Origin of the sequence: uncultured Campylobacter sp., assembly GCF_905373215.1 — a bacterium.
Taxonomy (GTDB): Bacteria; Campylobacterota; Campylobacteria; order Campylobacterales; family Campylobacteraceae; genus Campylobacter_B.
Map to the genome: position 1 here is coordinate 1 of NZ_CAJPRT010000007.1, position 57,480 is coordinate 57,480.

Annotated in this window: 57 protein-coding genes, 1 tRNA gene and 1 pseudogene (1 of these 59 only partly in view); 47 read left to right on the forward strand and 12 right to left on the reverse strand. The window is 48.9% G+C overall.

Going from position 1 to position 57,480, the window contains the following annotated elements; genetic code table 11:
- The first annotated feature begins 685 nt into the window (after positions 1–685).
- The 6 genes from QZ176_RS04725 to QZ176_RS04750 all read left to right on the forward strand — a co-directional run bounded on the left by QZ176_RS04725 (position 686) and on the right by QZ176_RS04750 (position 7,280).
- Positions 686–1,399 (forward strand): DUF4230 domain-containing protein, encoded by a 714-nt coding sequence (locus QZ176_RS04725; RefSeq protein ID WP_295151526.1) that lies wholly within the window; start codon positions 686–688, stop codon positions 1,397–1,399.
- Positions 1,400–1,870, forward strand: coding sequence for a hypothetical protein (locus QZ176_RS04730; protein ID WP_295151527.1), 471 nt, complete (start codon positions 1,400–1,402; stop codon positions 1,868–1,870).
- Positions 1,871–2,299: 429 nt separating this feature from the next.
- Positions 2,300–3,601 carry an anaerobic C4-dicarboxylate transporter family protein gene (locus QZ176_RS04735; RefSeq protein WP_295151528.1) on the forward strand — a complete coding sequence of 434 codons (1,302 nt, stop codon included), beginning with the start codon at positions 2,300–2,302 and terminating at the stop codon, positions 3,599–3,601.
- Between the two features lie 19 nt (positions 3,602–3,620).
- Positions 3,621–5,042 carry an aspartate ammonia-lyase gene (locus tag QZ176_RS04740; RefSeq protein WP_295151529.1) on the forward strand — a complete coding sequence of 474 codons (1,422 nt, stop codon included), beginning with the start codon at positions 3,621–3,623 and terminating at the stop codon, positions 5,040–5,042.
- A gap of 163 nt (positions 5,043–5,205) precedes the next feature.
- Positions 5,206–6,639 carry an MmgE/PrpD family protein gene (locus tag QZ176_RS04745; RefSeq protein ID WP_295151530.1) on the forward strand — a complete coding sequence of 478 codons (1,434 nt, stop codon included), beginning with the start codon at positions 5,206–5,208 and terminating at the stop codon, positions 6,637–6,639.
- Positions 6,621–7,280 (forward strand): winged helix-turn-helix domain-containing protein, encoded by a 660-nt coding sequence (locus QZ176_RS04750; RefSeq protein WP_295151531.1) that lies wholly within the window; start codon positions 6,621–6,623, stop codon positions 7,278–7,280. The genes QZ176_RS04745 and QZ176_RS04750 overlap by 19 nt, the downstream gene beginning before the upstream one ends.
- Before the next feature lie 204 nt (positions 7,281–7,484).
- On the opposite strand, the gene QZ176_RS04755 is transcribed toward QZ176_RS04750, so the two are convergent.
- A complete protein-coding gene (locus tag QZ176_RS04755; RefSeq protein WP_295151533.1) occupies positions 7,485–8,078 on the reverse strand; it encodes a hypothetical protein in 594 nt (197 codons plus the stop codon).
- A 476-nt stretch (positions 8,079–8,554) separates the two neighbouring features.
- On the opposite strand from QZ176_RS04755, the gene QZ176_RS04760 reads away from it, so the two are divergent.
- A tRNA-Glu gene (locus tag QZ176_RS04760) sits at positions 8,555–8,629 on the forward strand.
- A gap of 181 nt (positions 8,630–8,810) precedes the next feature.
- Here QZ176_RS04760 and QZ176_RS04765 read toward each other — a convergent pair.
- Together QZ176_RS04765 and bioB are read right to left on the reverse strand one after the other, a co-directional pair.
- Positions 8,811–9,236 carry a hypothetical protein gene (locus tag QZ176_RS04765; RefSeq protein WP_295151535.1) on the reverse strand — a complete coding sequence of 142 codons (426 nt, stop codon included), beginning with the start codon at positions 9,234–9,236 and terminating at the stop codon, positions 8,811–8,813.
- Positions 9,237–9,275: 39 nt separating this feature from the next.
- Entirely contained in the window at positions 9,276–10,265 is a 990-nt protein-coding gene (bioB, locus tag QZ176_RS04770; RefSeq protein WP_295151537.1) for a biotin synthase BioB, read from the reverse strand.
- A 335-nt stretch (positions 10,266–10,600) separates the two neighbouring features.
- Between bioB and mnmG the strand changes: the two genes are divergently transcribed.
- From mnmG to QZ176_RS04805, 7 genes are all read left to right on the forward strand, one after another.
- On the forward strand, positions 10,601–12,475 hold the full coding sequence (mnmG, locus tag QZ176_RS04775; protein ID WP_295151539.1) for a tRNA uridine-5-carboxymethylaminomethyl(34) synthesis enzyme MnmG: 1,875 nt from the start codon (positions 10,601–10,603) through the stop codon (positions 12,473–12,475).
- A 64-nt stretch (positions 12,476–12,539) separates the two neighbouring features.
- A complete protein-coding gene (locus QZ176_RS04780; protein WP_295151543.1) occupies positions 12,540–12,941 on the forward strand; it encodes a hypothetical protein in 402 nt (133 codons plus the stop codon).
- A gap of 26 nt (positions 12,942–12,967) precedes the next feature.
- The gene (locus QZ176_RS04785; protein ID WP_295151545.1) at positions 12,968–13,300 is read left to right on the forward strand and encodes a hypothetical protein; all 333 of its coding nucleotides are present in this window, start codon (positions 12,968–12,970) and stop codon (positions 13,298–13,300) included.
- Between the two features lie 327 nt (positions 13,301–13,627).
- Complete coding sequence (locus QZ176_RS04790; protein ID WP_295151547.1) at positions 13,628–15,181, forward strand: ATP-binding cassette domain-containing protein; 1,554 nt, start codon at positions 13,628–13,630, stop codon at positions 15,179–15,181.
- Between the two features lie 277 nt (positions 15,182–15,458).
- The gene (locus QZ176_RS04795; protein ID WP_291936277.1) at positions 15,459–15,779 is read left to right on the forward strand and encodes a c-type cytochrome; all 321 of its coding nucleotides are present in this window, start codon (positions 15,459–15,461) and stop codon (positions 15,777–15,779) included.
- Positions 15,780–15,880: 101 nt separating this feature from the next.
- Positions 15,881–16,663: a riboflavin synthase gene (locus QZ176_RS04800; protein ID WP_295151550.1), complete on the forward strand. Its 783-nt coding sequence runs from the start codon at positions 15,881–15,883 to the stop codon at positions 16,661–16,663.
- A 10-nt stretch (positions 16,664–16,673) separates the two neighbouring features.
- Positions 16,674–17,402, forward strand: a complete 729-nt coding sequence (locus tag QZ176_RS04805) for a polyphenol oxidase family protein (protein ID WP_295151708.1) — start codon at positions 16,674–16,676, stop codon at positions 17,400–17,402.
- Positions 17,403–17,407: 5 nt separating this feature from the next.
- Here QZ176_RS04805 and QZ176_RS04810 read toward each other — a convergent pair whose 3' ends face one another.
- On the reverse strand, positions 17,408–17,668 hold the full coding sequence (locus QZ176_RS04810) for a helix-turn-helix transcriptional regulator (protein WP_295151551.1): 261 nt from the start codon (positions 17,666–17,668) through the stop codon (positions 17,408–17,410).
- 98 nt (positions 17,669–17,766) lie between these two features.
- Between QZ176_RS04810 and QZ176_RS04815 the strand changes: the two genes are divergently transcribed.
- The 9 genes from QZ176_RS04815 to argS all read left to right on the forward strand — a co-directional run bounded on the left by QZ176_RS04815 (position 17,767) and on the right by argS (position 26,516).
- Positions 17,767–18,231: a hypothetical protein gene (locus tag QZ176_RS04815; protein ID WP_295151553.1), complete on the forward strand. Its 465-nt coding sequence runs from the start codon at positions 17,767–17,769 to the stop codon at positions 18,229–18,231.
- A gap of 27 nt (positions 18,232–18,258) precedes the next feature.
- Positions 18,259–18,939, forward strand: a complete 681-nt coding sequence (locus QZ176_RS04820) for a hypothetical protein (protein ID WP_295151555.1) — start codon at positions 18,259–18,261, stop codon at positions 18,937–18,939.
- 308 nt (positions 18,940–19,247) lie between these two features.
- Complete coding sequence (gene rpsB / locus QZ176_RS04825) at positions 19,248–20,045, forward strand: 30S ribosomal protein S2 (RefSeq protein WP_295151557.1); 798 nt, start codon at positions 19,248–19,250, stop codon at positions 20,043–20,045.
- The gene (gene tsf, locus QZ176_RS04830) at positions 20,045–21,109 is read left to right on the forward strand and encodes a translation elongation factor Ts (protein WP_295151559.1); all 1,065 of its coding nucleotides are present in this window, start codon (positions 20,045–20,047) and stop codon (positions 21,107–21,109) included. The genes rpsB and tsf overlap by 1 nt, the downstream gene beginning before the upstream one ends.
- Positions 21,110–21,111: 2 nt before the next feature.
- A complete protein-coding gene (locus QZ176_RS04835; RefSeq protein WP_295151561.1) occupies positions 21,112–21,753 on the forward strand; it encodes an ABC transporter ATP-binding protein in 642 nt (213 codons plus the stop codon).
- A gap of 57 nt (positions 21,754–21,810) precedes the next feature.
- Positions 21,811–23,877, forward strand: a complete 2,067-nt coding sequence (locus QZ176_RS04840) for a hypothetical protein (protein ID WP_295151563.1) — start codon at positions 21,811–21,813, stop codon at positions 23,875–23,877.
- Positions 23,877–24,491: a guanylate kinase gene (gmk, locus tag QZ176_RS04845; protein WP_295151565.1), complete on the forward strand. Its 615-nt coding sequence runs from the start codon at positions 23,877–23,879 to the stop codon at positions 24,489–24,491. Before QZ176_RS04840 ends, gmk begins: the two co-directional genes overlap by 1 nt.
- Positions 24,492–24,501: 10 nt before the next feature.
- On the forward strand, positions 24,502–24,714 hold the full coding sequence (locus tag QZ176_RS04850; protein ID WP_295151567.1) for a twin-arginine translocase TatA/TatE family subunit: 213 nt from the start codon (positions 24,502–24,504) through the stop codon (positions 24,712–24,714).
- Positions 24,715–24,719: 5 nt separating this feature from the next.
- Positions 24,720–26,516 carry an arginine--tRNA ligase gene (argS, locus tag QZ176_RS04855; RefSeq protein ID WP_295151569.1) on the forward strand — a complete coding sequence of 599 codons (1,797 nt, stop codon included), beginning with the start codon at positions 24,720–24,722 and terminating at the stop codon, positions 26,514–26,516.
- Between the two features lie 81 nt (positions 26,517–26,597).
- Here the strand turns inward: argS and QZ176_RS04860 are convergent, their stop codons facing one another.
- Positions 26,598–26,729 (reverse strand): hypothetical protein, encoded by a 132-nt coding sequence (locus QZ176_RS04860; protein WP_295151571.1) that lies wholly within the window; start codon positions 26,727–26,729, stop codon positions 26,598–26,600.
- A gap of 207 nt (positions 26,730–26,936) precedes the next feature.
- On the opposite strand from QZ176_RS04860, the gene QZ176_RS04865 reads away from it, so the two are divergent.
- The 3 genes from QZ176_RS04865 to QZ176_RS04875 all read left to right on the forward strand — a co-directional run bounded on the left by QZ176_RS04865 (position 26,937) and on the right by QZ176_RS04875 (position 29,747).
- Complete coding sequence (locus QZ176_RS04865) at positions 26,937–27,719, forward strand: tetratricopeptide repeat protein (RefSeq protein WP_295151573.1); 783 nt, start codon at positions 26,937–26,939, stop codon at positions 27,717–27,719.
- Positions 27,720–28,197: 478 nt separating this feature from the next.
- Complete coding sequence (locus tag QZ176_RS04870; protein ID WP_295151575.1) at positions 28,198–28,626, forward strand: hypothetical protein; 429 nt, start codon at positions 28,198–28,200, stop codon at positions 28,624–28,626.
- A gap of 140 nt (positions 28,627–28,766) precedes the next feature.
- Positions 28,767–29,747 (forward strand): DUF3137 domain-containing protein, encoded by a 981-nt coding sequence (locus QZ176_RS04875; RefSeq protein WP_295151577.1) that lies wholly within the window; start codon positions 28,767–28,769, stop codon positions 29,745–29,747.
- A gap of 80 nt (positions 29,748–29,827) precedes the next feature.
- On the opposite strand, the gene QZ176_RS04880 is transcribed toward QZ176_RS04875, so the two are convergent.
- From QZ176_RS04880 to proC, 4 genes are all read right to left on the reverse strand, one after another.
- Entirely contained in the window at positions 29,828–30,097 is a 270-nt protein-coding gene (locus QZ176_RS04880) for a hypothetical protein (protein ID WP_295151579.1), read from the reverse strand.
- Positions 30,098–30,289: 192 nt separating this feature from the next.
- The gene (locus QZ176_RS04885) at positions 30,290–31,219 is read right to left on the reverse strand and encodes a DUF4299 family protein (RefSeq protein ID WP_295151581.1); all 930 of its coding nucleotides are present in this window, start codon (positions 31,217–31,219) and stop codon (positions 30,290–30,292) included.
- Positions 31,220–31,609: 390 nt separating this feature from the next.
- Positions 31,610–32,419 (reverse strand): SMI1/KNR4 family protein, encoded by an 810-nt coding sequence (locus QZ176_RS04890; RefSeq protein WP_295151582.1) that lies wholly within the window; start codon positions 32,417–32,419, stop codon positions 31,610–31,612.
- A gap of 445 nt (positions 32,420–32,864) precedes the next feature.
- Complete coding sequence (gene proC, locus QZ176_RS04895) at positions 32,865–33,824, reverse strand: pyrroline-5-carboxylate reductase (protein ID WP_295151584.1); 960 nt, start codon at positions 33,822–33,824, stop codon at positions 32,865–32,867.
- Positions 33,825–33,961: 137 nt separating this feature from the next.
- Between proC and ilvC the strand changes: the two genes are divergently transcribed.
- The 6 genes from ilvC to QZ176_RS04925 all read left to right on the forward strand — a co-directional run bounded on the left by ilvC (position 33,962) and on the right by QZ176_RS04925 (position 39,832).
- The gene (ilvC, locus tag QZ176_RS04900) at positions 33,962–34,984 is read left to right on the forward strand and encodes a ketol-acid reductoisomerase (RefSeq protein ID WP_295151586.1); all 1,023 of its coding nucleotides are present in this window, start codon (positions 33,962–33,964) and stop codon (positions 34,982–34,984) included.
- Between the two features lie 13 nt (positions 34,985–34,997).
- On the forward strand, positions 34,998–36,188 hold the full coding sequence (locus QZ176_RS04905) for a divergent polysaccharide deacetylase family protein (protein ID WP_295151588.1): 1,191 nt from the start codon (positions 34,998–35,000) through the stop codon (positions 36,186–36,188).
- The gene (locus QZ176_RS04910) at positions 36,172–36,960 is read left to right on the forward strand and encodes a DNA-processing protein DprA (protein WP_295151591.1); all 789 of its coding nucleotides are present in this window, start codon (positions 36,172–36,174) and stop codon (positions 36,958–36,960) included. Before QZ176_RS04905 ends, QZ176_RS04910 begins: the two co-directional genes overlap by 17 nt.
- 198 nt (positions 36,961–37,158) lie before the next feature.
- Positions 37,159–37,551: a Holliday junction resolvase RuvX gene (gene ruvX / locus QZ176_RS04915; protein ID WP_295151593.1), complete on the forward strand. Its 393-nt coding sequence runs from the start codon at positions 37,159–37,161 to the stop codon at positions 37,549–37,551.
- A gap of 443 nt (positions 37,552–37,994) precedes the next feature.
- Positions 37,995–38,363 carry an EthD domain-containing protein gene (locus tag QZ176_RS04920; protein WP_295151595.1) on the forward strand — a complete coding sequence of 123 codons (369 nt, stop codon included), beginning with the start codon at positions 37,995–37,997 and terminating at the stop codon, positions 38,361–38,363.
- Positions 38,364–39,145: 782 nt separating this feature from the next.
- The gene (locus tag QZ176_RS04925; RefSeq protein ID WP_295151596.1) at positions 39,146–39,832 is read left to right on the forward strand and encodes a tetratricopeptide repeat protein; all 687 of its coding nucleotides are present in this window, start codon (positions 39,146–39,148) and stop codon (positions 39,830–39,832) included.
- 636 nt (positions 39,833–40,468) lie between these two features.
- Here QZ176_RS04925 and QZ176_RS04930 read toward each other — a convergent pair.
- Both QZ176_RS04930 and QZ176_RS04935 read right to left on the reverse strand, forming a co-directional pair.
- Entirely contained in the window at positions 40,469–41,851 is a 1,383-nt protein-coding gene (locus tag QZ176_RS04930) for an FAD-linked oxidase C-terminal domain-containing protein (RefSeq protein ID WP_295151598.1), read from the reverse strand.
- Positions 41,844–42,572 carry a plasminogen-binding N-terminal domain-containing protein gene (locus QZ176_RS04935; RefSeq protein WP_295151600.1) on the reverse strand — a complete coding sequence of 243 codons (729 nt, stop codon included), beginning with the start codon at positions 42,570–42,572 and terminating at the stop codon, positions 41,844–41,846. Before QZ176_RS04935 ends, QZ176_RS04930 begins: the two co-directional genes overlap by 8 nt.
- A 138-nt stretch (positions 42,573–42,710) precedes the next feature.
- Between QZ176_RS04935 and QZ176_RS04940 the strand changes: the two genes are divergently transcribed.
- The 12 genes and pseudogenes from QZ176_RS04940 (at position 42,711) to QZ176_RS04995 (ending at position 54,231) form a co-directional block, all read left to right on the forward strand.
- On the forward strand, positions 42,711–43,880 hold the full coding sequence (locus tag QZ176_RS04940; RefSeq protein ID WP_295151601.1) for a peptidoglycan DD-metalloendopeptidase family protein: 1,170 nt from the start codon (positions 42,711–42,713) through the stop codon (positions 43,878–43,880).
- An 8-nt stretch (positions 43,881–43,888) separates the two neighbouring features.
- Positions 43,889–45,268, forward strand: coding sequence for a magnesium transporter (gene mgtE, locus QZ176_RS04945; RefSeq protein ID WP_295151603.1), 1,380 nt, complete (start codon positions 43,889–43,891; stop codon positions 45,266–45,268).
- Entirely contained in the window at positions 45,253–45,840 is a 588-nt protein-coding gene (locus QZ176_RS04950) for an NUDIX hydrolase (protein ID WP_295151605.1), read from the forward strand. Before mgtE ends, QZ176_RS04950 begins: the two co-directional genes overlap by 16 nt.
- 67 nt (positions 45,841–45,907) lie before the next feature.
- Positions 45,908–46,954, forward strand: coding sequence for an alpha/beta fold hydrolase (locus QZ176_RS04955; RefSeq protein WP_295151607.1), 1,047 nt, complete (start codon positions 45,908–45,910; stop codon positions 46,952–46,954).
- Positions 46,955–47,523: 569 nt separating this feature from the next.
- A complete protein-coding gene (locus QZ176_RS04960; protein WP_295151609.1) occupies positions 47,524–48,141 on the forward strand; it encodes a TRIC cation channel family protein in 618 nt (205 codons plus the stop codon).
- A complete protein-coding gene (locus QZ176_RS04965) occupies positions 48,138–49,307 on the forward strand; it encodes an acetylornithine transaminase (protein WP_295151611.1) in 1,170 nt (389 codons plus the stop codon). Before QZ176_RS04960 ends, QZ176_RS04965 begins: the two co-directional genes overlap by 4 nt.
- Entirely contained in the window at positions 49,304–50,395 is a 1,092-nt protein-coding gene (locus QZ176_RS04970; protein WP_295151612.1) for an SAM-dependent methyltransferase, read from the forward strand. Before QZ176_RS04965 ends, QZ176_RS04970 begins: the two co-directional genes overlap by 4 nt.
- Positions 50,395–50,727, forward strand: coding sequence for a hypothetical protein (locus tag QZ176_RS04975; protein ID WP_295151614.1), 333 nt, complete (start codon positions 50,395–50,397; stop codon positions 50,725–50,727). Before QZ176_RS04970 ends, QZ176_RS04975 begins: the two co-directional genes overlap by 1 nt.
- Positions 50,720–51,073 (forward strand): annotated as a pseudogene (locus QZ176_RS04980) (RsmD family RNA methyltransferase); the annotation flags it as partial. The gene QZ176_RS04975 and the pseudogene QZ176_RS04980, both read left to right, overlap by 8 nt.
- Before the next feature lie 369 nt (positions 51,074–51,442).
- On the forward strand, positions 51,443–52,153 hold the full coding sequence (locus QZ176_RS04985) for an RsmD family RNA methyltransferase (protein ID WP_295151710.1): 711 nt from the start codon (positions 51,443–51,445) through the stop codon (positions 52,151–52,153).
- A complete protein-coding gene (locus QZ176_RS04990) occupies positions 52,150–52,938 on the forward strand; it encodes a TIGR02757 family protein (protein WP_295151616.1) in 789 nt (262 codons plus the stop codon). Before QZ176_RS04985 ends, QZ176_RS04990 begins: the two co-directional genes overlap by 4 nt.
- A 531-nt stretch (positions 52,939–53,469) precedes the next feature.
- A complete protein-coding gene (locus tag QZ176_RS04995) occupies positions 53,470–54,231 on the forward strand; it encodes a TSUP family transporter (RefSeq protein ID WP_295151618.1) in 762 nt (253 codons plus the stop codon).
- Between the two features lie 450 nt (positions 54,232–54,681).
- On the opposite strand, the gene QZ176_RS05000 is transcribed toward QZ176_RS04995, so the two are convergent.
- Positions 54,682–54,984, reverse strand: coding sequence for a hypothetical protein (locus tag QZ176_RS05000; RefSeq protein WP_295151620.1), 303 nt, complete (start codon positions 54,982–54,984; stop codon positions 54,682–54,684).
- A 604-nt stretch (positions 54,985–55,588) separates the two neighbouring features.
- Here QZ176_RS05000 and QZ176_RS05005 point away from each other — a divergent pair.
- The 3 genes from QZ176_RS05005 to QZ176_RS05015 all read left to right on the forward strand — a co-directional run.
- On the forward strand, positions 55,589–55,966 hold the full coding sequence (locus tag QZ176_RS05005; RefSeq protein ID WP_295151622.1) for a RidA family protein: 378 nt from the start codon (positions 55,589–55,591) through the stop codon (positions 55,964–55,966).
- A 291-nt stretch (positions 55,967–56,257) separates the two neighbouring features.
- On the forward strand, positions 56,258–56,878 hold the full coding sequence (locus tag QZ176_RS05010; RefSeq protein WP_295151624.1) for a hypothetical protein: 621 nt from the start codon (positions 56,258–56,260) through the stop codon (positions 56,876–56,878).
- 33 nt (positions 56,879–56,911) lie between these two features.
- Positions 56,912–57,480 carry the 5' portion of a hypothetical protein gene (locus QZ176_RS05015; RefSeq protein WP_295151625.1) on the forward strand. The gene runs 448 nt beyond the window's last position, so the window shows 569 of its 1,017 coding nt (coding positions 1–569); its start codon is at positions 56,912–56,914; its stop codon lies beyond the right edge, outside the window.

A 57,480-nucleotide genomic window follows, 5' to 3' on the forward strand; every position in this document is an offset into this window, starting at 1 on the left:
GGTTAGGGGATTTTAAGGGGGAAGGGGAGCACCTCGCAATTCAAGCCCCTTCCCGCCTCAAGAGAAACAGAAATCGCGGTATAAATTTCACAAGTTGTGGATTCAGTGATAAAATTTTATTTTGTAAATTTCTACAAGATTTTATGGATATAGCTTAGCGTCTGTGTGTTTTATGCATGATGCTCTCGTAAGGGGGGCGGCGCTCAGAGTTAGCGGGGCGCCCCCCTTACCAACCCCCACCCGCGCAACGCTAGCGGTGCGAGCCTTGCGGCTCGCGTTAAATTCTTTCTATTGCGGCTACGCTACATGGAATTCCGTAGCGGTAAATTTTTAAAATTTAAAAATTCCAAAATTTTACTACGTAGAATTCTGCCTCTAGAATTTAGGCTGTGGCGGCGTTTTCTCTTAAGGGGAAGGGGCGCTACTTACTCTGCTTCGCTGCGCTCGCAAGAAACGCCGCAGGCTAAGCCTTGCGTCGCTACGCTCGTTTTGCGAGGCGCTCCTCTTTCCCTTTAAAATCCCCTAACCCCTGGCACGCTCAAGGTGCGGACTACGTCCGCGTTAAATTTTATAATCGTGGCTCGCTTCTTTAAAATTTCTTGCCACAAAATCGCAAAATTTTAATTGCACTACAAATCGGCGCTGTATTTTGCTAAAATACCGATAAAATTTTAAAGGATGAAATTTGGAAAATTTTGCTTTTCTTCTAAATTTAGTGATATTTTGCATCTTGGTTTTTATGTTTTTTAAGATGCGCAAAAGCGGCGAGCAAGCGAGCAAGCCGCAGATCGCCACCGATATCACGCGGCTTAAAAGTATCGGCGAGCTGAGCGTTTTTAAAATTTACTCCAAAGAGATCGTCACGCGCAAGCAAAACGTAGGCAGCGGGCTACTGGGCTCGCTCGTCTCGCCGCTGATGACGAAAAAGCAGATCGCCATCATCTTCGAGTTTGAGATCGAGTTCGTTTACGACCTGCTAAGCCCCGAGTTTGCGATACTGCCGCAGGGCGAGGATCGCTACGAGATCAAGATGCCGCCGTGCAAATACAAATACTCGATCAAAGATATGAAAATTTATGACGAGAAAAACGCCAAGCTGCTGCCGTTTCTGCTGCCCGATTCGCTAAACGGGCTGTTCGGCGCGAGCTTTGACGAGAGCGATAAAAATCGCCTCATCGACGACGCCAAGGACGAGGTCAAGCAGCTCTCGCTAAAAATCATCAACGATCTTGGCGGCAAGATCCACAAATCCGCGACCGACACGCTGGAGGCGATCGCCAAGAGCTTCGGCGCGAAGGAGGTCGGATTTATCTTCCAGGACAAGGCGCTTCAAACGATCGACATAAACTCAAACGAGATCGCAATCGATAAGTCGCTAAAATCGCAGATCGAGAAGTAGATGGAGCTTTTTAAGGCGCTTTTTAAAATTTACTTTGCCCGCATACTCGCGTTTATGGATGCCTGTGCGAGAGCTTGGCAGAGGTTTTATGAGCCGATTAGGCTGCGCAAAGAGAAAAAACGCCTGCGCGCGAAGGGCTATTTTACCGAGGATGCGACGTGGGCGGAGTTTTTCGCGGATTTTAAATTTTGCAAATGCTTTATCATCAAAAAAATCCTCTATCCAAACTTCTACGCGATCAAAAACTCCACTAAATGGGAGGCGGACTCAAAGCGGGCTAGCTTTACGGTAGGCTCGTTTGCATACGACGAGATCGCGTGGGTGTGGGTGCCGCGAGCCTTCGACGGCGGGCGGAAAAACGATCTGGAAAAGCTAAAAAATCTACTGCAAAAAATCCCCGCGCTGCGCTACGAGCAGAGCGATACGGGGATTAAAATTTTCGGCTACGAATGCGGCGAAGTGGCCTTATAATTGCATGAGGCATGACTTTAATCTGCAAAAAGCGCGATTTGCTGCAGTCTGCTAAAATAAGAAATTTAAGCTTGCTCTATAAAATGAGCCGGACAGAGGGGTTTTTAAATGTTAATTAGTTTAGTGATATTTGCTTATTTTTACCACTTTCGCGATTTGAATTCGATCTTCTCCTAGGTAAATTTTAATCCTTACCTCCGTTCATATTACCTATCCATTCGGTACGATAAATTCTTGGCGCAATAAATTCTTTAAATTTCATTCGTAGCGAAATGCAGATTAAAATGCCGTTTCGCCATAAATTTTAAAATTTAATGCAAAATTTTTATCCGCAGTTAAAATTTATCATTTTTTTGTCATTTTTTCTAATTATAATTCTTCGTATAGGACGTCTTTAAAAAAGCCGAGTTTTGGCAAAAAGGAGATAAAATGCTGTATCTTGAAGTAGCGATCCTGCTTGGAAGTATCGCGCTAGCGGCGAAGCTAGGCGGTATCGGCGTGGGTATCGCTGGAGGCTTTGGGCTCACGATCGTGGTTTTTGCGCTGGGACTAACCCCCGGCGAGATCCCAATCACCGTCATGCTTATCATCATGGCGATCATCTTGGCGCTTAGCGTAGTGCAAAAGGCAGGCGGCATTGACTATATGGTCAAGCTCGCCGGTATCGCGCTACGCAAGCATCCAAAATATATAAATTTCCTAGCCCCGTTAATTGCCTTTATCCTAACGGTCATCACGGGCACGGGCTATAGTTCTCTCTCGATTTTTAACATCATTCAAGAGGTCGCCAAACAAAACGGCGTGCGTCCCTCTCAGCCGCTAAGCTCGGCCGTCGTGGCATCGCAGCTCGGTATCACGGCTTCGCCGATCTCGGCGGCTACGGCGACAACCTTCGTATACGTCGAGCAGATGGGCGTTAGCTTTAGCTCTATGCTTTGCGTTATCGTGCCCGCCGCGCTTTTTGGCGTACTCATCGCCGCGCTGGTTTCGAGTTTTCAGGGCTGTGAGCTAAAAGACGATCCGATCTATATTGAACGCCTAAAACAAGGGCTCGTAAATTTGGGCGGCAAGCAGATGGACGAGGAGCAAACTAAGGGCGCTAAAATTTCCGTCTGGCTGTTTTTGGGCGGCGTCGCGTTTATCGTCGGTATGCTACTTTTTAAAAAGCAGATCGGACACAGCCTCGCCACGCGCGATCTTATCATTATCTCGATGTATTTCATTTCGGCGCTGATTATCTATTTTTCAAAGATAAATTTAAGCTCGATCAAAGAAACTCCGATCTTTAAAGACGGCGCGCAGTCGCTTATAGTGGTCCTTGGTATCGTATGGCTGAGCGCGACGATTTTGGGCGCTCACACCGAGGAGATTAAGACTTTTTCGAGCACGATTTTAAAAGAATACCCGGGATTTTTAGCCGTGATATTTTTTATCGCTAGCTCCATGCTCTTTTCGCAGGGCGCGACGGCGGCACTTTTGGTACCTTTAGCTGTGCAGCTAAACGTGGATGCGCAGACGATACTGGCTAGCTTCGTCGCGGCAAGCGCGCTGTATATCACGAATATCTATCCGACCACGGCTTTTGCGATCGCGATAGACGATACGGGCTCGTATATGGATAAAAAATGGAACGGCTCGTTTATCGTAAATCATCCGTTTTTCTTACCGGGTTTGCTTGGGATTTGCGCGGCGGTGCCGTTTGGCTTTTTACTTGCAAAAATTTTTGTATAATTCACATAAAGGATAAATCATGAGAAAAGACAGCGATTTTTTAGGCGAAGTCGAGCTAGAAGATAGCGTGTATTACGGAGTGCAAACCCTACGAGCGATGAGAAATTTCGCCGTTTCTGGCACTAGCCACTACGACGTAGATGGATATATACAAAGCATAGCCTTGGTTAAAAAGGCCGCAGCAATCGCAAATTTTAGATGCGGCGCGCTTAGCGAAGAGGTCTGCAGCGCGATTTGCAAGGCGGCGGATGAAATCATCGCGGGAGGCTTGAGCGAAAATTTCCCCATAGACGCCTTCCAAGGCGGTGGCGGAACGTCCACGAACATGAACGCAAACGAGGTCATCGCGTGCCGCGCAAATGAAATTTTGACCGGTGCCAAAGGTTATGAGCGCGTGCATCCGAATGATCACGTAAATATGGGCCAGTCTACCAACGACGTTATCCCCGCCGCGCTCAAAATCGCCGCGCGGGGCTATTTGCAAAATTTGCTAGCCGCATTAGCGGGGCTTGAAAAATCTTTTGCCGCGTTGCAGAACAAATATCAAAACGCTATCAGGCTCGGCAGAACCTGCCTGCAAGACGCCGTACCGATGAGCTTCGGGCAGTATTTTAGCGGCTATGTATCTTTTACCAAAAGGGCTCAGGCTAGGGCGCGAAATTTGATGGATAGCTGCCTAGAATTGCCGCTTGGAGCTACCGCCGTGGGCACTAGCCTTAGCGTAAAAGAAGGCTACCTGGATGCCGTTTATACGGCACTCGGCGAGATAACGGGCGCTAAATTTAAAAGAGAGGAAAATTTCTTCGACGGACTGCAAAATGCCGATATTTACGTTGAAATTTCAGCCTTTTTCAAAAGCGTCGCCGTGTTTTTATCCAAGGTTGCGACCGATTTTAGGATTTTATCCTCGGGACCGCGCGCGGGCATAAACGAGCTCGTACTTCCTAGCGTGCAGCCGGGAAGCTCGATAATGCCCGGCAAGGTAAATCCCGTCATTCCCGAGCTCGTCAATCAAATCGCTTACCAAGTTTGCGGCAACGACGTTGTGATCGGCATGAGTGTGGAGGGAGGGGAGCTTGATCTAAATGTCTGGGAGCCCGTCATCATCAAAAACCTCTCGGAGTCGCAAAAACTGCTTAAAAACGGTATCGCAATCTTTTGCGAAAAGTGCATCGACGGCGTGCTAATAAATGAAGAAAGATGCAAGGAATTCGCCGCCAACAGCACCGCACTAAGCACGATCATCTCCTCGATCTGCGGCTATAAAACGGCAACCAAGATCGCCCGACACGCCTACGAAAAGGGTGTTAGCGTTAAAACTGCGGCGATGGAACTAGGCGTGCTAAATCAGGCACAGGCGGATGAAATTTTAGACCCGTTTGCTATGACCGACCCTGCTTTAAGCGATGCTATCGTGAAAAAATTTAAAGGCAAAATTTAGCAAAGCGGTTCTATTTTATTGTGTCGCATGCGAAACAGGGCGCGCCAAACGCGACAAGAAACGAGCAGCACAATTTGGTGCGAAGCGTTTTTGGAGATAGTTAATGTGTGAATACGCGGCACGAAAAACAGCGCCGTAAATTTAAAAAAGGAGTTTAAATTTGATGCAAAAGAGTATCTTGGCGCGTGCGGCGGAGCTTGCTTGCGGGGTGAAATTTGAGGATTTGCCGCCAAAGCTCGTAGATTTAGCCAAAACTGCGCTCATAGACTACGCGGGCGTTTGCGTCGCGGGTAGTAGCGAGCCTAGCGCAAAGGCGGCGCTAAGATACTGCCTGCAAAACTCCGTCAAAAAAGAAGCAAGCGTGTTTGGCTCGGGCGAGACGGCGGACGCTAAATATGCCGCATTCGCCAACGCCGTGAGCGCTCACGCGCTGGACTTTGACGACGTTAGTTGGAGCACGATCGGACACCCGACATGCGTCATCGCGCCCGTTTGTTTTGCGCTGTGTGAAAAGCTAAATTTGAGTGGTAAAAAGCTTATTTTGGCCTACTGCGCAGGCGTAGAGGTCATGCACGAGCTAGCGTGCCTTGCGATGCCTAGCGTTTCGCAAAACGGCTGGCATACGACTAGCGTGTTCGGGATTTTCGGCGCGGCGGTCGCGGGAGCGAAGCTGTTAAGCTTGGACGCAAAAACGCTAACTACCGCCCTGGCACTCGCCGTTTCAAGAGCAAGCGGAGTACGGGCAAATTTCGGCTCATCTGCCAAGCACTATCATGCAGGCATGGCGGTTTTGGGCGGGCTGGACGCGCTAGAACTGGCGCTTTGCGGATTTAGCGCGAACGAATACGCCTTTGAAGCGGACGAGGGTTTTTTGCAAATTTACGGCGGTCCGGCGGCAAATTCGCAAAATTTTAACAGCTCAAATTTGACAAACGATGCCAAATTGCACGCAAATTTAGACCGCGGCAAATACCAAAATTGCGATTTAAATTTCGGCAAGCCATGGGATTTGTTGCAAAACGGGCTCGTATTTAAAAAATATCCAAGCTGTAGCGGCTCGCATCCGGCCATTGATCTAGCGCTTGATCTGAGGCAAGAACACGGCATTCGCGCCGCCGATATAAAATCCGTAAAAATAGGCTGTTCGCTCCTAGCGCCCAAGGAGCTAGTCTGCGATGTCCCCGCAAACGCCACGGAGGCGAAATTTTCGATGAAATTTGCCGTCGCCGTCGCGCTTTGCCGCGGTAAGGCTGGGCTGGTCGAATTTTCGGCCGAATGCGTAAACGATGCGGCAATTCGGAATCTAATGTACAAAATCAGCGTCCGCGTCGACGAGGAATTTGCAGCACTCGGATTTATCGGCACGTCTCCCGCAAAAATCGAGATAGAGCTACTTAGCGGCGAGAAAATCATCGGCAAAAATATGCTCGCCAAAGGAAATCCGCAAAAGCCGCTCGGCGAGGCGGAATTTCGCGATAAATTTTACTCCTGCACGGCGAAAATAGCGCGGCGCGAGCGACTTTATGAACTGCTTTCTCACTTGGATGAGCTTTCAAATTTAGGCGAGGTAGGCGAAATTTGCAAACAAGCTCGTTAAACTTCGAAATCTTTGAAAATCTGCCCTACCGCGTCTACGTGCGCGACAAAAACGGCGTCATCGTTTACGCTAACGCGCTTGCGGGCGAGTTTTTACGCCTTGAGATGAGCAAACTAGTCGGCAAACGTTACGACGAAATTTTTAAAGACGAGGAGTTTATCGCGCATCTACAAAGCGTGGACAGCGAGCTTTTTGCGCTAAAAAGCAAGGCCGTAACCGCAGTCAAAAGCTTTAATCGCTACTACAAAAAGCAGTCGGTTTTCAAGGTCGTGGACTTCATATACGTCGCCGGCGACGGGCGCAAATTTATCGTTACGTTTTTGATTGAGATCTTAGACGGTTACTCGCTTGCGCGCGGACATTTTTTACCGGGGCTCGGACTTTACGACCCAAAAAGCATGACGATAAGCACCGAAACCGGCAGAGTGCGGCTAACCGATCTTGAAAACTCGCTATTTTTCCTACTTTACGAAAATCGCGGCTCGGTCGTGACCTATGAGGAAATTTTTCTTTCGCTTGATACCTACAACAAAATGAACCTCTTCTCGTTGCGCGCGCTAGTGAAAAGGATCAAGGCTAAAATCGGCGGAAACGTAGTCAAGAACGTCTCGAAAAAGGGATATATGCTCGATTTTAGATAGCGCTTTGCAAGCCGGAATTTATGCTAAATTTGACGGTGGTATGAAATTTCAAAATACGTGAATTTCATCTTTGCAAGCGATGCGGCGCGAAATTTTAGCTCTGGCAATAGTCCGTGCAGACTAAATTTAAGCCCTGTATGCTATGAGGAAAAATGCAGGCGCGAAATGCAGAGGTAAAATGCAGGAGAAATTTTATATCTCCGCTTAGCTCCATATATCTTTTGAGCCGGCGGAGCTTTTCATGCTAAGCCACGCAAGCAGCAGCACCGCGGGCGCCAAGGGCTTTAAGATTAAATTCGCTAGCGCCATATATTTTACGACTTCGGCCGTTATGAGGACGGGAGCTAGCACTTGAAGCATGCCGTAGAGGATGTTTGCGCCGATGCTTGCGATTAGAATAGCGGCATATACGGCGAAAAGCCCGCATCCTGTGGCGGCGCGCAACTTAAAATTTATAACTATCCAAGCGATCGTAACCGCAAACACCAAAAACGGCTTAAATGCTAGCAATTGATCGTAATAGGATTCGCCTAATACATAAACGGCTACGTAACCCAGCAGCACCAAAACCGCGATATTGTAGACGTATTTGAAGATAGTAAAGACCTGAGAGCCCGTGATATTTTGAATGTTTGCAAGCGCGTAATGAAGGAATGTGAAGGCAAAGAGCCACGCCAAGAGCCGAGCGATTTTCGAATATACGGCATCGGCGTTTAGAAAATACGTCGCGCCTGCGATCAATAGGCGTAGCGCGCCGAGCGTGTCCTGTAGCTTCGCTCTTTGAAAAGCTTTATTCATATCCCTTTAAATTTTAATGCGCGGTTCGCTACAACGCGGGCGCTGCTTCGATTATCGCCGCGCGGGCTTTAAATTTAGCCGCTGCGAATACTTTAATTTAGCGCCGCCGCCGCAAATGCTTCATACTCGCCGCCATTGCAAATGCTTTAGCTTGGCGCGGTCGCTCGTGCAATATATTTTGAAAGGGGATTTTATGCAAATTTTGTTTAAAATGGATTTAACTTTTTAAATTTAAAAGCGGCGGCATGGAATTTGTGTGTCGTCTAAAATTCAAACGCAGTGCAAAAGCGAATGGCGAAAATTTGTGTATAGTTTTGAATTTATTCCGTCGTGTTAGAGTTAAAATAAAGTCGTTGACGCCTGAACTAGCATTTTACAGGAGTTATGAAATTTTATTTTACGTTATTTTTGCCGAAAATATATAATTTAATCCAAAATTTATATACACTTCGCTATCATCTCATTTTTAATTTCGCGGCCCACTCGTCTAGTGGTTAGGACGCTGGCCTCTCACGCCGGTAACAGGAGTTCAAATCTCCTGTGGGTCACCATTATGTTGCTTAAAATCAATTAAAATTTTCTAGCATTCGGCTGCCTACTCTTGAAATTTAAGACCTCATTTGATTTTGTAGTATTTTGGCTGAAATTTCATCATATTTTTTTATCTAGGCTAATTGCTCTAGAATTAAAGTCGCGCGAATTAAAATTTAGATCGAATTTTAAAATTCACGGCTAAATCCCGCCGCTGCTTATATTTTCTAGATTGCGTAGCCTGTTCCAGTTCTGCTCGTTTTGTAAATTTCTCATATTTTGCTGCTGCTGCATCTGCCCCAGCTGCTGCTGCGATAGCTGTTGCATTAGGCTTCGCTGCGTGGCAATATATTGCTCTTGCGCTCTTTGCTGAGCTTGTGCGCTATTCTCCTTGAATGAATTAAGCGTATCTCGCGACGCCGCTTGCTTTTGCGCCGCACGCGCGACTTCGGCGTCAATCTTTTGTCGCTTCGCGCAGCGGTTTGACTGCTCCTTATTTAGCGAGCTTGCGACGTCGCATCTGCTCGCGTCCGCCAAGAATGGAGCCTCTTCGTCGCCCTGCGAGAGCAGCGAGCAATCTCCAAGCAAGACGACCAAAATAAGGGCAAGGGAAAATTTTAACTTCATAGCCGCCTCTTAAATTTTATCTTTAATTCCAGACCGCCGCTAATCCGCGCCCTTTGCGAGGTCGAATCCGCACTGCGCCACAAGCGCCTTATCGCTTGCGATGCTATCGCCGGTGGTGGTTAGGAAATTGCCCGTAAGCGCCGAGTTGATGCCGCATCCAAGCGCCGTACGCACATGCTCGCCTAAATTCCGCCTGCCGCCTGCGAAGCGCAGATACGCGCGCGGCAAGATGAAGCGGTAGATCGCGATCGATTTTAAAATTTCATCGTGCGCTAGCGGCGCGGCATTTTGCAGCGGAGTGCCTTTGATCGGGGTCAGGATATTAATCGGCACGGAGCTAACGCCCAGCTCTCGTAGCTGCAGCGCCATATCAATGCGATCTTCCATGTCCTCGCCCAGCCCGAAAATCCCGCCGCTACATACGTCAAGCCCTACGACACGGCAGTTTTGTATCGTTTGGATGCGATCGTCGTAGCTGTGCGTCGTGCAGATCTGCGGATAAAATTTTCGCGAAGTCTCGAGATTGTGATGATAGGTCTGCACGCCGCTTGCTTTAAGCAGCGCCAGTGCGGGCTTTGAAGCGATCCCCAGCGAGGCGCACAGATGCAGCCGCGTCTGGCTTCGCAGCCTCTCATAGATCGCGCAGTATGCCTTAAGATCGGAGCTTTTTTGAGAAATTCCGCGCCCGCTGGCGACGAGCGAGAAGCGGTGCGTCTGCTCGGCTTCGTTCGCAAGCGCGGCGCTTAGCACCTGCCGCTCGCTCAAAATTCCGTAAGTCTCGCAGCCCGTGTTAAAATGCGCCGACTGCGCGCAGTATTTGCAGTCCTCGCTACAGCGCCCCGATTTTACGTTTATGATCGTGCAGAGATTAAATTTATCGCCGCAAAACTCGCGCCTGATCTCATCCGCCGCCGCAAAAAGCGCGCCCAAATCCTCGCATCGCGCCAGATCTAGCGCCTGCTGCTTTGCAATCTCGCAGCCGCCTATCACGCGATCTTTCAGCTCGGAAATATAAAATTTGTCTATCAATACTTAGCCTTTTTGAAAAAAATGCGTAATTATACAACGCTAAATTTAAAGCAAAGCTCGCGCGCGAAATTTTGGCGCAGAAATTTTACGCTAAAAATTTCACGCGGAATTTTATGCCCTTGCTCGCCGATTTTGTACCGAAGCTTTTACGGACGGCTCGTCCGCATGCTGCTTATGCGGCGGTGCAAATCAAAATCGCTTCAAAGTCGCGGCGCGGTAAAATTTTACGCGTATGAAAATACATATCGAGTCGCTATCTGCGACATCTGCGTGCGATTTATCGTTTTGAAATTTTATTTTGGCTAAAATTGCGGCTTTAAATTTAAAGGTAAAAAATGAAATACGACGTTATTGTTGTGGGTGGCGGGCACGCTGGTATCGAGGCGAGCTTAGCCGCCGCAAAAATGGGCGCAAAGACGCTGCTAATTACGATCTTAGCCGAGCAGATCGGCGCTGCGAGCTGTAACCCCGCAATAGGCGGCCTTGCGAAGGGACATCTGGTAAAGGAGATCGACGCGCTGGGCGGTCAGATGGGGCTTGCGGCGGATGCGTGCGGGTTGCAGTTTAGAATTTTAAACGAGAGCAAAGGCCCTGCCGTGCGCGGTTCGCGCGCTCAGATCGATATGGACGAATACCGCATCTATATGCGAAATTTACTGCTAAACACGCAGGGGCTGGACGTAAGTCAGGAGATCGCGAGCGAAATTTTAACCTGCGAGCAGGATGGTGCCCCGCGCGTTTGCGGCGTTAAGAGCCATCTTGGCAACGTTTATGAGACCGAGCATCTGATAATCACCGCCGGTACTTTTTTAAACGGGTTAATTCATGTGGGCGAGAACAAGCTGCAAGCAGGGCGCGTGGGCGAGCTAGCCAGCGTCGAGCTAGCCGAATCGCTGCGAAGTCTGGGTCTGCAAATGGGGCGGCTAAAGACGGGCACCTGCCCAAGGATCGATGCTAAGACGATCGATTTTAGCGTGCTTGAGCGCCAAGACGGCGACGCAGATCCGCGCCCTTTTAGCTTTCGCAGCAAAGATTTTGCGCCGAAGCAGCTTGCTTGCTTCATCGCCTACACGAACGAGCGCACGCACGAGATCATCCGCGAAAATTTCGCCCGCGCGCCGATGTTTACGGGGCAAATTTCAAGCACCGGCCCGCGCTACTGCCCGAGCATCGAGACTAAAATTTACGAATTCCCAAATCGAGACCGCCACCACGTCTTCGTCGAGCCGCAGACGCGCGAGGCTACAGAGTATTACGTAAACGGCCTCTCTACGAGCCTTCCTTACGACGTGCAGATTGCGTTTTTGCGCACGATTAGAGGTTTTGAAAATGCAAAAATCGTCCGCCCGGGCTATGCGATCGAGTACGATTTCATCGATCCTACCGAGCTTAAACATAGCCTCGAAACCAAAAAGATCCGCGGGCTGTTTTTGGCAGGGCAGATCAACGGCACCACTGGCTACGAGGAGGCCGCGGCGCAGGGGCTGATGGCGGGCATCAACGCCGTGCTTGATTTGCACGGGCGGCAGCCTTTGGTTTTGCGTAGGGATGAGGCGTATATCGGCGTTTTGATCGACGATCTGGTTACTAAGGGCACGAACGAGCCTTACCGAATGTTTACTTCGCGCGCGGAATTTCGCCTGCTGCTGCGCGAGGGCAACGCCGTGCTGCGTCTAAGCGAATACGGCCGCGAGATCGGGCTTTTAGACGAGGCGAGCTACGAGCGGGTGCGCAAGTTTAAGCTTGATGTGGAAAGCGGAATGGAATTTTTACTAAAAACGCAGATTACTCCTTCAAAACAGACGCTTAGCCTGCTGCAAAGTATCGGCGCAGAGCCAATTTCGCAAAGCTGTAGCTTGCAAAAAATCGTAGCCAAAAGCGGCTTTTCAAAGGCGGGTCTGCTTGCTTTGGCGCCGCATTTTGAGGGCTTTAGCGATGAGGTTTTGGATGAAATTTTAACGCAGTGCAAGTATTATTTTTACATCGCGATGCAGCGCGCCGAGGTTGAGAGGATGAAGGGGCTGCTTGGCGTCGCGATCCCGCCGCAGATCGATTTTAGCAAGATCGGAGGGCTTAGCAACGAGATCGTGCAGAAGCTAAACCGCTTCGCGCCGCCGACGCTGTTTGCCGCGAGCGAGATCAGCGGCGTAACGCCCGCTGCGATCGATATTTTGCACATCTACATCAAACAAAATTTTGGCTTGAAATAAGCTGCGCGTCTGGCGTGAGAAAGCCGTAGTAGAATTTTACTACACGGGCAAAATAGGAATGAGCATGCAAGATGAGTTAAATTTAAGCCTGAAAAAAATTGCAAGAGACTACGACAAAGAGCCGCTAGTCATCAAAGACGAAACTAATCAAGTCATAAAAATTTCGATTATTTTGATGCTTGCGTTAATGGCTTTCGGAATTTTAAGAAACGTATTTTTTGGCGGCAACTCCGATATATTTAAAATTTCATTATGCTTTTTGCTCGTCATAGGCAGGAGAAAATTCGATATGAATTTCTATAGAAACGCTTATGTCTATTTTTATAATGATAAAATCGTCAAGATAATTGACGGTAACATTTTTGCGGAAATTGCGCCGCGTCAAATACGAAAGCTTCACAAAACAGTATCCTACGCGCTTCCGATACATTACGGGCTAGATAGCGTCGGCGTAAATCAGGCATAATATTTCTTGTCGTTATCATGGCGGCGATGTTTGTAGTTCTGCCCGTAGCGACATCTATTTTTATAATTTTAGCGACGATCTGCATGGTGCTTTTGCCTCAGATCATTTTTCACTTCGGAGGGGGCGTCGATAGCGTTTTTGATATGATATTTTTACAGGGCAAAAACGGTTTGTTTTGTAATTTTATGATCAGCGATCCAAGCGATTACGCCAAGCTGCGTAGATATTTCAAAGTCGTTTGTAATAAAAATTTAGACCTAGCCGAAAAGAAAATCACAGCGTTATTTGAAGTGAGTAAATTAGAGATAAATTTATTAGCTAAATTTATCACGGAGCGCAACAAAAAGGGCGATATTTAGAGTTAAATTTGGATTTTAGCAGAGCCGGTAAAGTTTATAAAATTTAAAAATATAGTTAAAATTTTTACTCTCTGCCGCTTTAGGTTTTTAAATTTGATTCAAAATTTTACGATCCGTCAAATTTAATCCTATCTGCTAATTTCTGTCAGAGGCATGAACACAGATAGAGCTTATCGCTCCTGGCGCGCCAAAAGTGGATAAATTTTCGGTAAAATTTTACGTAGCCCGGGTAAAATTTTATTCGCGAAATGAGAACGGATTTAAAATTTAACCGTTTTTTCAAGCGAATTTTGCCACAATTGCGCTCAAATTTCATTGAGGCGAAAGATGAAAAAATATACCAAACAAATCCTCGCGATGCTCGCGCTAAACGCGATCTACAGCGGCTCGGGGATCTTGATTTTAAGCTTTATCAATAAATATCTACTTGACGGCGCCGAAAGAGGCGGGCGCATCATCGCGCTATTTTTCGCACTCTTGGCGCTATTTCTGCTGCTTTCGGTGCTAAGCCGCATCATGCTTTGCAAGATGGAAAACGACTTTGTGTTCGATCTACGCACCAAGATCATCAAGCAGATCATCGATACGAAGTTCGAGCGCATCGAGGCTGCGTCGAAGGCAAACCTGCTTGCGTCCCTTTCTAGCGATATTTCGCGCCTGACTGAGGGCTTTATGCGCATTTCCGAGCTGATCCAAGGCGCGATGATCGTGCTATTTTGCGGCATCTACGTGCTATACATCGCGCCTATGATGTTTGCATTTTTATTCGTCTGGATCGGCGCGCTGATGATTTTCAACCGCTTTTTGATGAAAAAGGTCATGCAAAATTACGATCTGTACCGCCAAAATGAGGACGTTTTGTACAAAAACTACGCCGCGGCGATCGAGGGGCACAAGGAGCTGTCGCTAAGCCTAGCCAAAGCAAAGAGCTTATACGAAAACGACTTTTTGCCCAATGCGCAAAATTTACGCCAAAGCTCGCTGCGAGCCGAGGTTTACGGCGCGTTCGCGAGTAATTTTATGAACGTGATGATGCTAGGCGCGGTGGGCTTTGTGCTTTATTTTGGGCTTAGCGGCGGCAAAGCGGGGCTTGCAAACGCCGTAACGATCGCGCTTACGGTGCTTTTTTTGCGTGCGCCTTTGATGATGCTCATATTCTCGCTTCCTAGCGTGCTGCGCGCAAAGATCGCCTACGCAAAGATCAAAGAGTTAAATTTAGACCCGTTCGTGCAGGGCTTTGAGCTTGCGCAAATGCAGCCGTGGCGCAGCTTGGAGCTTAAGAACGTGGGCTTTTCGTATCCGGGCGGGAAATTCGGCATCAAAGGGGTAAACTTGCAGCTAAATGCAGGCGAGACGGTGTTTTTAGTAGGCGAAAACGGCAGCGGAAAATCGACGCTTTTTATGATTTTAGCGGGCCTTTACACGCCGCAAGCGGGCGAAATTTTAGCCGACGGCGCGGCTCTTAAACCCTCTGATCTGCGCGCCTACAGCAACAACATAAGCGCGGTTTTCAGCGATTTTTATCTCTTCGACTACGCTACGGGCGATGCGGATATCGCGCGCGAGTGGCTAGCGCTTACGCACCTGCAGGATAAGGTTGAGCTAAAGGTGGCTAAATTTAGCACCACGAGCCTATCTAGCGGGCAGCGCAAGCGCCTAGCGCTCGTAAGCGTGCTGATGGACGGGCGAAAATTTTTGATGCTTGATGAGTTTGCGGCTGATCTCGATCCACAGTTTCGCGCGGAATTTTACGAGCGAATTTTGCCAGAGCTGAAATCGCGCGGATACACGATCTTTGCGATCTCGCACGATGATAAATACTTCGGCGCCGCAGATAAAATTTATAAGATGCAAAGAGGCGAAATTTCGCGCATAAAGTAAAGCGGCGAAATTTTAAAATTCTACTCAGAATTTCGCGATGGAATTTAGCGTCTAGATGAAATTCGCCTTAGGATTTCGCCACGAAATTCTACGATTGAAATTTAAGTGGCAAGGCGAAATTCGCTTAAAATTTTACAGCGTAAATCCGCTTTGAGCCTCTACGCTAAAGTTTGCAGTAGATAGAATTTCGTCTCTTTAGCGCAAATTGCAAAAATTTAACCGAAATTTACTAAATTTTGATTATACTGCACCCACAATTTAAAAAGAAAGGATAGGAATGAAAAAAGTTCTTATTGCATGTGCTGCGGTTGCGGCGTTTAGTTCGAGTGTATTCGCCGCTGATGGCGCTACTTTATATAAAAAATGCGTGGCCTGTCATGGAGCTAACGCCGAGAAGCCTTATCTTGGCGGCAAAGTACCTGCGCTAAACACCCTAAGCAAGGAAGATATCATCGCTAGCCTAAAAGGCTACAAAGACGGCAGTTTGGGCGAGGGCAAGGGAAAATTTGGAATGATGGGCGTTATGAAGGGTCAAGCAGCTTCACTTAACGACGAATCGATCGAAGCGCTAGCTGATTTCATCGTTTCTAAAAAATAATTTCAAACTTCATTCGGCGGGCTTCGCGCTCGCCGAACTTAGCTTAATTTAAAATTTCAAAATTCTACGCTAATATCACGTAAAAATTCCAAAGGCTCATAATGTTTAACGGACTGATCAGGGAGATCGCGCAGGTTGCGAGCTTTAGCGGTGATTTGCTGCGACTGCGCGCGAAATACCGCCCCGCGCTCGGCGATAGCGTCGCGGTAAACGGCGCATGCCTGAGCGTGACGCGGCTTTTTGCGGACGGATTTGCGGTGCAGCTTTCGAGCGAAACGGCGCGCGTCATCGCCGCACAAAACCTGCACGGCTCTGTGCATATCGAGCCTGCGATGCGGCTAGGCGAGCGCATAGACGGGCATTTGATCCAAGGGCACGTCGATGCCGTGGGCGAAATTTATAAAATTTCAAAGCTTGCAAGCGGCGTCGATTTTTTTATCCGCGCACCGCTGCACATAGCGCCGCTACTAGCGCCGAAGGGCTCGGTGGCGATCGACGGCGTGAGCCTAACGATCAACGAAGTGCTTGAGGGCGGCGGCGCGAATTTCAGCGGCGCAAGCTTGCGTGGGCCGAATTCTAGCGGCTCGAATTCTGTTCGCGATCTGAACTTTTTGGGCGCAAATTTAAAAAGCGGAGCGCAAAGCTGCGCCATTCGCCTTACGATCATCCCGCTCACGCTCAAAGATACGCTCTTTGGGAGCTACAAAATCGGGCGCCGCGTAAATATCGAAACCGATCTGCTAGCGCGATACGTCGCGGCACGGCTAGGCTTTGCCGGCGGACAGCCCGTCTGCGGTATGGACACGGCGCGCGATGAGAGCGCCGAGGGCGAAAAAGATGGGCTTTCGTGGGACGCAGTAGATAAAATTTTGAGCCTGTATTAAGCGGCGCATGATGGGCAAAATCGAAATTTGCAGAGAAAATCTTGAGTTTGTATTGGACGGATGCGGCGTGTTGGCGGGCTTTAGCACGCGGCTTGGCGGCGTAAGCAGCGGAGCATATGCGAGCTTAAATTTAGGAGATCACGTAGGCGACGATCCGCAAAACGTCGCGCAAAACCGCGAAATTTTAGCTGCCGCACTCGGTATCGCGCCGCGAAATTTAAAATTTATGCGCCAGATCCACTCAAACAAAGTTGAAATTTTACGCGCAGCTAGCGATAAAATCCCACCCTGCGACGGGCTTGTGACCGATCTGCACGGCGTGGCGCTTTGCGTGCTGGTAGCGGACTGCTCGCCAGTGCTGATCGCTGATGAGCAGCGCGGCGTGGTTACTGCGGTGCATGCGGGGCGCGCGGGCGTGAGCCAGCGGATCTGCACCAATGCGATAAATTTAATGAGCGAGCGCTTCGGCTGCGTCGCTGCGGAGCTGAAGGTGTTTGTAGGCGCGAATATCAAGGCGCGAAACTACGAACTTGGCGGGCTTGATCTGGGCGAGTTTGAGCGCTACAAAACGCAGGGGCATTTCGATATGAACGCCGCGCTGCGCGACGAGCTCGCAGCTGCGGGGGTGCGAAACGTTAAATTTGATCCGCGCTGCACTTTTGAGAGCGAGCAGCATTTTTCTTACCGCAGAGATGGCGTCACGGGGCGCTTCTGCGGGTTTGTGATGAATAAAATTTAATCAATTTAGAGTTGTGGATTAAAAACAAAAAATTCCGAAATATCTACTTCCAAAACATCTGCTATTTTTATCAAATGCTCGATATTAAAATGTTTTTTATTGATATGAAGTTCAGCCATTGAGATCGTTCCTACGGCTTTGTGTCCGATGGCTAAGGCGAGCGAAAGCTGCGAAACGCCTTTTACCGTTCTGATACGCTTAACATTATCGCCGATAGCCTTGTAAATAGCGTCCATCTTCTCATCGGTTATCGTGCAATCCTTCAAATACACCTACCTATAATTAAACTAACCATAAGTATATTTGGATTATAATCCGCTATCAACTAACTATAGTTAGAAATTTTAAAATTTGGATGCACATTATGGAAAGTATAAAAGTTTTAAAAGAGATATTAGAAGCCAAAATGATACTACTAATCCCATCATATGTTCAAATTGCTTTCGAAAAGATCATGCATGAATTTAATAGCAAATCAGATGCTGAAGAATTTATTTATGAGCAATTATGTCCTATGCATCATAGTGATGATCGTATATCGTTAAGATTTTGTGAGGATAGCGGAATTTCAAAGAATAAATATCAAGTACCGCTTATGACATATGATACTGTTGCGGGTGATATATTGCTTGATATGCAGATGAATTTACGAAAAAATTTTATCACTACAATGTGCATAAGAACATCAACCGATGGGGAATGTATGCTGACGTTGGCAGATACCCATTTGACGGTGCAGTTTTTTTCATACGCCATAGTCGCAGCTATAATGAAAATATATAGAATTGGCGATTATGATCGTATTATACTGGATTTTCCAAATTTTTAATCAGTAATTTTTTATTAGGAGTATTTTATGGAAGTTATCATATTTTTTATAATTTTAACTGCAATAGGCTGGGCAACTAGTGATGATATAAAAACCAATAATAGAAATGATACTAGTAGCAGCATAGACATAGATAAAGAGAATACAGATGTTACAATGAAAATGTCTAATACATATATGGACTTTGAAAGATTTTTAAAAAACAAAGGTAAAGCCAAAAATATTTTTATAGAATTTTTAGATGAATTCTATGGTTTTAAACTTGGCAAAGTTGGAATTTCAAATTTTGTTATTGATGTGCTTTTGCGTGGGTCTAAAAAACAATTTCATAATTTTTCCGATGTCTGCGCTTTTTTCGAATCGCAATGGCAAGTAAGATTGAAATATGACTATAACGATACGGATATAGCCTATATATACTATTTCATCGATATCGCATTTAAAATTTGCGGAATTCTAAATGGTGAAATTGACAACGAAGTTAAGGTATGCGTAATTAGAAACTATTCTGAGAATGATGGATTTGTATCAGCTTTGCTTTATATGACATACGGACGACAAATTTCAACAATTTTAACTTGCGTAAATCAACTTAGCATATTCGCTACAGTCTATAGTATCAATATTATTAATGGTGCAGATAAAACAAAAACTCGTGAATTTATAGTGAATGAATTTGAAAATTTCTTGCCAAGGTTGATGTATTAAGCGCTAAAAATAAACGATAGAATTTTTTATTGATTTTTAAAATTGTTAGACCTTTTTTGTATACTATCAAAAAATTACGAAATTTCAATATAAGGATGCCTTGATGAAATAATAAACTTTACATCATTATATTACTCTCGATCTCTCATCTTTATATAATCAAGCTTATTTTAATAAAGATTTAAATATAATCCCAGCTTCAATTCACACACACCAATCCTAAAATTTGGTTGCGTTTGTTAAAAGCAGATGTTAACGGGTGTGGAGGAGAAACCTAAATTTCGGGGCAACCCACAAGGAGAAAACTCATGGTAACAATGAGAGATTTGCTAGAGTGCGGCGTTCATTTCGGACACCAAACGCGCAGATGGAATCCGAAGATGAAAAAATTCATTTTCGGCGAGAGAAAAGGTATCTACATCATAGATCTACAAAAAACTATCCGCTACTTCCGCTACACTTATAATATCGTGCGCGACGCGGCTGCCGAGGGTAAGACTATACTTTTCGTAGGCACCAAAAAACAAGCTGGCGCGACGCTAAAAGAGTACGCCGAAAAATGCGGCATGCCTTATGTGAGCCACAGATGGCTAGGCGGCATGCTAACGAATTTTTCCACTATCAAGCAATCGATCCGCAAACTCGAAGTAATCGAGACTATGGAAGAGGACGGCTCGATAAATTTACTAACTAAAAAAGAGGCGCTAATGCTTCGCCGCAAAAAAGAGAAGCTTGAGCTTTATCTAGGCGGCATTCGCAATATGAAAGGCTTACCGGATATGATCTTCGTCATCGACGTTGTAAAAGAAAAGATCGCCGTAGCGGAAGCTAACCGCCTAAAAATGCCGGTTATCGCGCCTTTGGATACGAACTGCGATCCGGACGTAGTCGATTTCCCGATCCCCGGCAACGACGATGCGATCCGCTCGGTACAGCTTTTCTGCCAAGAGATGGCCGAGGCGATCAACGAGGGCAAGGCGCTTCGCGATCAAGACGCGAGCGAGGATGGCGAGCAGAGCGAAGCCGTCAGCAACGAGGAGAAAGAGGAAGTCGTAGCCGAGGCGATGAGCGAAGAGGATTTTGACGTAAGCGAGGACGAAGAGTAATGGAAATCAGCGCGCAAATGGTAAAAGAGCTCCGCGAAAGCACCGGAGCGGGGATGATGGACTGCAAAAAGGCTTTAGTTGAAACAGACGGCGATATGGATAAGGCCGTCGATCTGCTTCGCGAGAAGGGTCTCGGAAAGGCTGCTAAAAAAGCCGACCGCTTAGCTAGTGAGGGTCTAGTAAGCGTCGAAGTGGGCGCGGATCACAAGATCGCCACCATAAGCGAGATAAATTCCGAAACCGACTTTGTAGCTAAAAATCAAAATTTTATAAATTTAGTTAAAAATACTACTCTACATATCCAAAGCAAGGGCATTAGCAGCATTGATGAGCTAAATTCCAGCATCATCGACGGCGTTAAATTTGATGAGCATCTAAAGAGCCAGATTGCTACGATCGGCGAAAATTTGGTCGTTAGAAGATTTGAGACGATTAAGGCGGGCGCAAACGGCGTGGTAAACGGCTATCTGCACTCAAACGGTCGCGTAGGTGTAATCATCGCAGCAGCTTGCGACAGCGAGCGAACTGCGGAGGGTGCGAAGGAGCTTATAAAAAATCTCTGCATGCATGCAGCCGCGATGAAACCTCAGGTTATCAGCTATAAAGAGCTTGACCCAGATTTTATCGAAAAAGAATTCTTAGCTCTTAAAGGTGAGTTTGAGAAGGAAAATGAAGAGTTTGTGCGTTTAGGTAAGCCCCTTCATAAGATCCCGCAGTTCGGCTCGCGCGCGCATCTAAGCGATGAAATTTTAGCCAAAGAGATCGAAGCTTTAAAAGACGAGCTTCGCAAGCAAAATAAGCCTGAAAAAATTTGGGATAAAATTTTGCCGGGTCAGATCGATCGCTTCATCGCCGATAATACTCAAATCGATCAGCGCCTCACGCTGCTAGGGCAATTTTACGTAATGGACGATAAGAAAACCGTCGAGCAGGTGATTGACGAAGAAGCTAAAAAACTAGGCGGCAAGATCGAGATCGTAAAATACGTCCGCTTCGAAGTGGGCGAGGGTCTAGAGAAAAAGAGCGAAGACTTCGCTGCCGAAGTAGCGGCTCAAATCGGCTAAATATGGAACTTCTAAAGGGCGTAAATCTTACTCACGCGTATGATTATACGCTCTTTGAAAATGTAAGCTTAAGCGTCCAAGAGAGCGAGAGTATCGCTATTTTGGGCGTTAGCGGCTGCGGCAAATCAACCCTGCTTCATATTTTATGCACGCTTTTAAAACCGAACTCGGGCGAAGTGATCTACGGCGGGCGCAGTATTTACGAGCTAAGCTCCGATGAGAGACTTAAAATCCGCCGCAACGACTTCGGTATAATATTTCAATCCCACTACCTTTTTAAGGGCTTTTCTTCCGGCGAAAATATTGAACTCGCCGCCAAACTTACGAATAATGCAATAGATGATGAAATTTTAAAAAAGCTTCAGATCGAACATACTTTAAAGCAAGGCGTGGGCGAGCTTAGCGGCGGACAGCAGCAGCGCGTGAGCATCGCTCGCATACTTTGCAAAAAGCCGCGCATAATCTTTGCCGACGAGCCTACTGGAAATTTAGATAAAGATACCGCAAACGAGGTCATGGACGTGATCTTTGATTACGTAAAATCCAGCCGTGGCGCACTCGTGCTCGTGACTCACGATGAGAATTTAGCGCAAAAATGCTGCAAAGTTTATCGCCTAAATAACCGAAATTTAGCGCAAATATAAGCAATTAATAACCAAAAATATCTTACAATAGCCCAAATTCTTTCTAAAAGGTCATAAATGAAAATTCTACTTGACAATCACAATGAGCAGGTTGCAAGTGTCGTAAATATTTGCTGCGAGCGCATCGGTGCGGATCTGGTAGCATATAGTGCGGACGAGAGTGAATATGATTTGACAATAAAAAATTATGAAGATGGCGATGATATTTCAAAATTTGATCTTAATAAGACGCTGTTTCTGACGCCTAAAAACGTCTCGGTGCCAGGAGCGCGATACACCCTTACCAAGCCTTTTTCGCCGCTAGAACTCATCACGTTTATCAGCGAGTTTTCGGTTCAAAATATGAGTGTGCAGGCGAAAGAAAAAATGGCGAAAGAATTTGCCGATGCAAGCTCCGTGATGAAAGAGATCGATGCGATTGACCAGGCAAATTCCGCTTCGGGCAGTAATTTTGAAGAGCTTGTGGATAGCTTTTATGACTCTGGCAAGGATATACCGCTTTCACAGTTGGCAAACGATATAGCGCCCGAGATTGCAGATGATGTGCCGCTTTCGCAGTTGGTAGGCGATATGCCGCGCACGGACGAGATCGCAGATGATATTCCGCTCTCGCAGCTTGTAGATGAAGCGGCTATTGCGGACACCATTGCCTATGATGCACCGCTTAACGCTGTCGCAGAAAAGATTGCGGATAATATCGCAGATGATATGCCTCTAAACTTAGCTGCTAGCGATATCCCTGAGGATCTGCCGCTAAATAGTATCGGCACAAGCGAGTCTGCCGAAAGTAATCATGCGCCTAAAGATAGAATTCCGCTCGCAAAGGATGACGCTCCGATAGCTCTAGCAGCGCTAGATGATGAAAATCCTAAGAATTCCAAAACGGATAAATCGCAGACAGAAGATGAAATTCCTGCCACACGGGCAAGCGAAACTTTACCGCTTGCGCAGCAAGATGAGCCGCAAAGAGCTGGCGGCTCTAATGAAACTGCCGTTGAAAAAAAAGCAGACGCTGCGCCTAATCTAGAGGAGGCGAAAGACTCTGCAGACGTTACGCTTAAACAGTATGAGTCAGACGGCTCATTTGCCTATAAAACAGATGAAAAAATTTCTGCCTCACAAGTAGTGCAAGATGCAGTTGGCGCGTCTGTTAACAGTGGATTTGATATGGATTTTTCCAGGCTTTTCGATAGCGCCGGCATGCCCGTGGAGGAGTTTGGCGGATATGATAATTTTGCCGCGGCTGCGTTTGCTTCTGATGAAAAAGAGGATAAAAAATCTGCGCATGATAAAAATAAAGCGGCTACGGATTTTCAAAAAACGCAAATTTCGTCTCAATACGAGGTCGCTTCAGATACGCCGATTGCGTTAGCGGGTGCGGGCGATATACCTCGCGAAAATCTTTATAACGCCGTTCCGTTTCAAAGTATGGAATTTACTGGCGGACTTGCACAGAATGCGTCTATGTCTGCTCATAATGAAGCGGGGGATTCAATTAGCACCAATTTTGCGGCTTCCGCGAATTTCGTAGCTTCTGCAAATTCCACTCCTGCGCCAAATTTTTCGGAGCTAAACTTGCCGCACATATTAGATGCCTCAGATTTACCGAAGCAAAGCGAGCAAGCTGATAGCGTTGCCGGCGGGTTTGCGGACGGATTTTTGCGCGCTATGGAGGGCGATTTTGCAAACTCGTTTGCCGCAAACTCTGCGGATAGCGAGCAATTTAAATCCGGTAAGCCCGCAAAGAGCGCCGCGCAGCAGATAAAATTTAATGCTTCAAAGCCTTCGGAGCGCGCAGAATTTAAAGCGCATAAATTCGGCGCGTCCGAGCAGGTAAATGAGATGAAATTTAGCGCGCAATCTATACCGAATGAGCTTGCTGCTTCGGCTGCGGCGGAATTTGCCAGCCTTATGGCAAATGAGTTGGAGCATAGCGCCAAAAGCGAGCCGCTGCGTAACGAGCATAGCAAAAAACCGAGCGCAGAGGAGCTGAAAACCAAACTGCGCGATGATCTGGAAGCGGGCATCGCAAGTACGATCGAGAGATTTGCGGGTAGCAAGGACGCCAAAGACGCGCTGAAGGACTTTAAGATCAATATCGACATATCGTTTGGAGATAGATAGTGAAAGGCAAAATTTTGCTCGTCTCCGGTCCCAGCGGCAGCGGCAAAAGCACGCTCATAAAGCGTCTTATCACAGAATTTGGCGAGCAGATATACTTCTCGATCTCCTCTACGACGCGCGAAATGCGTGCGGGTGAAGCGGATGGCGTGAATTATCATTTCATAAGCGAGAGCGAGTTTCGCGCAGGTATTGAGCGCGGGGAGTTTTTAGAGTGGGCGTTGGTCCACGGCAAATACTATGGTACTTCGCTAAAGGCCGCTACGAGCGAGCTTGAGCAGGGCAAGATCGTGATTTTTGACATCGATGTGCAAGGATATGAGATCGTGCGTAGCAAAGTGCCTAAAAGCGAGCTTACTAGCGTATTTATTACTACGCCGAGCTTGTCGGAGCTTAGAGATAGGTTGCGTGCTCGTGGCGATAATGATCCCGCCGATATTACTTTGCGCCTACAAAACGCGCAAGAGGAGATGGAGCGCCTAGGCGAGTATGATTATTTCATAATAAACGACCGCCTGGAAGCGGCGTATGAAAATTTAAGATCAATCTACAAAACTATCAAACTAGAAACGGCGAGCCGCGACATAGGCAAGCTAATCGAAATTTGGAAAATTTAAAGGAGAAAAAATGGGCGTAAGCGTTCAACAACTGCTAATTATCTTAGCGATCATCGTGTTACTTTTCGGAGCTAAAAAGATCCCCGAGCTCGCAAAGGGCGTGGGCAAGGGTATAAAAACTTTCAAAAAAGAGATGGAAGAGGACGACGAACCGCAAAAGGTCGAGAAAAAGATGGAGCAAGAGGTTAAAGACGCCGAAATCAGCGATACTAAAAAGGCGTAAAGGATTTGAAAAATTTAGTCTTAAATGAAATTTTTAAAATTTTATCTCGCAAAGTCGTTTTAGAAAGACCCAAAGATAAAAGTTTGGCTCATTACGCCTCGCCCGAGGCTTTCGCGCTGGCTAAGGAGCTGCGAAAGGCGCCTAAGCTCATCGCTGAGGAGCTTGCGGCTAAATTTAAAGATAGCGAAATTTTAAGCGCCACGGCGGTAAACGGCTATCTAAATTTTCATCTAAAGCCCGCCGTGTTGGGTGCTCTTGCCGAAGATGCCCTTAGCTTGGGCAGTGATTTTGCGAAAAACGACGCCGAGCTTGGACGCGGAATTTTACCAGCTTCGGAAAGGATTTGCGCGGGCGAGCCTGCCAGCAAAAGCTCCGCTGCGAATCTAGCTGCGAGCGGCAACAACACCGCTAAATCGCAGAATTCCGTCGCTAGGCAAAATTTTATTTCGCAGAATTCCGAAGAGGCGAGAAATTCCCTCGCAGCATCAAATTGCGATGAGGCGCGGAATTCCGCCGCTATGCCGCAAAAAATTCTGCTTGAATACATCAGCGCTAATCCTACAGGCCCGCTTCATATCGGGCACGTGCGCGGCGCCGTTTACGGCGATACATTCGCGCGCATCGGGCGCTATCTGGGGCACCGCGTCGATACCGAGTACTACATCAACGACGCGGGCAATCAGATCGAGCTTTTGGGCACTTCGATCGCGCTTCGTGCGCGCGAGCTAGCAGGCGAGGATGTGAGCTATCCCGAGAAATACTACCGCGGCGAGTATATCGACGAGATTATCTCTCTTGCGCGCGCCCAATTCGGCGATGAAATTTTCCGCGATGAATCGCGGATCTTGATCCTTGCGGAGTTTGCTAAAGACGAAGTGCTAAAGATCATCCAAAAAGATCTCGCAGACGCCGGCATTCATATCCAAAACTGGGCTAGCGAAAAGAGCCTCTACGGCGAGCTTGAGCCAACGATTAGGAAGCTTGAGTGCAGCGGCAAGATGTATGAGCAGGAGAGCAAAATTTGGATCCGTTCATCGCAGCTCGGCGACGAAAAGGATCGCGTCGTCATCCGCGAGGATGCACGCCCGACCTATCTTGCGGGCGACATCGTTTATCACAACAACAAATTTGAGCGCGGATATGAGCGCTGCATCAACATCTGGGGAGCCGATCACCACGGCTACATCGCGCGCCTAAAGGCCGCCGTGCATTTTCTGGGCTACGACGAAAGCAGGCTCGAGATCATCCTAATGCAGATGGTAAATTTGCTCAAAAACGGGCAGACCTACAAAATGAGCAAGCGCGCGGGCAACGCGATTTTGATGAGCGACGTGCTCGCCGCGATCGGCAGGGATGCTATGCGATTTATCTTCATCAGCAAAAAGGGCGAGACGCCGCTTGAGTTCGACGTGGACGAGCTCGCGCGCGAGGACAGCAGCAATCCGATCTTTTACATCAACTACGCCCATGCGCGGGTCAATCAAATTTTCGCCAAAGCGGGCAAGCGCGAGGCGGACGTCTTGGGCGCGGACTTCGGCGCGCTAGATGAAGCGGGGCTCGGCCTAGCTTTTGCGGCGCTTAGCTTGAATGAAATTTTAAACGACGCATTTAATTCGCGCGGCTTGCAGAAGCTGCCAGATTTCCTAAAGGCGCTCGCAGCGGACTTTCACAAATACTACAACGAAAACCGCGTCGTAGGCAGCGAGAACGAGGACGCGAAACTCAAGCTGTTTGCGCTCGTGGCACTCAGTATCCGCACGGCGTTTGCTCTGATGGGCCTAAGCGCGAAAGAGAAGATGTAGCCGCGCAGGCTACATTTCGCGCCGATAGCTCTAAATCTCACGAACGAAATTTTATGATTTAAATACAAAGCGAAATTTTACTTAAAATTTATAGCTATGAAATTTTAAAGCTAGTTCTAAATTTACGGCTCGTAAAATTTCGATTTTAGAATTTTGCGGGCGGTTTCGCGGTATTGCTACTGCGCCGTTCGTAAAATTTAAATTCGGCTGCAAATTTACTGCTTGCGGAATTTTGAAATTTTAAAATTTTGCGGCGTGGAAGTTCGAAGTAAAATTTTAAAACAAGGCTTGAGGACTAAAATTTTTGTGCAGATTAAATTTCATGCGACGAAATTAATTCGTAAAATTCTCCTTGGCGGGATTTGCCTGCAAAAGAGTACTCCTTAAGCCCCGCGGCGCATCGCCGCAAAAAGGATAGATATGAGAAAGATCATCGACATAGCGGCGCTTTTGATTGCCGTTTGCATCTTGGTTATGGTGCTTTTTTGGCCATCGCCCGTTTTATCGTTTAAGTGCTACCGCGGCGATGGCGTAAGCTGCGCGCAGCTGGGGCGCGACAAGCTCTCCCGCGGAGATTACGATGGCGCCAAGCTCGCTCTTGCTAAGGCTTGTGAGGCGGGCGAGAAAGATAGCTGCTTTGATTTGGGGGCCCTATACGACGGCGAGGGCAATGCGACGCAAGCGGGCGTATTTTATGACGCAGCCTGCGATAAAAACGTCGCCATAGCTTGCCACAAGCTAGGCAACCTGTATCAAAGGGGGCGCCTGAGTAGGGACTTCGCCGCGGCAGCTCGGTACTATGTCAAGGCCTGCGATTTGGGCTATGCCAAAAGCTGCCACAATGCGGCCGTGGTCTATTTCACGGGCGGTTTTGGGCTCGCGGCGGATCAGGCAAAGGCGGTGGGCTTTTTCGAGCGAGGTTGCGACGGCGGGCTAGTGGATAGCTGCTATAACGCCGGCGTTGCTTATGATAAGGGTCTCGGCGCGCCGCAGGATCGCGACAAGGCGGAGAAGCTTTACACCAAATCCTGCGAGCTGGGCTACGGCGATGCCTGCAATAATTTAGGCTATTTGTATCTGAGCAAGGGGGATCTGCGCGGGTTTTCCAAGGGGCTTGGATGCGTCAAAAAGGGCTGCGACGCGGGCAATAAAAAATCCTGCCAGCTCTACGAATTCATGAAAGAGCAAATTTTAAAGAAGTAGGCGCTTGGTCGCCCGGCGCACGTTTGCCGATTTGTACTGCCTGCCGTGTACGCTGCCTATTTTGTATTGCTCGCCGTGCACCGTCTGCCGTATGGCGTCTGTTGTGCTACCTGCCTTGCACCGTCTATCTACGCTACTCGTCGCGCGGTATCAGTTTTTTCGATGGGCTTGCCTGTGATATTGCCGCGACGGATTTGTGAGCTTTTACGGCGCGGAATTTCGCCGCGATTTTGCGACGTGCAAAATTCGGCAAGGCGCAATAGTCAGTGCATGCGATTAGCCAAATTTAGCGGCGGAGCTTTACTTGAAATTCTATCGCTATGAAATTTTAAGGCTTAGCTCTGAATTTAGGGCTTGCAGAATCTCAACTTTAAAATTTCATGGGCAGTGCTGCAAGCAAGGCAAAATTTAGATTTTAAAATTTTACGGCGCGAAATTTAGCGCGGAAGCAAAGCGCGAAGCTGTTTGAGGAAGTAAATTGGAATATGAGATCACGGGCGAGGTTCGAAATCTCCGCGTCCACGCTGCAAGAGGAAATAGCAAAATTTGGGTATTTTTCGAGATAGACGGCGTGAAGCTGCGCGGCGAGTTTAACGATATCCCCGTAGAGGAGGGCGAGCCTGCGCGCGCGTATTTCATCCGCGGAGGATATGCGGGCAGCTACGTGATCACTCGAGTTCAGGTGGTACGCAAACCAAGTCCTTTGCGCCGCAAGCTGGGGATCGCGACCACCGTGTGCACGCTTGGCTTCGGCGCGGCGCTGTGGATCGTGGGTTTTGGGATTTTAAACGTCGGCGGGATGGGCTCTCTAATTAATTTTGTCTGTGTTGCCGCCGCAGGATTTGTGGTGCTAAAAGAGGGCGCGAGCAATCTTAAAATGTGGCTAAATCAGCGCACGTCCGAGTAGATCGCTGCCGTAGCGTAAATTTCATAAATTTAATTCGCCGAATAAATTTACTCGCGCCGCCGTATCTTTGCGGCGTAAATTTTGCTAAAATTCACTCCAAGCGCGAAATCCGCCGCGCAAATTTAGAAAAAGGTAAAATTTTGAATATAAACGAAGCGATAGTTGCCACCGCGAAAAAGCAAAAAGAGTGCAGACGCGCGTTTGCAAAGTATCTGTTTTTAGGAATTTTATTTATAATAGCACTGCCCGTAGGCGGCGGATTTGCCGTATGGCATCTTTTTGAAAATCGCCTTGCACCGCTATTTTTCATCATTATCTATATTCCGTTTTTTCAAGCTGCACTAATGGCTAATGCTAGCCGAGTGACCAGCGAGCTGGGGGATTACAAAGCGTTTTATAAAGACGTTTTCGTCCGCGCCGCCATCCGCGGGGTAGATCCAAATTTTAACTACGATCCGAATGCCGGCATCAGCCGTAAAGAATTTCGCAAAATCGGCATCTATTCGCCCGATGAGTTTCGCGCCGAAGACCAAATCAGCGGCATTTATAACGGCGTCAAATTTAACCTCAGCGAAGCGATCCGCATCCCAAACGGCGCGACGCTGGAGCTAAGCGACTCGGCGGCGTTAAATTTACTCTCCGCGATAGTTTTTGCGTGGTCGACGATGAAGGATATGCAGGCATTCAGCGGCTCGGTCTTGGTCTGCGAGTTCTACAAGAAATTTAACGGGCAAACGATAGTCGCGAGCCGCACGTTAAATACTAAATTTATAGGCGAAAAAGAACAGATGGACGACGTGTTTTTTAGTAAAGAATTTCGGGTCTTTGCGGACGATAAAGTAGAGGCGAGGTATCTTTTGACGCCCGCGTTTATGCAGCGCCTGCGAGAGCTAAAGGAAAAATTCGCGGGGAAAATGGGGCTGAGCGCGGCGTTTATGGACGATAAGCTTTATCTATTTTTAAACGGAGCGAAAAATAAGTTTGAAACAACGCTCTTTTCGCCGCCGCCGAGCTTAGAGGACGCCGCTGGGATCAAAAATGAAATTTCAGAGCTTTTATCTATCATAGACGAGTTAAATTTAAACCCAGATTTAAGCGAAGCGGCGATTTTGGCTGATTAATGCGCGCCGCTATTTATCGGCTAAAATTTACTTGCGCTGCGCCAGGATCGCCGCTATTCTCCGCTGCCGACCGAGATACGCTACGGCTCGGATCGCTCATTTTCGCTACCGACCGGGGCGCGCTTAAGTAGCTCCTGTTCGCGAGCGAATAATCTGCAAAATTTCTCCCAGTCGTGCAGATAGACGAGCCTGTGCTCTTTGCCGCTTTCGTCTATGTATATGCCCTGCGTCGAGCATAGGCTCATCTTTTGCCAGTAGTCGAAAAACGGCAATGCCTCGATGTCCTCTTGCAGCACGCCTCGCATCATGCCGTTATCGTAAATTTTTAGATCGTAGTAGGTCCTTTTCATTTTAACCTTTCTAAATTTTATATCTACGAAATTCTGCCGCGATAAAATTCTGCTTTCTTAAAATTTTGCCGAGATAAAATTCCGTAAACCGGATTTAGAATTTTAAAATTTTATGCACCGCGAATTCCACCCCTTTAAATTTTGCGGCGCTAAGCTTCGATGAGCTCTGCAGAATTTCACCGCAAGTAAAATTTAGCTCGCTAGCGCCTTTAGCTGTTCAGCGCTTAGCCCGTCAACCAAAATATAGCTCGCATCGATGAAGCGGTAGTTTTGCTTCGGCAGCCGCGCAATAAACTCGCCATATTCCAGCTCGGCGATGGCGCGGTAGTTACCGGCGTCGTTTTCGTCGCCCTCTATGCCTATGAGCGCGATCTGCCAGCGCGCTACGTCGCTATTTTTCAGCATCTCCGCGTTTTGCCACTCCACAAACGGCTTGTAAGGCAGGATAGTGGGCAGGTCCTGTGTGAGCGCGTATGAGCCCATTATCGTGCCGTCATCCCCATTTCGGTAAAACCTCTGGTGCGCGTCGTAAGCGTCTAGGTATTGCACCTCGGTCAGCCGCTTGCTAAACTCAGCAGCGGGGTTGTATGAGGCTAAAATTTCATCCATCATCGCGCGGTTTATCGCAAAAGGCCTCTGCACCCCGTAGCAAAAATTTACCTCGGTATCGCCGCTTAAATGCTGATCTATCGAATGTAGCCCCGCCGCTATATCGCGCTCGTAGTCGAATTGCTCTATCCTGTCGTGAGTGTAAATTTCGCCGTTTTCATCCATGATCTCGTCCCCCAGCTGCTTAGATAGCGCCTGCAGATACGAGATCGCCAAAACCCAATCAAAGACCGTCGCGGGCGTATTTACGCGCACGGCGTAGCTTTGCTGATCCCCATCGTAGCTAAGCTCCATCCCGCGCCCGCTCTTGCCTTGCACGCCCAAAATCAAACACTCATACTCGCTCAAAGGCGATTTTAAAAACGCCCTCTCGTCAAAGTCATCGGCGCTCTCGTCTATGCCAAATACCGATAGATCGGGCAGCAGATCCAATGCCTTGCTAACGCTCATGGCGTCCGAATACCCCATAAATAGCGGTCGCTTTTTGTTTTTGACGCGAAATTCTACGCTCACCCTTTTCTCCTTTGTTAAATTAGCAAAATTATAGCGAAATTTTACCTGCCGCGGCGAGCTAAATTTGCGCTCGCCGTTTGCGACAGCTTGCGTATTTTACGCCCCCGCGCGCATATATTTGTGTCCGCTCGCGCCGTATTTTAGCTCGCCTGTAGGTTTTTTACATACTCGTGGTACAGCCTGAATATTTGTGAGTTAAAATTTTACCGCGATGAGGGCTTTTGTAGCTTTTTCAAAATTTAGCGCGTAGCTTGGCGTTTATCGCCCGCATTTAAAGCGCAGGCTGCGCGGCGGGTGTTTGAGCGCTAAATTTACGAGCGCAAGTCCGCGCTCATTATCGATCGCACGAGCGCGCACCGTCACAAAGCTACACTCCCAATCGCAAAAGCTTTACGCGCCGATCGCGTCTTTTAGGCTCTGTGCGCACAAGCCCGCGTCCTTTAGCTCGCGCAAAATTTCACCCATCAGCTCCTCTTTGAAAACGTCCAGTATCATCGCGCCGCCGTCCAGCTCAGCATAGCGCAGGACGGGCTCGCTGAAGTTTTTAAGCTCTTTAAACCGCCGCTCGCCCCGCCTGGCAAATCCGAGCCGAACCTCGTTCGGGCTAAGGCTCAGCACGCCGCCCTCGCGAGCGAAATTATATACGCTAAAGCCGTAAAGTTGCGGATCGGCGGCTTTAGCTCGCACGCTCAAAATTCCCTCCAGCCGCGCCTTCGTGCCGTCCAGATCGAGCCCCGTTTGTAGCGCGATCTTGCCGTCGCTATCAAGCTTCAAAAGCGCTAAAAACGAAGCGAAGTCCTGCGCGATGATGCTTTGCTCATCGCACTCGACGTCGATGTAGGCGACCGCAGGCTCCTCGCTGGCGCGGTAGTCCAGGCACAGATACCAATGCCCGTCGCCGCTGAATGGCACCAGCCCGTTAAGCTCGAAGCTCACGCACTCGCGCTCCTCGCCCCAGTTAAAGCGCGTAAGCGACGGATACGCCTCGCCGATGCCGCTGATGGCGTCTAGCGGGTAGCCCTCCAGCTCGTAGCGCAGGTAGCCGCCGTTTTGCACGCTTAGCATCATGGCGAGCTCGCGCGGCAGGGTGCGTCCTAGCTCCTCTTCCGCGGCCCTCAGCGCCTCGGGCGTGAGTGGATCTTGTAGATAGGGCAGGTAGATCGGCCTGCGCCAGATGTTTGCAAGCTCGTTTGCGTTCATTTTCGCTCCTTTAAATTTGCGGGTTAAAATTTCAAGCTCGAACCCAAAATCTCGGGCTATAAATTTTAAAATTTTGCGGCGCCGAATTTTTACAGCCCGCTTGCCGTATTCGGCTCGTCTGCAACTATTCGGCTCGCCTCTCGGCGGCTTAAATTTAACCTAGATCGGGCGCCGTCTAAATTTAATCCGCGCCGAGCGGGCTCAAAGCCGCACGCCGATAAAATTTCATCGTAAATTTACTCGCCCCTGGCGCCCGCCTGAAGCGGCGGAATTTTACGAGAGAGCTAAATTTACCTTTCGCGCGCCTAATCGAAATCATAATACAAGCTCCACGCGCCGCTTTGCGGGTTTTTGGCAAACATCAAGCTGCCGCCGTCAATGACGTTAAAATTAGCCTTTTAGTCTGAAGAGATCTGAAAAACGAACTGAAAACCATCGCCGAAACTCACTCCGGACTGGCAAAAGGAGGGATAGCCGCCGAATTTCGTGCAGTTGTAATACTCCAGCCCGCCGCCTCGAGCGCCGCGAGTCCCTCAACCGTCGTGCCCGCAGGCGAGCAAACCGCGTCTTTGAGCTCCGATGGGCGCTTGCCGCTTTGCAGTAGGCGCGCCGTGCCCTCTACCGCCGCCGCTACCGCGTCGTAGCACAGCGCCCGCGGTAGTCCGCCCCGCACGCCCGCGTCTGCCGCCGCCTCGATAAAAGCGCACACATACGCAGGCAGGCTACCTGCAATCCCCGTAAATGCGGCAAAACCAGCCTCGTCTATCTCGTAGAATTTGCCGATTTTGGCGGCTAGGGCTCGCACGATCTCCCGACTAGCCTCATCAAAATACTCGCCGTAGCACAGCGCCGTAGCCGACGCGCCGATGCCAGCAGCGACGTTTGGCATCGCGCGGGCTACGAAAACGTCCGCACCCACGATATTTTGGGCGCGCTCTAGCTTGAAATTCGGCGCTAAAAGAAGTAGGATTTTGCCCGCAAGCTCGGGCGCGATCAGGTGCAAAATCCCTTCGTAGCTAGCGGGCTTGGTCGCGAGCACGATCATATCCGCTGCGTGCGCCAGCTGCGTCTCGTCTTGTAAAATTTGCACGCCATAGCGCTTACGCAAGGCTTCATTTTTGCTTCTAGCATAAGCTAGGACTTGAAGCTTCGTATCGGAGCCGGGCTGCGCGCAAGAGGAATCATGCCCGTCGCTAGCGGAATTTTGCATATCGGGCTCGGAATTCCGCTCGCAAGCGGTAAAATTTTGAGCATCGGGCATAAAATTCCGCCCGCCGTGCGCGGAATTTTCTTTATCCTCTGTAAAATTTTCTCCGCTCGCCGCGCAATCTCGCCCGCCAGCTCTGCAAAGTGCGGCGATCATCGCCTCGCCCATATTTCCGCCGCCGATAAATCCCACTTTCATTTTCGCTCCTTTTAAAGCTAAATTATGCCTCAATGATAGCTCAAAATTTCTTTATCCGCCCTTGCGGCGCGCGGTTTATCTGCATAAAAGCAAATTTTAGCTACAATCTCGCCTAAATTTTTAAAAAAGGATGCGTTATGGCAATAAACGTTTTTTACGACAAAGATTGCGATTTGGGTTTGATTAAGGCTAAAAAGGTCGCTATGATCGGCTTTGGCTCGCAAGGGCACGCTCACGCCGAAAATTTGCGAGATAGCGGCGTAGAAGTCATCGTGGGTCTTAAAAAGGGCGGCGCGAGCTGGAGCAAGGCCGAGGCAAAGGGCTTTAAAGTAATGAGCGTCGGCGAAGCTGCGAAGGCAGCCGATCTTGTGATGATCCTAACGCCTGATGAGTTTCAAAGCGACATTTTCAAAGCCGAGATCGAGCCAAATTTAAGCGAGGGCAACGCGATCGCGTTCGCGCACGGCTTTAATATCCACTTCGGACAGATCGTCCCACCAAAGGGCATCGACTGCATTATGATCGCTCCGAAAGCCCCGGGCCACACCGTCCGCAACGAGTTCGTAAGCGGCGGCGGCGTACCGATGCTGATCGCCGTTTCGCAAAACGAAAGCGGTAGAGCCAAAGAGCTTGCTCTAAGCTACGCAAGCGCGATCGGCGGCGGCCGCACCGGCATCATCGAAACGACCTTCAAAGCAGAGACCGAGACCGATCTTTTCGGCGAGCAGGCTGTGCTTTGCGGCGGACTTTGCGCGCTCATCAACGCAGGCTTTGAAACCCTCGTCGAGGCGGGATACGAGCCTGAGATGGCGTATTTTGAGTGCCAGCACGAGATGAAGCTGATCGTGGATCTCATCTATCAAGGCGGCATGGCCGATATGCGCTACTCGATCTCAAACACCGCAGAATACGGCGATTACGTAAGCGGTAACCGCGTCGTAAACGAAAGCAGCAAAGCTGCGATGAAAGAGGTGCTAAAGGAGATCCAAAACGGCAAATTTGCAAAAGACTTTATCCTCGAGCGCAAGGCGGGCTACGTGCGGATGAACGCTGAGCGCAATATCACGGCAAACAGCTTGCTTAGCAAAACCGGCGATAAGCTTCGCGCGATGATGCCGTGGATCGCCAAAGGCAAGCTCATAAACAAAGATAAAAACTGATTTCGGCTGAGCTTTGGCTAATACAAATCCACGCGGGCGCCGTAAAAAGCGCCAGATCAATTACATAGCGATCGCCTTTGTCGTAATCTTATGCTTTTTAAGCGGTGCGGTTACCTACGCTGTTTTGGATCTCGTATTTTCGAGCAATAAGGCTGCGTTGCAGCAAAGCTCGCACAAACAAGCCCCCGAAAGCCCTTCCGATCCTCGCGGTAAACGACCGCGTTTAAGCGCTGCTGAGAAGGAAGCGCTGATTCAAAAGGAGCTCGATAAGATCGCCGAGCAAAACGTAACCGCGCCTAAGATGAGCATCGAGCCCGCACCGCAGAATTTCACAGGAGAAAATTCTGCAAACGGCAATTTACAAAATTCCGTAAATTATACGGCTTCCGCAACTTCCGCCGCTGCAAATTCGGCGGGTGACGGACCTGACGTAAATTTTACCGCGTCAAATTCCGCTTCAGAAAATTCCATAAATTCTGCCGCCCAAAGCCACGCTTCCGGCGGTGCGGACGATCTTTCTAAATCGCCGCGCAAGGCTTTGCCCGCAGGCTCTCGCGCAAAGCTAGCGATCATCATCGACGACGTAGGCACCGACGAGCAGGCGCAAAAGATCGCCGCTCTGCCCGTGCGAGTGACGCCGTCCATCTTCCCGCCCGAGTATCAGCGCAAGGACACGCGCTCGCTCGCTCGCGGCTTTGAGCATTACGCGATCCACCTGCCGATGGAGGCGAGCTCCGCTAAAAATAATTCCGCGACGCTGCGAACCTCGGATAATTACGAGAAGCTGCGCGGCGTCATAGCCAAGCTGCGCGCGGACTTTCCGAACGCTAAATTTATAAACAACCACACCGGTTCTAAATTTACCGCCGACGAGCGCGCGATGCAAAATTTGCTGCGCGCGATGAACGAGCATGGATTTTTATTTATCGACTCGCGCACGAGCCCCGCTACCAAGGCCAAAGCGGCGATGAACGGGCTTGGCATGCGATACGTGCATCGCGATGTGTTTTTAGATAATCAAAACAGCGTCGCCGCGGTGCGCAAAAAGCTGCGCGAAGCCGTCGCGCTTGCTAAAAAGCAGGGTTACGCCATCGCTATCGGCCATCCCAAAAGCTCCACTCTGCGCGCGCTTGCAAACAGCGCCGATATCCTAGGCGAGGTCGATTTAGTGTATTTGGACGAAATTTATGAGTACTACGAGTGAGCTTGGTTTTAAAATTCCAAGCCTAGCAAGGCTCGGTGCGAGTGAGCCCGCGCAGCTGTATTTTAGGGGCGAGCCGGCGATGTTACAAAAGCGCCGCATCTCGATCGTGGGCTCGCGCAAGATGAGCGTTTATAGCAAAAATTTGATCCTGCGCCTTGCGCGCGAGCTAAGCAATGCGGGCTTTTGCGTCGTAAGCGGCGCGGCGATCGGCTGCGACATAGCCGCGCACGAAGGGGCGTTTCCAAATACGATCGCGGTTTTTGGAAACGGCCTTGATCAAATTTATCCCGCGCAAAACGTCGCCATGATCGGCAAAATTTACGAGCGCAGCCTCGCGCTTAGCGAGTATGAGGACGGCGTGAGCGCGCGCGGATTTCAGTTTTTGCAGCGCAACCGTATCGTCGTGGCGCTGTCCGAAGCGCTCATCGTCGCTCAAGCCGAGCCCCGCAGCGGCTCGCTGCAAAGCGCGCGTCTGGCTCGCGAAATGGGCGTGCCCGTGTACGTGCTGCCGCACCGAATGGACGAGAGCGCGGGCACGAACGATCTGCTCGCAAAATCTCAGGCGCGGCTGATCGCGGATTTTGGCGAGTTTGTCGCCTCTTTGGCTCCGCAGACGCCGCAAAATACTGAGCGCGCGCAGGATGAGGTGATGGAATTTTTAGCGCTAAATTCCGATCTGCAAGCGGCGATCGAGCGCTTCGGAGATAAAATTTACGAATACGAGCTTGAAGGCAGGATCGAAATTTTAGGCGCAAAGATCGTGGCAAAGTAGCCGATGATCGGCGTTTGCTTGCCGTAGTTTGATCGGCGCCGCCCGCCGGTACGGCTTGTTTGCACGGCGCGTAGTCTGCGCGGTCGGTGTTTAAATTTAGAAAAAGGTGGCTCGGTAAAATTTTACTTTCTGCAAGTAACACCTGAGCTTAAAATAAACCCGCGCGGCTTGCCGAAGCCGAACTAAAAAGGATGAAATTTGATAGTTGCGATCGATCTTGGGCTTAAACGTATCGGTGTGGCGGCGGCACCCGATGATAAGACGCCGCTTCCGTGCGAGCCGATCCTGCGCAAAAACCGCACCCAAGCCGCGCGCGAGCTAAGTGAGCTGCTGCGCGAAAAGGGCGCCAGCGTGCTCGTGCTGGGCGTGCCGCGCGGCGGGGCGAGCGAGGAGGAGATGAGCAGGCGCATACGCCACTTCGCCTCGCTGCTGGATTTTGACGGCGAGATAAAATTCCAAGACGAGAGCTTTTCGAGCGCCGAAGCGGCGGAGTTTGCGAGCAAAGGCGCTAAGGGCGGCGGCAAGGACGCGCGCTTTGATAGCATCGCCGCGACGATAATTTTGCAGAGGTTTTTGTCGAGCAAGGGTTAGGTTCGTACGCAGCAACGCAATTTGCGCGCAGCGGTGAAAGATAAAACCGTCGCTCGTCTGTTTTGTCGCCGTTTGAAAGGCCGCGGAATTTTACTCGCTCGCCTAAAATAGACGGAATTTATGCGCACCGAAAGTCGGTAAAATTTTATCGTCCACTAAGGTTTGGCAGAATTTTACTTTGCCCGCAAAGAGCCTGCGTAATTTATTATGGCGGTAGCCGTAAAATTATTCCATAGACAGTTAAACTAAGTGAGATTGACAGCGATTTAAGTTTTAAACGGCGAGGTTTATGCATTTTGGCGATTTGCGCTCGCGCGCACGGCTGCTATTTAAGTTTTTCAAGGTCTATTTAGACGCAAAGAACGCTAAGCAAAATTGCAAAAACGCGGATGCATCATAGAATAGGGCGCAAATTTGCGATAAATTTCATTTAGGGAGCGGTTATGTTTAAGATCACGATGTTAGTAAAAAGGGCGCCGAACATCACGCAGCAGGAGTTTGTGGCACACTGGGCGGCGCATTCACAAAAGGTTTTGGCTAATCAAAAGGCACTAAATATCGTCCGCTATGCAAAAACCATGCCCGTTTTCCCCAAGGGACAAAGCACCAAGCGCGAAATGGCGGCGTTTGACTACGATGCGATGGGCGAGCTGTGGTATGAGAGCGTGCAGGCGTTTGCGGATGCACGAAACAGCGAGGTAGCGCGAGCGGTGTTAGCGGAGCTGATGGCGGATGAGGCGCGGTTTTGCGATATAAAAAACTCCGTGATGTGGTTCGGCGAGGAGGAGGCTGTGATAGAGTTTGAGCGCTAGGGAGCGCTGCTTGCGCTTTGCAGCGAATAAAATTTTGAAGTGAAGCTCTTTAAATAGATAGAAATTCTAAGTGGCATTTGGGTTTTAAAATTAGCAGAATTTTATGGGCTGGGCTTGCGCGGCTGAAATCTCAGTCGCAACCTACATGGATGAAATTTACGTACGCAATACAGATATCGCGCAGTCTTGATTATTTTAAGACTCACCATATCTAATTGGTGCGATCTAAGAAGCCTGGGTATTGGAGCCAAAACGCCTAAAGACGCATTATGCTTACGATTTTAGCATAGGCAAACCTATTTCTAAGATAAAATTTAAAGGCTGGCGGCGTAAAATTTTTTAAAATTTCTAAGCAGCAATGCGAAATTTTCAAAAGTTTTCTAGGGCACGGCAAGATGCTCACCATGGGCTTCGTATGCAACAAAAATATTTTACACACTAGATTATCGCCCTGATAAATTACCATTGCAGAGGCTGTAGGTGTTTCAGACCTCAGGATTAAATGCTTTATTATAAATACTACGGGCGCCGTGGATGCCGCATAGACGTGCGAGTAAAATTGAGGCAAGCCAGCCATAAAAACAATCTTGCAAGTAAAATTTTAATTTGTCTTTTTAAAATTCCGCTCAAAGTTCCGTTTAAAATTTTATTTAAAATTTTGCTTGGGATTTTGATAGAAATTTTGCAGGAATTCGCCGGAGATTTCACAGCTATTATCAAAAATTAAAATTTTATCCCTCGCTTTTTGCTATAATTATTTTTAAAATTTAAAAGGAGCAAAAATGAAAATTTTAGCGTCGATTGCCGCACTAATCGTAGCAGCCTACTTGCTCGCGCAGATATTTTTCCCGCAGGCGGTCTCGTTTGTCGGATGCGGCGTCGGTAGGGCTAATTCGTGCGAAGACTACGGAGCATATTTGCTTGAGGAGCGCGATTATGAGGCAGCAAAAAAGCCGTTTGAAAAAGCTTGCGAAGCGGGGCTGGAAAATAGCTGTGCTATCGCGGGAGATTTATATTACGACGAGCAAAATTTATATAAAACTACGAAGGATAAGGGTAAGTCCGCGCGGTTTTATTCCAAAGCGTGCGAGCTGGGAGCTGCCAAAGCTTGCTACAACGCCGCGATAATCTCTTATAAAAATGCGGATAAGAAAAATACGTTCGCATTTTTTGCCAAATCATGCGATTTGGGATTAGGCGAGGGCTGCTTAAACGCTGCGGTCGCTAGCTATGAAGAGAAAGACTATCAGGGCGCTCTTAAGTTTTTCCTAAAATCTTGTGATGCTGCTTTGGCAGAGGGATGTCAAAGGGTTGGACTAGCGTATTCAAAGAAGGAATTTGGCGAGCCGGATCTGGATAAGGCGATGATCTACTACGACAAAGCCTGCAAGCTGGGAGCTGAGTTTAGCTGCAACGTAGTAGCCGCGATGAATAAAATAAATGCAAGCGAGGCTAATGCTACTAAATAGATGGCAGGACTAGCTAGATGATAACACGGCGAGATCGAAATTAACTTATAAATTTTGCGGAGCTTTATGGGATTTTATGGAATTCCGCGGAATTTTATTTCTAAATTTTATCGCTGAAATTCCGCATATTGCGATAATGGCGATAGATAGCGATTTTAAAATTTCAGTATTTCAGAAGTTTAGAATTTAATCTATGCTATGGATTTTATTGACAGAATTTTAACTTATCATAGACTTACCCATCGCGATATAGGAATTTCATCATAATCTTAGTATGTATCTTTGAAAGAGAAAAAATTGCGCAAATTAGCGAGTAGCTATGCAATCACAGCTGATATGGCAAAAATATCCGAAAAGATCGCACGGTATAATCAATCTGCGAAGTAAGTAAAATCAATTATCAAGTGGATGGAATCTATCAATAAACAAGTAAAATTATTCATTGCAAAGTAAGCAAAATCGATCTGTAAATGGGCAGATCAAGCTTAAAACTAACTCGAAGTAGCCTGTAAATAAGCTAAATTGTAAGCAAGATAAAATTTTAAGCAGGCATATTGTAAGAAAGTAGAATTTTAGATGAGATAAGTGGGATAAATCGATTTCAAATCATCATAGCGGTGGGATGACGATCCTAATTTAAAGCCCCATTTTTCCGGGATTTAAGATACCTTTTGGATCGAAAGCCCTTTTGATCGCGCGAAATAGCTCCATCTCTGCTGCGCTAAAAGCTAGTGGCATAAATTCTGCTTTGCTTAGCCCGATGCCGTGCTCGCCGCTGAGCGTACCGCCAAGACCAACTGCAGCTTTGAAAATTTCGGTGATTGCGTCATGTCCGCGTTGCACCTGAGCTTCGTCCTTTTTGTCGGCGACCATGACGTTGGTGTGGACATTGCCGTCGCCCGTGTGCCCGAAACAGGGCACGCGCACGCCGTATTTATCGCCGATGCGCGCGATACGGCGCAGTAGCTCGGGCAGCTGCGAGCGCGGGACGGTGATGTCCTCATTTAGCTTAAGCGTGCCGTAGATATTGATCGCCTGCGAGCAGTTGCGTCTCGCAAACCAAATGCCCGCCCGCTCCTCTTCGCTTTTTGCGATGCGAAAGTCGCTCGCGCCGTTTTGAACGAAAATTTCTTTTATGAGTGCGAGCTCCTCCAAAAGCACCGCTTCTAAATTGCCGTCGGTTTCGCAGATCAAAATCGCGCCCGCGCCCTTCGGCAAGCCCTTGTGAAATTTCTCCTCGACCGCGGCTATGCACAGCGCGTCTAAAAATTCCATCGCCACGGGCGTGATACCGGCAGCCATCGTCTTATACACGGCATTCATTGCTGCATCTACGCTAGGAAAGACGCCCATCGCGGTCTTTTTAAGCTTTGGCATTGGGATGAGCTTGAGTGTGATTTCGGTGATGATGGCAAGCGCGCCTTCGCTTGCGATTAAAATTCCTACCACGTTGAAGCCTGCGACATCTTTTATAGTGCGTTTGCCCGCTCGGATCACCTCACCGTTAGGCAGTACCGCACGCAGTGCCATTACATAGTCTTTGGTGATGCCGTATTTTGCGGCGCGCATACCGCCGGAGTTTTCGGCGACATTGCCTCCTAGCGTGGAATAATCCTGACTTGCGGGATCGGGCGGATAAAAAAGCCCGCGCGCTGCGGCTGCTTTTTGCAGATCGATATTTATGCAGCCGGGTTGGACTACGGCGAGTAGATTTTGCATGTCGATTTCTAGAATTTTATTCATATGTTTTTCAAATGCCAAAATCACTCCGCCGTTTGCGGCTAAAGATCCACCAGTAAAACCGCTACCTGCGCCTCTTGGAACTACAGGGATTAAATTTTCGTTGCAGAATTTTAAAATTTGACTGACATCGTCCTCACTTCGCGGGAAAAGCACGCCGTCCGGCAGACAGCGCCTTTTCGTCGCGTCGTAGCAGTATGCCGTGCGATGAGCCTCGTCAAAATAAGCGTTATCCGCGCCTAATAGATTTGTAAAAAACGCTCGCGCGGCGCTATTCATCGCCGTCTAAGCCCAGCAAATAGCGGTAGTGCTTGTCGTAATCGCTGATCGGGCCGTTAGTAAAGTCCCAAATGACGGTCTTTATCTCGCCCACGCGCGAGTAAAACGGCAGCTGATAATAAGCCACGCTGCCGCTAGCGAACGTGCGCAAAGGCTTGAAGCTGCCGCAGTCGGCAAATACACCTTGTTTATCCATCGCGATAAAAATCAGTCCGGCGCTGTTTTGCGCGCAAATTTTACGAAAATCGTCTCGGCTAGGATTTGGCTTGTGGTTGTAGCTAAGATAGGCGCCGCCAAGATCTGGGTGGATAAAATTTATATTTGGAAAAGCCTTGATAACCTGCTCGTAAATTTCAGCGTTAGGCGCGACGATTATGGCGCGGTCATAGAGGAAATTTAAGATCACTTTATCGCCGCTTGAGGGTAAAATTTTAGGCAGCGGCAGCGCCTCTTGAGCTAACATATCAAAAACCTCAAATCGCACCTTTGCCTTGCCTGCGCTTTTTTGCGTAACGACTGCGCGCGCGATGATGGAACTCGCGCCGCTACCGAAATTATGCATCACTATTCCACTGCTGCCTACGGCAATCGTAGGGCTATCTGTGATCTCGCCTGAACCATCCTTTACGCTAAGTAGGGCGGTTTCGTATCGCGGCATGTTAAATTCCGCCCCTATCGCCGCGCTTAAAAATAGACCTAAAATAAGTAAAGCTTTTTTCAAAATTCTGCTCCTGAATAAAATTTCGGCTAATTATACATAAAACTTTGAAATTAGCGATAAAATTCCACGGTATTTACGAAATATAAGCGTTTTTTCGTTACAATCCCGCCTTAAAATAATATTTCAAAGCGGTTTTATATGACTAGAATTTTTATATTGCTTTTTCTGTGGATAGGCGTAGTTTTTGCGAACAACCCCAGCGTAGAGAAGTTTGCCTGGCCCGATGGCGTGAGTCTGCTGCAATTTATGGAAACCGCGGGCATCCCCGCATCTGTATATTACGACCTGGATAAAGAGGATCAGGAGCTTGCCGCCGAGGTGCGCGCGGGCGTGGAGTGTCAAATTTTGCGTGATCCAGCAGGTCGCGTCTCCCAGCTGCTAATTCCCGTCAGCGAGGAGCTTCAGATCCACATTTACCGCGATAAATTCGGCACTTTTAGATTTGTTTATACTCCGATAGTTTATGAGGAAAACAGCTACTCTTTAGGAATTCAGATCGAAAGCTCGCCCTATCAAGACATTATCAAAGCTACGGGCAATGCGGCTTTAGCGAATGAGTTTATGCTTGTTTTTAAAAACGAGGTAAATTTTAAAAAGCTGCAAAAAGGCGATCGGCTCGTGATCCTGTACGAGCAAAAGACGCGCCTTGGCAAGCCTTTTGGCGGAGTAAATATCACCGCAGGAATGATCGAGGAAAATAAAAAGCCCAGATCGCTTTATTTCTTCGACGATAAATACTACGACCGAAGCGGAAAAAAGGTCGAATCTTTTCTACTTATCACGCCGCTTGTTTATACTAGAATTTCATCCTATTTTACCCCAAAAAGATTTCATCCGATTTTAAAGCGCTATCGCGCGCATCTGGGTGTGGATTACGCAGCTCCCAAAGGCACTAGGGTAAATGCCGCAGGGGCGGGCAAGATTAGCTTTGTAGGGCGTAAAAACGGCTACGGCAATACCGTAGAGATCAACCACGGCGGCGGCATTAGCACGCTTTATGCACATCTTAGCGGCTTTGCTAGCGGCACAAAAGTAGGCGTTAGCGTCAAGCAAGGTCAATTAATCGCCTACGTGGGCTCGACCGGGCTTAGTTCGGGACCGCATCTGCACTTCGGACTTTATAAAAATAAGCAGGCGATAGATCCGCTTAAGGTAGTCAAGATTGAAAAAACTAACGTTATAAGCGCCGAAGAGCTTAAATTTAAAGCCCTTGTCAAAGATATGGACGCTAGAATGGCTGTGGCTAAAGACGGCTCGAAAAACCCTGCTAAATTTGAAAATTACGAGTCGCTTATCACGATAAATTAAGGTCAAAAATGGAAAATAAAGAGCAGCTAGATGACGTCGAGGAAGCCAAAGCGCTCCTTGATGCGCACTTGGACGATACGCTTGAGCATGAGCTGAGTGCCGCCGATCTTACAGAGCATTTAAAAACTCTAAAAAAGCATGACGAAGAAAAATACGTAGAATTCTTAAAAAAGCTAGATCCTGAGGATCTTGCCGATGCTGCGCTTGAGATGCCCGAGCATATGCTCGAAGATGTCATCGAAACTCTGCCTCACGAAAAGATCGTCGAAGCGATCGAGGAGCTCGAAAGCGACGATCAGGCGGAGCTTTTGCAAAATATCGGCGAAATCGACGAGGACAAGGCCGAGCAGATTTTCTATGGGCTTGACGAGGACGATCGCCACGACATTCTTACTATCTCCAAATATAGCGAAGATGAGGCGGGCGCGTATATGCAGACTGAGGTCTTTAGCGCGAGGCAGGATCAGACCCTGGGGCAGGCGGTCGAGATGCTGCGCGTTATGCGCGAAAAGGACGAGATCGAAAACGTCTTTCAGCTCTTCGTGCTCGATAAAAAGGGGCATCTGCTTACTACCTTTTCGACGTCCGATCTGATTTTATACGATTTTTCGCTCACGTTGGAAGAAATTTCACAAAAATTCGGCGCCGAAAATAAAATCCACTTCGCCACCGATACCGATAAGATCGACGACGTAATCAAGGATTTTGAGGAGTTCGACCTTAACGTCATCCCCGTAGTCGATGCTAACGGCGTGCTCATCGGACGTATCACCGCCGATGATATCCACGATCTCATCCAAGAGCGCGCCACCGAGCAAATTTACAATCTCGCGGGCGTCGATGACGAAGCGGAAGACGACGAGACTACGATCTTTAAGGCGGGACGCGCGCGCGCTGTGTGGCTAGCGGTAAATTTATGCACGGCGATCGTAAGCTCCACGATCATTGGGCTTTTTGACGCCACTATCGAAAAGCTGGTCGCGCTCGCCGTGCTTATGCCAATAGTCGCCTCCATGGGCGGTAACACCGGCACGCAGGCGCTTACGGTAACCGTGCGCCGCCTAGCCCTGGGCGAGATAGCGTTTAAAGACAAAAAGCAGGTTCTCTTTCGCGAGATCACGATCGCTTTTATAAACGGCCTCATTTTTGCCACGCTGATGGGGTTTGTGGCGTATTTTTGGTTCGGCATTAAGCTTTTGGGGTTGGTGATTGCGATGTCGATGGTGCTAAATTTAACGCTCGCGGGGCTTTTCGGCGCCGTCATTCCGATCACGCTTAAAAAATTAAATATCGATCCCGCCGTCGGCAGCTCCGTGCTGCTTACCACGGTAACTGACATCGTGGGATTTTTTAGCTTTTTAGGACTTGCGACATGGATACTACTATAAAAAATTTTAAAATTTCCGAGCTTAAAAGCTCGAATTTCGTTAAACCCTTTCGCTTAAATTTTGAAATAGACGGCGTAGCGCGCGCGTGGGACTGCGTCAAAGTGCACGATAGCGTCTCGATTTTGCTTTATCATACGCAGCGCGACGCGCTTTTGCTCGTCAAGCAGTTTCGCCCCAGCGTGTGGTTTTATCAAGAGGAAAATTTAATAAATTCGCCCGAGAAGGGCTACACCTATGAGCTTTGCGCGGGCATTTTGGACAAGGGCATTAGCGAGGAGCAAACGGCGATCGAAGAGGTGCTCGAAGAGACGGGATACGCCGTGAAGGATCTGAAATTTATCACGAGCTACTACAGCGCCCTGGGCTTTGCGGCAAACCGTCAAATTTTATACTTCGCGCGTATCGACGAATCGATGAAGCTAGGTCGCGGCGGCGGCGTGGACGGCGAGAAGATCGAGCTTTTCTATCTGCCCGCAGCCAAGGCGCGAGAGTTTATGTTTGATGAAAAGATCGTGCGCGCGCCGGGGCTGATCTTGGCGTTTCAATGGTTTTTGAGCGAGTTTAAAGCTTAGCGGCGAGAGGGAATTTCGCGTGCCTCCGTGCGTTTTTGCGTCTCGGTTTTAAATTTAAAGGACGGCGATGAGGGTTTTACTTAGGCTGTGCATTATCGCGGCGTGTGTTTATATCTGCGTGCTAGCGGGACTTTATATCTTTCAGGAACGGCTGATATTTTTGGGCGAGCCGCTGGATAAAAACTTCAAATTTAGCTTTGAAAATTCCGAATTTGCAGGACTGGTGAACGCGCCCGAGAGCGGCGCGCATTTAGATATGCAGGCGTCCGCTACGCAAAATAGCGCCTCTACGAAGAGTGGCGCGGATGAAAGCGCTTCCGCAGCGAGCGACACAAAAGAAAGCGGCGCAGCAGCGGGCGAGATCAAAAACAAAAACACTCAAACTAGCGCCGAGCGCGTCGGCGAAAATACCGCTCAGGACGTCGCAGCGGGCAATAACACAAACTCCGCTGCAATAAAATTTCAAGAGATCAATATCCCGTTTGAGGGCGGGTTGATAAACGGGCTGAAATTTAGTGCGGCAGAGCCTAAGGGCGCGATTTTGTTCTTTCACGGCAACTTCGGCGACGTGAGCGGCTGGGGCGCATACGGCGCGGATTTTGCGGCTTTGGGATACGATTTTTATATTTTCGATTACCCGGGCTACGGCAAATCGGACGGCAAAATTTCATCGCAGCAGCAGCTTTTTGCGAGCGCAGATGCGATGAGCCGCTACGTTTTAGCGCAGCATTCGCCAAGAAAGCTCACGATGATCGGCTACTCGATCGGAAGCGGTATCGCAGCACAGCAGGCTGCGAAGTGGGACGCGGCGCGGCTGATCTTGCTCGCGCCATATTTTAGCTTCGAGCGGCTTGCGCACGAAAAAGCCCCCTTCGTGCCGAAATTTTTGATCCGTTATAAGATTCCGACCGCGGAATTTTTGCAAGCGGCACGCGGCACTCAGATCACGCTCATCCACGGAGCCGCAGATGAGCTGATACCGGTGCATCACTCGTATGATCTTGCGGGATCTCTTAAGGCGGACGATCTATTTTATGAAATACCAGACGCGCGGCATAATGGACTGCTGGCAATGCCCCGTATTTGGGAAATTTTAAAAGAGAGGCTGCGCTAATCTAGCGGAGCTCGGCGTAAAATTCCACGCAGAATTCGACCGCTAAATTTTAAAATTTTACGTAGAATTCTACGCGGGCTCGGTCTCCGTAAAATCGCATGAAATTTTATAGCGGCAAAACACGGCGCCAAAAACGAGGCGCAATTTCAAATCAAAATTTATGTGCCGTTGGCGTAAGCATAGAGCCGACTTTGTAGCGTTAAATTCTTCCTAGCGCGCAGATGCTGAAAATTTCAAACTAAAATTTGCGCCGGATCGCGACGCCGTATGTTTTAGCCGCTATAAAATTCTGTGAAATTTTATCTCCGCAGCCGTTTATAAATTTCAAGTCTAAATTTTATATTTGCGCCCTGACGGCGCCGTATTTTAGCCGCGTAGAATTTTGCCGCATAAAATACTGCCTAACAAAATTCTGCTGCGTAGATTTCAATTCACCGCGCTCAAATTTTATCCGCCGTTCTGAAATTTATCCCGCCGCGTCTAAATTTCTCCAGCCCGTCGCGCTTTACCGAAATTTATATTTAGTTGTTGTAAAATGCGTTTTTAAAAGGATTTTAGCGGGTTGTGATATGAGTATTTTAGAGCTTACGGAGTGCGTAGGCATCGCTTCGGCGGCGCTTAGCGGGTTTTTATTCGGCGTAAAGAAAGGCTGCGATTGGCTTGGGATCTTTATCGCGGCATTTTTGACCGCGCTTGGCGGCGGGATCATGCGCGACACCTTAGTAAGCCGCGAAATCTACTCGTTTACGCACTATGCGCCCGTAACGATCGTGCTTGCGGTAAGCGCCGTAGCCATTTTTGCCAAACTTTACGAGAACCGTGATTTGGAGGGTAAATTTTTATTTATTCTAACCGATGCGATCGATGTCGTAAGCTTTTCGATCGTGGGAGCGATGGTTGCGCTAAGCTATAATCATAACGTTTTTGGAGTGGTGCTGATTGCGTTTTGTAACGGCGTGGGCGGCGGCATCTTGCGCGATGTGCTGCTGAACGAAGTGCCGTGGTTTTTGCATACGGGGCTTTATGGCACGATAAGCATGGGCGTGGGCTTGATATATTTCGTGCTTGATGGATTGGGGCTTAGCGGCGTAGTTTCGGTGCTTATTTTGCTAGTTTTAGGGGTTGCGTTTCGCATGATGGCTTATTACAAATCTTGGCATCTGCCTAAAGTGGAGTATAAAAAATGAACTATTTGATGGATAATTTCGCGCGCGTAAACGTAGCGCTAGTAAGAGGCGAGGGCTCGATAGTCTATGACGAAACGGGTAAAGACTACGTGGATTTTGGCGCGGGTATCGGCGTAAACTGTCTAGGGCACGCAAACGAGATCGTCTTAGAAGCGATCGGCACGCAAGCCGCGCAGATCATCCACGGCTCAAATATCTATAGAATTCTGCCCCAAGAAGCCCTGGCTCAAAAGATTAGCGAGCTTTTAGGGTACCGTACATACGCGGTGTTTTGCAACTCGGGCGCGGAGGCTAACGAAGCGGCGATCAAAATGGCGCGCAAATACGGCACCGTAAACTTCCCTAATAAAAAATTTGAAATTCTAACTTTGCGAAATTCTTTCCACGGCCGCACGCTAGCGACGCTGCAAGCTACCGGGCAGGAGAAATTTCATCCGGAAATTTTCGCGCCCTATATGCCCGGATTTAAATTTTTCGACGATATCGAGGAGATCATCGCGCATATCGATGAAAACAGCGTCGCCGTGATGATCGAGCTAGTCCAGGGCGAGGGCGGCATTAAACCTCTGGATAAGGCTAGCGTGCAAAAGCTGGCGGCTGTTTTAAAAGAGAGAAAGCTGCTTTTAATCACCGACGAGGTGCAGTGCGGCGTATATCGCACGGGCGAGTTCGCGACGTCACAAATTTACGGCATCCGCCCCGACATCATCACCTTTGCCAAAGGTCTTGCGGGCGGCGTGCCGATCGGCGCGTGCGTGGCGCAGCAAAATATTTTCGCTCCGGGCGAGCACGGCAGCACCTTCGGCGGTAACTTTTTGGCGACCTCTACGGCGCTTGCGGTGCTTTCGCAGCTAGAGTTTTTAAAAGCGAGCGGCAAGCTTGATAAGACTATAAAAAGATTTATCAAAAAACTAGACGCCATCGCCGCAGACTATCCTAGCCTGATCGAAAAGCACGTGGGGCTCGGTCTGATGCAAGGCCTCGTGCTACGCGATGAAAAAAACTTGGGCGAGATCTTTAACAAAGCCCTGCAAAACGGACTTTTGATCCTAAAATCCGGCAAGCGCACCCTTAGATTTTTGCCTGCGCTAAATATCAAAAAACCGGAGATCAAAGAGGGCTTTGCGCGCCTACGCAAAAGCCTGGACGAGATAGTGCGGGCGTGAAATTTAGCGATTTTTTTGAGAGCTGGCTAAATGAGAGCTACTATGCAAATGCCGCTAAAATCGGCAAGAGCGGCGATTTTTACACCGCCGTGAGCGTAGGAAGCTTCTTTGGGATCTGCATCGCGCGCGAAATTTTACGCCTAAGCGCGGATTTTGGCGCGACGCAAGAGTTAAGCTTAGACGCGGCGGCAAGCTCGGGCGCATCGCGGCAAAACCTTGCGGCGAGCAAGCTAAATTTAGACGCTGCGCCTGCAAAAAAATCGCAAAATAGCGCCAAAATCGCTATCGTAGAGATCGGCTCGCACGACGGGCGGCTGCTTTGCGACATAGCGCAAGCTATCTTTACGCTGGGCGGTGCGGCGGCGCTTGATAAATTTAGCTTTGCGATTATCGAGCCGCACGAGCGCCTGCGCGAGCTACAGCGGGCGAGCTTTGCGGAGAGCTTCGGCGACGAAATCGCGCTAAAGCATTTCACAAGCGTGCACGAGGCGAAATTTAAAGATGCGATATTTGTGGCAAACGAGCTTTTCGACGCCTTTAAATGCGAGGCGGTGGACGGCGAAAATATGCTTTTTATAGAGAGCGGCGCGGCAAAATTTGCTCCCATAAAAGAACGTGAAATTTTGACCCTCGCGCGCAGATTCGGCATATCGCGCGGCGAAATCCCGGTCGGATACTTTCGCTTCGCCCGCGAAATTTGCGCCAGCGCGCAGCGGTTTTATTTCATAGCCTTCGATTACGGACAGATGGGCGCTAGCGGCGATTTTAGCCTGCGGATTTACCGAAACCACGAGGTTTTTAGCTTCTTTGAGGTGAAAAACTTGAGTGATTTTTACGGCAAGAGCGATCTTACCTACGACGTAAATTTTGAAATTTTGCGAGCGGCGTTTGAGGACGCGGGCGCCGTGACGACGGATTTTAAAAGACAGATCGCGGCTTTGATGGACTTCGGCGCGGTCCAGCTTTTAGAGCTTTTTATGCAAAAAAGCGGCGAGAAGGGCTATCAGAACGCGCTTTTGCAGTTTAATCACCTGCGCGCGGAGTTTGGCGAGAAGTTTAAGATGATAAAATTTAAAAAGGGGCTTTGATGAAAGCTTTTATCGATTGCGACTGCGAAATTTTACAAAAGACGCTGGAACTGTTTTTAAAAAGTCATGCTGCAAGTGCGCAGGATTGCGACTTTGTGATAAGCGACGAGCCGCGAAACTCGGCAAAACCGCTCTTTTTAATCGGCGAGGACGGAGATTTGGCGCTGCCGTTTTCAAAGCATACGCTGCTATCTAGGCTAGAGGATTTTCAAAGCTCGCTACGGGTGGATCTTGGCGGATACGATGCGGCGAGTGCGGAAGATGAAATTTGCGCGTTATTTGATGAGTTTAAGACAAGAATCATCGAAATTTTAAGAAGGCAAAATGGCTAAATTTTCCAAACCTGCCGACACGCTCTTTACGCAAATTTCAAGCGGCATCTATAAGGGCAAAAAGCTTTCCCTGCCCGCGCTTTCGAGCACGCGCAGCACGAAAAGCATCGTAAAAGGCTCGTTTTTCGATACGTGGCGGGCGGAGTTGCGCGGCGCGGTGTTTATCGAGTGCTTCGGCGGTAGCGGCGCGATGGCGCTTGAAGCGCTAAGCAACGGCGCAAAAAACGTTTATGCGATCGAAAAGGACGCTGCCGCGCATAAGATCATGCGGAAAAATTTCGAGCTTTTCGGGCTCGGCGCAAATGCGATTTTGGGCGATTGCTTCGAGCGACTGCCCGAAATTTTGCACGATCTGCAAGCGAATATGAATGGATGCTCGGACGCGAATTCGCCAAATTTGAGCGGCAAAAATTTAGACAAAAACCATGCCGCCACCTACCGCAAAAATTTAGACGGCGAAAAAGACGGCTGTCGCAAAAGCTTTAGTGGCGTAGAGCAGGGCGAGAACCCATACTGCGGCACGCAAAGCGGCGTGAAAAATTTGGCTAAATGCGGCATGCGAAGCGGTATATCGGACAGCGCGCAAAATGGCGCGCAAAGCGGCACAAATGGTGATTACGCAGGCGATGAGAGCTTTGGCGGTTGTGCCCAGATTGGCGATTATGCGAGCGCTTCTAGTATAAAATACTGCGTGAATTCGCTAGCCACGGACGCCATGAGCTTTAGCGAAAAGTTTGACGATAACCGCATTTCTCAATACGACGCGAGTGGCACCGAGACCGCTAATCGCAACGTAAATTTAAGCTCAAAATGCGGCGAAAGTTCTAATTTTGACGCAAATCGAGGTACGGGCTTAGGCGCGAGTTGCGAAGAGAAAGAAATTTTAAATTTAGGCGAAAATTTTAGCACTAGTTGCGGAGAAAGTTTATATTCAAGCGCAAATTTCATCTATGATTCAAGAAAAAATTCTGCTGAGAATTCTGACGGCAAATTTAGCCCCAAGTGCAGAGAAAATTCACGCCCAAACGTAAATTTAACCCGTGGTTCAGGAAAAAATTTCGCCGCCAACTCCCGTGAAAATTTAGCATGCGGTTTAGGCGAAAGCTCTACCGCAAACGATTTAGGCAAATGTTCTGCCGCAAATTTTAGCGAAAGCCATGCCGCAAATTCTAGTGAAAATTCCATCTCTGATCCCGCGCGCAGAGTGTTTGTATATCTGGACCCGCCGTTTGCGATCAGGCAGGGCTTTGGCGAGATTTACGAGCGAGTGCTGGCGCTGATAGCGCGCCTAGGCTCCGTGCAGTGTGAGCTGCTAATCGCGATCGAGCATATGAGCGAGCTTGAGCTGCCGCCTAAAATCGGCGATTTCACTCTGCTTAAATTGCGCAAATTCGGCGCTACGACGATGAGTTACTACGCAAAATGAAAAGCTTAAAACAAATTTTAGATTATTACGCCGATTTGAAAAATTGCGACGCGGATCTTTTCGGCGCGCCCGATCCGCTGCAGGTCGCAAAGGGACATCGAAACGACGTCGTAGCGCTCATCTGCGCGCTGTTTGCTTACGGGAGCGCGGCTCAAATTTTAAAATTCCTCCGCTCGCTTGATTTTTCGCTTTTAGACGGGAGCGATGAGCGCATTGGCGCGGAGCTTGCGGGCAAAAAATATAGATTTCAAAGCCCGCGCGACGTCGCTGAAATTTTTATAACTTTAAAGCGGCTTAAAAATAGCCTTAGCATCGAAGATAGCGTGCTTTGCGGCATGCAAAAAAGCGGACGGATCGAGGATGGGATAAATTTTTTAATCGGCGAGATTTACAGATTAAATCCCTACCGCAGCCCGGGATATGAGTTTTTTTTCGGGCGCGGCTTCGCGCAAAGGCCCACGTCGCCGTACAAGCGCTACAATCTTTTCCTGCGCTGGGCGGTGCGCGACAGCGACATCGATCTGGGGCTGTATAGAAAGATCGAAAAATCGCGCCTCCTCATCCCGCTCGATACCCATACGCATAAAGTTTCGCTTAAGCTTGGGCTGATCGATCGCAAGAGTTACGATTTTGAGGCGGTTTTGCAGCTTACACAAAGCTTAAGGCACTTCGATCCGAGCGATCCCATCAAATACGACTTCGCGCTGTATCGCCTCGGACAGAGCGGCGAGATAGATAAAATTTTGCCCGAACTAAGCGCGAGTTTAGATAAAACTGCGAAGTAAGTCGGCGGAATTTCTCGGTACGCGTGATGAAATTTTATGAAGTTTTAGTGCGGGTGTGCGGCGGAATTTTGCGCTGTGCTGCCGCATAAGTGGAGCTGGCTTTATGGATTTTGCCGCGCGCCTTAAGTACAACGCGCCGAAATTTCATAAAATTTTAGCAAGAGATCGCTTCATAAAATTCTGCAAATTTCACGGAGAGCCGCGCGAAATTTATAGGGCTATCTTGTAGAATTTGGGTAAAATTCCGTCGCTTTGCGTTATTAAAATTTTACGAAATTTTGCAGCTCGCGCACGACGCGATAAATTGCATGGAGCTAAAATGGCAATCGCGCGACAAATTTCGTAAAATTTAAGCGGGAGCCGTGCAGCAAAATCCGATATAATTCCGCGAAATTTTATAGGATTTCACGAAATTCTAGCAGGCGCTCGTATGCACTTTGCGGCGCATGAGCAGTTTTACGATCGTAATTGCGCGGAATTTTTCGCAGACACTCGCGGGTGCCGTCTGCGTAATTTGAGAAAAGGACAAAAATGGAGCTTGAGCTTTGGCAGTTCGTGGTGCTTTTTGCGGCAGCGTTTTTCGGCGGATTTATCGACTCGATCGCGGGCGGCGGCGGGCTGATCTCGCTGCCTGCGCTGCTTGCCGTGGGCGTTCCGCCGCATGTAGCGATCGCCACAAATAGATTTCAAGGCAGTTTCGGAAGCTTCACCGCCGCTTTAAATTTCATCCGCAAGGGCTACGTCGATGCGGCGGAGATCCTGCGCGGCGTGATTTTTACGTTCGTAGGCGGGCTAGTCGGCGCTTATGTCCTGCTTCTAATCGATGCGAAATTCCTAAACTACCTCATTCCGATCCTGCTGCTGGCGCTTTTCTTTTATATGATTTTTTCGCCAAACCTAGGCGAAGCGCCCGCAAGACCTAAGATGTCAAAAAATAGCTTTTACGCGATTTTTGGGCTTGTTTTGGGGTTTTATGATGGGTTTTTCGGTCCCGGTACAGGCTCGTTTTGGACGTTTGCGCTCGCAGGAATTTTGGGGCTTTATATGAAAAAGGCGGTCGCATACACGAAGGTTTTAAATTTCACCTCAAACATCGTCTCTTTAGGCGTTTTTATCATCGGCGGGCAAATTTTATGGCTCGTCGGAGCGGTGATGGCGGTCGGGCAGATCGCGGGCAGCTTCGCAGGCTCAAGCCTAGTAATGCGATGCGACGTAAAATTCGTGCGCAAGATGCTTCTGTTCGTCGTTGCCGCGACGATTTTAAAGCTGCTTTATGGACTGATTGCAAATTGATTACAGACCGGTTGAGGGCCGATCTCAGGCTAATTTCAAGCTAAAATCATAGAATTTTATACAGGATTTCGTATAAAATTTCGCGTAAAATTTTATGAGCTCTCGCTGATATGCTACGGCAGCGTCGATCTTACCGTAGCATTACACAGATTACACTGCGACGGAGCCGACTTTGCTACCGCGACAGCGCCGATCTTGCCGCCTCGATGGTGCTTAGTTTACTGCTGCGGCGTCGATTTTGCCGCAGTGTTGCGCCGAACTTACTGCGACACTGCCAATTTACTACTGCAGCGTCGATTATATCGTAGCTTCGCGCTGATCTTGTCGCGACTACGCTAATTTCCCGCTGCTGCGATGTTGATTCTATTGCCGTTGCGTCGGAGGTCTCGCTTGTCGCGAGGTCTTTGATTTTATTTTTTCGATATCGCTGATTTTGCTCCGCTACATCGACTACTTCGTTGCCGCGCTTGTTACTGCGAGGATTTTAATTGCATTGCGCGGTGTCGCACTGATTTTTTTATGACGGCGCTGTTCTTTCTGCTGCGATGGTGGCGATTTTGGCGTTGCTTTTACCGCCCCGTCGCCCGTATCACTACCGTGGGGAGCTTGATTTTGCTGTCGCGACATTGATGGTCTTGATGGTGCAAAGATTTGATTTGCTGCACAACGATGCCGATAAAGTTTCGTCCATTCGCATCGGTTAAATTTAGCCACACTGCCCGTATCTATTTCGTCGTATCGCCATGCATTCATGCGGTCTGTCCGCCGCCGATAGAGTCGTCGTATTGCCGAGCGCGCGGCGTTATCATGCCCGCATTGATGAAATTAATCGGATACCGTCGCGCACGCCTCTTTCCAGCTTACTCGCTTTTTAAAATACACGCCACCGTTAGCGAGCTGTTTTGCTCGCCCTGCGCTCGTGCCGACAGTTCAACCATTTGCTATGCAGATTCGCCGCCGTGCCCGTATAGATTAAATTTAGTCGCACTTTCACGCGCTGTTTTCTGCGCCCGTCAGCTTTTTAAATTTTGCCGTTTCGCCGCCACGGCTTGTTATTTCGCGCTAGCTTCTCGCATATTGTCCGCTGTATTTGTGCGATAAATTTAACCGTATTGCCGCACCTACCGTTTCACTCTGATATCGTAGGCGAAATTTTGCCTATCCATGCCATTTAAATTTGTCGCATTACTGCGTATCTGTTTCGCTTCGCCCGCCGAAATTTACCCGCCTCTTGCCGCCAATTAAATTTCCTCACACCCGCCACACTCGCAATCTCGCTCGCAAAATTCCGCCGCCTAAAGCAATGCTAAAATATTTTGCGATAAAATGGGCGAAATTTTTTACAAAGGATTTTTCTATGCAGATTATCTCGACTCCCGATGCGGCGCAGGCCATCGGACCGTACTCCCAGGCGATCAAGGCGGGCGGGCTCATCTTTACCTCGGGGCAGATCGCGCTTAAGCCCGACGGCGAGTTTGTCGCGGGCGGCGTGGAGGCGCAGGCAAGGCAGGTTTTGCAAAACCTCGCCGCGATCCTGAAAGAGGCGGGCGCGACGCTGCAAGATGCCGTCAAAACGACGATTTTTCTGGCCGATATGGGCGATTTTGCCGCGGTGAACGAGATATACGCAGCGGCGTTCGGCGAGCACAAGCCGGCTCGCAGCACGGTGCAGGTCGCCAAACTCCCCAAGGGGGCGCTTGTGGAGATCGAAGTAATAGCGCTGGCTAGGGCTTAGCGCTAAATTTAGATCGCTAGAACTCTGTCGGTTCGCGTTTGCGGTCAAAATTTATGCGCGGACCGCTTTAAATTTAAGCGGCTCGCTTTAGCCTTGAAGCTGCGCGAGCTTTTAAATTTAGATTCTCAAAGCCGCGCCAAAGGCCCGCGGGTTCATGCAAACAGCGCGTCTCGGTGCGCTAAGGCATCAAAATTTCTCGCTCAAAATAGGATCAAAATGATATAAAAGCTTATTCAAAAATCTAAAAATATCACGGCCGCGGGACGCAGCGACATAGAGCCCGCATGGATTGTGCAGGCGCAGCGGCGGCTCGGTTTCGCGCTGCCTGCGAACTACAAGCAGGTGCTGCTAAGATACGCTAGCGTGAGCGCGGCGGGGACGGAGCTAAAAACGATCGCGCCGCCCGAGTTTGCGGATAGTGCCGACGCCGACATCTGCTACACGTATGAGGTAAATCTAAAAAATGGCCTATTCGCCGCGGACGAGCTCGTATTTTTGCAGCTCGAGGACGAGGAGTATTATTTTAAAATTTCGCCCGCAAGCGACATAGCGGACGGCTCGTCTAATACGGCGCGTGGCAAGACGGCGGAGAGCATGAGCGGCGAAGCCGCGGGTGAGAAGGCGCGCGATACGGTAGCCGACGGTGCGGAAAATAGGGCATCTGGCGACGAAGCGCTCGCGGATAGATCGCTGGATGCGGCATGTGATATAAATGCCGAAGCAGCAGATGAAACGACGTGCAAAGCTGCAGGCGCGACAATGAGCGAGGCGGCAAGTAGAGCGACGAAAGAGATAACGAGCGAGCAGGCAGGCGACGCGCCGTGCGAATACCCCGTATATGTGCGCGACTACGCAGAGGGTGAGGATAGGCTTTTCGCGGACGATTTTTACGGGTTTTTGGAAAAATTTTAAGACGAAATTTAACGCAAAATCAGGAGAGGCGAAATGGGACTGTTTGACATCTTTAAAAATGATAAATTTGACGTCGACGTGCGCTCGGACGGCGTTTTTATCGGCGGCGTAAACTGCGAGTTTGATCTAGCTAAGTTTAACGAAGCCTTGGGCCAGCCGCGCGTGATCGATGACGGAGATGGCAAAAGCCGATATTTTTGGGATGAAGCGGGGATTTTCGCCTTCGTGCGCGCAGACAAGCTCGCAGAACCGAGGCTTTCCGAGATAGTTTTGATGCTTGAGGTCGCAAAGGGCGTGCAGCACGAGGTTCCGCACAAGCTCTACGGCGGCGCATTCACGCTTGAGGGCAGGCCACCGATTGAGGCCGTGCCGGAGCAGGAGCTGCGCGGCGCATATATATTTTTGGAGCTTAGCCTAGGCAAATTCGAAGTCTCGCTAGCTCTCGCCGAGGCTGTGCAGGAGCACATAGGTGCGATGGACTTCGCCGAGCGCTTCGCTAAGCGCGACACCGACGAGATCGCAGACATCGTGCGAGCTGCGAAAATGCCGATAGGGCGCGTCTGCATCAATCAGAAGGCGAAAAAGGCGAAGCGAAAACCGAG

Bases quoted from the DNA above. Each gene is read 5' to 3' on its own strand.
- QZ176_RS04730 (WP_295151527.1), top strand. From the start codon at position 1,400: ATGGAGCTTTTTAAGGCGCTTTTTAAAATTTACTTTGCCCGCATACTC.
- QZ176_RS04735 (WP_295151528.1), top strand. From the start codon at position 2,300: ATGCTGTATCTTGAAGTAGCGATCCTGCTTGGAAGTATCGCGCTAGCG.
- QZ176_RS04740 (WP_295151529.1), top strand. From the start codon at position 3,621: ATGAGAAAAGACAGCGATTTTTTAGGCGAAGTCGAGCTAGAAGATAGC.
- QZ176_RS04745 (WP_295151530.1), top strand. From the start codon at position 5,206: ATGCAAAAGAGTATCTTGGCGCGTGCGGCGGAGCTTGCTTGCGGGGTG.
- QZ176_RS04755 (WP_295151533.1), bottom strand. From the start codon at position 8,078: ATGAATAAAGCTTTTCAAAGAGCGAAGCTACAGGACACGCTCGGCGCG.
- QZ176_RS04765 (WP_295151535.1), bottom strand. From the start codon at position 9,236: ATGAAGTTAAAATTTTCCCTTGCCCTTATTTTGGTCGTCTTGCTTGGA.
- mnmG (WP_295151539.1), top strand. From the start codon at position 10,601: ATGAAATACGACGTTATTGTTGTGGGTGGCGGGCACGCTGGTATCGAG.
- QZ176_RS04780 (WP_295151543.1), top strand. From the start codon at position 12,540: ATGCAAGATGAGTTAAATTTAAGCCTGAAAAAAATTGCAAGAGACTAC.
- QZ176_RS04785 (WP_295151545.1), top strand. From the start codon at position 12,968: ATGTTTGTAGTTCTGCCCGTAGCGACATCTATTTTTATAATTTTAGCG.
- QZ176_RS04790 (WP_295151547.1), top strand. From the start codon at position 13,628: ATGAAAAAATATACCAAACAAATCCTCGCGATGCTCGCGCTAAACGCG.
- QZ176_RS04795 (WP_291936277.1), top strand. From the start codon at position 15,459: ATGAAAAAAGTTCTTATTGCATGTGCTGCGGTTGCGGCGTTTAGTTCG.
- QZ176_RS04800 (WP_295151550.1), top strand. From the start codon at position 15,881: ATGTTTAACGGACTGATCAGGGAGATCGCGCAGGTTGCGAGCTTTAGC.
- QZ176_RS04805 (WP_295151708.1), top strand. From the start codon at position 16,674: ATGGGCAAAATCGAAATTTGCAGAGAAAATCTTGAGTTTGTATTGGAC.
- QZ176_RS04815 (WP_295151553.1), top strand. From the start codon at position 17,767: ATGGAAAGTATAAAAGTTTTAAAAGAGATATTAGAAGCCAAAATGATA.
- QZ176_RS04820 (WP_295151555.1), top strand. From the start codon at position 18,259: ATGGAAGTTATCATATTTTTTATAATTTTAACTGCAATAGGCTGGGCA.
- rpsB (WP_295151557.1), top strand. From the start codon at position 19,248: ATGGTAACAATGAGAGATTTGCTAGAGTGCGGCGTTCATTTCGGACAC.
- tsf (WP_295151559.1), top strand. From the start codon at position 20,045: ATGGAAATCAGCGCGCAAATGGTAAAAGAGCTCCGCGAAAGCACCGGA.
- QZ176_RS04835 (WP_295151561.1), top strand. From the start codon at position 21,112: ATGGAACTTCTAAAGGGCGTAAATCTTACTCACGCGTATGATTATACG.
- QZ176_RS04840 (WP_295151563.1), top strand. From the start codon at position 21,811: ATGAAAATTCTACTTGACAATCACAATGAGCAGGTTGCAAGTGTCGTA.
- QZ176_RS04850 (WP_295151567.1), top strand. From the start codon at position 24,502: ATGGGCGTAAGCGTTCAACAACTGCTAATTATCTTAGCGATCATCGTG.
- QZ176_RS04865 (WP_295151573.1), top strand. From the start codon at position 26,937: ATGAGAAAGATCATCGACATAGCGGCGCTTTTGATTGCCGTTTGCATC.
- QZ176_RS04880 (WP_295151579.1), bottom strand. From the start codon at position 30,097: ATGAAAAGGACCTACTACGATCTAAAAATTTACGATAACGGCATGATG.
- QZ176_RS04890 (WP_295151582.1), bottom strand. From the start codon at position 32,419: ATGAACGCAAACGAGCTTGCAAACATCTGGCGCAGGCCGATCTACCTG.
- proC (WP_295151584.1), bottom strand. From the start codon at position 33,824: ATGAAAGTGGGATTTATCGGCGGCGGAAATATGGGCGAGGCGATGATC.
- ilvC (WP_295151586.1), top strand. From the start codon at position 33,962: ATGGCAATAAACGTTTTTTACGACAAAGATTGCGATTTGGGTTTGATT.
- QZ176_RS04910 (WP_295151591.1), top strand. From the start codon at position 36,172: ATGAGTACTACGAGTGAGCTTGGTTTTAAAATTCCAAGCCTAGCAAGG.
- QZ176_RS04920 (WP_295151595.1), top strand. From the start codon at position 37,995: ATGTTTAAGATCACGATGTTAGTAAAAAGGGCGCCGAACATCACGCAG.
- QZ176_RS04925 (WP_295151596.1), top strand. From the start codon at position 39,146: ATGAAAATTTTAGCGTCGATTGCCGCACTAATCGTAGCAGCCTACTTG.
- QZ176_RS04930 (WP_295151598.1), bottom strand. From the start codon at position 41,851: ATGAATAGCGCCGCGCGAGCGTTTTTTACAAATCTATTAGGCGCGGAT.
- QZ176_RS04940 (WP_295151601.1), top strand. From the start codon at position 42,711: ATGACTAGAATTTTTATATTGCTTTTTCTGTGGATAGGCGTAGTTTTT.
- mgtE (WP_295151603.1), top strand. From the start codon at position 43,889: ATGGAAAATAAAGAGCAGCTAGATGACGTCGAGGAAGCCAAAGCGCTC.
- QZ176_RS04950 (WP_295151605.1), top strand. From the start codon at position 45,253: ATGGATACTACTATAAAAAATTTTAAAATTTCCGAGCTTAAAAGCTCG.
- QZ176_RS04955 (WP_295151607.1), top strand. From the start codon at position 45,908: ATGAGGGTTTTACTTAGGCTGTGCATTATCGCGGCGTGTGTTTATATC.
- QZ176_RS04960 (WP_295151609.1), top strand. From the start codon at position 47,524: ATGAGTATTTTAGAGCTTACGGAGTGCGTAGGCATCGCTTCGGCGGCG.
- QZ176_RS04965 (WP_295151611.1), top strand. From the start codon at position 48,138: ATGAACTATTTGATGGATAATTTCGCGCGCGTAAACGTAGCGCTAGTA.
- QZ176_RS04975 (WP_295151614.1), top strand. From the start codon at position 50,395: ATGAAAGCTTTTATCGATTGCGACTGCGAAATTTTACAAAAGACGCTG.
- QZ176_RS04985 (WP_295151710.1), top strand. From the start codon at position 51,443: ATGAGCTTTAGCGAAAAGTTTGACGATAACCGCATTTCTCAATACGAC.
- QZ176_RS04990 (WP_295151616.1), top strand. From the start codon at position 52,150: ATGAAAAGCTTAAAACAAATTTTAGATTATTACGCCGATTTGAAAAAT.
- QZ176_RS04995 (WP_295151618.1), top strand. From the start codon at position 53,470: ATGGAGCTTGAGCTTTGGCAGTTCGTGGTGCTTTTTGCGGCAGCGTTT.
- QZ176_RS05000 (WP_295151620.1), bottom strand. From the start codon at position 54,984: ATGAATGCATGGCGATACGACGAAATAGATACGGGCAGTGTGGCTAAA.
- QZ176_RS05005 (WP_295151622.1), top strand. From the start codon at position 55,589: ATGCAGATTATCTCGACTCCCGATGCGGCGCAGGCCATCGGACCGTAC.